The organism is Actinophytocola sp. NPDC049390 (genome assembly GCF_044466355.1).
Lineage (GTDB): Bacteria > Actinomycetota > Actinomycetes > Mycobacteriales > Pseudonocardiaceae > Actinophytocola.
In genome coordinates this window covers 408215-464242 of record NZ_JBITMQ010000002.1, presented here as the reverse complement: position 1 = coordinate 464242, position 56028 = coordinate 408215, and the positions used below count along the sequence as shown (strand labels likewise).

The following is a 56028-nucleotide window of genomic DNA, read 5'->3' as shown; positions in this document are numbered from 1 at the left end:
TTCATGACGTGGTCGATGAACCCGGGGTCCTGGTGGGAGAAGCCGTTGTGGTCCTGTCGCCACACATGCGAGGTGAGCAGGTAGTTCAGGGACGCGACCGGGCGCCGCCACGGCAGCTTCCGGCTGGTCTTGAGCCATTTCGCGTGCTGGTTGAACATCGAGTCGACGATGTGGATGAACGCCTCGTAGCAGGAGAACAGGCCGTGGCGGCCGGTCAGCAGGTAGCCCTCCAGCCAGCCCTGGCACAGGTGTTCGGAGAGCACCTCGACCACGCGGCCGTCGGGGTCCAGGTGCTCGTCGCCGGGCAGTGTCTCGGCCTGCCACTGTTTGCCGGTCGCCTCGTACACGGTGTCGAGGCGGTTGGACGCGGTCTCGTCCGGGCCGAAGATCCGGAAGTCGCGGTACTCGGCGTTCTGGCGGACCACATCCCGCAGAAACCGGCCCAGCACCCGGGTCGGCTCCGAAGTCGAGGCGCCGTGCTCGTCCACCTCGGTGGCGTAGGTGCGGAAGTCGGGCAGGTCGAGGGGACGCAGCAGCAGGCCGCCGTTGGCGTGCGGGTTGGCCCCCATCCTGCGGTCACCATCGGGTACCTGCGCCAGCAGTTCGGCACGGGGCGCTCCCCGGTCGTCGAACAGTTCGTCGGGCCGGTAGGAACGCAGCCAGTCCTCCAGCAGGGCGAGGTGCTCGGGGTTGTCGCGGACCCCGGAAAGTGGCACCTGGTGCGACCGCCACGTACCGGCCACCTTCACGCCGTCCACGTCGGCGGGCCCGGTCCAGCCCTTCGGCGAGCGCAGCACGATCAGCGGCCACCGCGGCCGCGTACGGTCACCCCCGGTCCGGGCACGCGCCTGGATGGCGGCGATCTCGTCGAACGCGGCGTCCAGGGCGGCGGCCATGTCCTCGTGCATCCGGTCCGGGTCTGTGTCGACGGAGCCGGTGACGTGGCGCGGCGCGTAGCCGTAGCCGTGCAGCAGGGCGTCCAGTTCCTCCTCCGGGATGCGGGCCAGCACCGCCGGGTTCGCGATCTTGTAGCCGTTCAGGTGCAGGATCGGCAACACCGCCCCGTCGTGCACCGGATCGAGGAACTTGTTGGCGTGCCAGCTCGTCGCGAGCGGCCCGGTCTCCGCCTCGCCGTCGCCGACCACGCACGCCACGACCAGGCCGGGGTTGTCGAAGGCGGCCCCGAACGCGTGCGCCAGCGAGTAGCCCAGCTCGCCGCCCTCGTGGATGGAGCCGGGCACCTCCGGTGCGACGTGGCTGGGCACGCCGCCGGGGAACGAGAACTGCCGGAACAGCTGACGCATGCCCTGCACGTCCCGTGGCACACCGGGGTCGGCCTCGGTGTAACTGCCCTCCAGCCACGTGTTCGCGAGCATCGCCGGACCACCATGACCAGGACCGATCACGTACATCATGTCCACGTCACGCGCCCGGATCACCCGATTCAGATGCGCGTAGACGAAGTTCAGACCCGGCGTGGTGCCCCAATGACCCAGCAACCGCGGCTTCACGTGCGCACGCCGCAACGGCTCGGTCAGCAACGGGTTGTCCAGCAGATAGATCTGGCCCACCGACAGGTAGTTGGCGGCTCGCCAGTACGCGTCGAGTACCCGCAGTTCGTCCACGTGCGTCTGGGTGCCCGTGCGGGGCCGGTCCTATGCGTGGCGCCGGCGGAGAGTTCAGAAGCGATCTCCGTGGGGTACGCCTCGCTGCATGGGTTCACGCAGGAACATCGTCGTGCTCGGGCTCGACGACTGGAATCGCGAACTGCTGCACCGGGTCCCGGACGCGGACCGGTACGAGTTCCACGGGTTGCTCACGATCGCCGAACTGCAGGTCGGGGACATCCCGATCGTCGACCTGCTGCGCACCGCGGAGAAGAAGCTCGCCGCGTTCGACGGGCCGATCGACGCGATCATCGGGTTCTGGGACTTCCCCGTGAGCACGATCGTGCCGCTGCTGTGCCGCCGGTTCGACGTGCGCGGCCCTAGCCTGGAGGCGGTGCTGCGCTGCGAACACAAGTACTGGAGCCGGCTCGAACAGCGCAAGGCGATCACCGAGCTGCCCCCGTTCGCCCTGGTCGACCTGGACGACGCGCGGCCACCCGGCGAGGTCGGCTACCCGTTCTGGCTCAAACCGGTGAAGTCGTTCTCCTCCGACCTGGCCTTCGAGGTCACCGACGAGCAGGAGTTCACGCGCGCCGTCACCGAGATGAGGGACGGTGTGGCACGGGTGGGGGAACCGTTCGAGTACGTGCTCGCGCAGGCGGAACTGCCGCCCGAGATCGCCGCCGCCGGTGGCCAGTCCGCGTTGGCGGAGCAGGCGATGACCGGGGAACGCGCCGCGGTGGAGGGGTACTGCCACGGTGGTGAGGTCGTGGTGCACGGCGTGCTCGACTCCCTCGTCTACCCCGGGGTGTCGAGCTTCCTTCGCCACCAGTACCCGTCGCGGCTGCCCTCGTCGATGGTGCGGCGCCTCACGGACGTGTCGACGCGGGTGATCGAGCACATCGGACTCACCGACACCACGTTCAGCATCGAGTACTTCTGCGACCCCACGACCGGTGACGTCGGGCTGCTGGAGATCAACCCGCGGCACTCGCAGACGCACGCGGACCTGTTCGAGCAGGTCGACGGCTTCCCCAACCACCACTACCTGATCAAGGCCGCGCTGGGGGAGGACCCAGGAAGACCGAAGGGCGGCGGGCCGTACGACATCTCCGCCCACTGGTACCTGCGCCGGTTCGACGACGGCGTGGTCCGTCGCGTGCCGTCCACTTCGGACATCGCGCGGGTCGAGCGGGAGATCGACGGCGTGCGTGTGCGCGTCAAGGTCGGGGAGGGGCAGCGGCTGTCCGAGATGAACTTCCAGGACAGCTACAGCTACCAGTTGGCGGAGATGGTGGTCGGCGCGCGGGACGTGGCGGAGATGGAGGAGAAGTACAGGCGGTGCGTCGCGGCGCTGCCGTTCGTGTTCGAGGAGGTGTGATGCGGGTCGTCACCTCGCTGCCCCACGCGGTCACCGAGGACGAGCACGTGTGGATACCGGTGGCGGACGGAACCCGGCTGGCGGCACGGATCTGGCGGCCGGTGTCGTCGGACGACGAGCCCGTGCCCGCGATCTGCGAGTACATCCCGTACCGCAAACGGGACCTGACGTCGGTGCGGGACTCGATCGCGCACCCGTACCTGGCCGGGCACGGCTACGCCTGCGTGCGGGTGGACATCCGGGGCAGCGGCGAGTCCGAGGGCGTGCTCACCGACGAGTACCTCGAGCAGGAGCAGCGCGACGCCGAGGACGTGCTCGCCTGGCTCGCCGAGCAGCCGTGGTGCGACGGGACGACCGGCATGATGGGCATCTCGTGGGGCGGGTTCGCCGCGTTGCAGGTGGCGGCCCGCAAACCACCCAGCCTCGGCGCGATCTGCATCGCCTCGTTCACCGACGACCGCTTCGCCGACGACATGCACTACATGCGCGGCTGCCTGCTGTCGGACAACCTCGCCGAGTCGGGCACGATGTTCGCCTACAGCACGTGCCCGCCGGACCCGGCGCTGGTCGGCGAGCGGTGGCGGGACCTGTGGTTCGAACGGCTCGACGCGGCCCGCCCGTGGGTCGCGGAATGGCTGCGCCACCAGCGGCGCGACGACTACTGGCGGCACGCGTCGGTGTGCGAGGACTACACCGCCGTGCAGGTGCCGGTGTTCGCCTCGTGCGGCTGGGCGGACGGCTACTCCAACGCCGTGCTGCGGCTGATGGCCGGCCTCGACGTGCCGAGGAAGGGGCTGATCGGGCCCTGGTCCCACAAGTACCCGCACCTCGGCGTGCCGGGCCCGGCGATCGGCTACCTGCAGGAGGTCGTGCGCTGGTTCGACCGCTGGCTGAAGGGCGTGGCGCCCGACGAGCCCGACGAGCCGGTGCTGCGCACGTGGATGCAGGACAGCGTGCCGCCGTCCACGTCGTACGAGCAGCGGCCGGGGCGCTGGGTCGGTGAGCCCGCGTGGCCGTCGAAGAACATCCGGGAGGACGTGCACCCCCTCGCCCCGAACCGGATCGTGCCGAAGGACTCGGACCCGGTCGACGCCGTGCTGTCGGTCGAGTCGCCGTTGTCGCTCGGGCAGTTCGCGGGCAAGTGGTGTTCCTACAACGCCCCGCCCGACCTGCCCTACGACCAGCGCGAGGAGGACGGCGGCGCGATGGTGTTCGAGACCGACGTGCTGACCGAACCCTGCGAGATCCTCGGCGCCCCGGTGGTGCGGCTGGACGTGTCGGTCGACCGTCCGGTCGCGACGGTCGCGGCGCGGCTGTCGGACGTGGCGGAGGACGGCTCGGCCACCCGGGTGACCTACGGCCTGCTCAACCTGACGCACCACGAGTCACACGAGGAACCGGGGCAGCTGGAGCCGGGGCGCCGCTACGCGGTCGAGATCCCGCTGAACGGTGTCGCGCAGGCGTTCCCGGCGGGCCACCGGATCCGGCTCTCACTCTCCACTTCGTACTGGCCGCTCGCGTGGCCGCCGCCGGAACCGGTGCGCATGACCGTGTACACGCAAGGCAGCTCGCTCGCGCTGCCCGTGCGCCCGGTCGCCGCGCCCGACGAGGTGACCGGCACGGTGTTCGACGAGCCGGAGGGCGCCCCGCCGCTGGCGACGACGCGCCTGACGCCGAGCGAGTACCGGTGGGACGTGCGCCGCAGCATGATCGACTACTCGTCGTCGCTCGACGTCGTCAAGGACACCGGCACCATCCGCTACGAGGACGTCGACATCGAGATCGGCAAGCGGGTGTGCGAGCGGTACAGCTGGACCGCCGACGACTTCGCCTCGCCCCGCGGCGAGACGCGCTGGACGATGACCTTCGCGCGCGGGGACTGGTCGGTCCGCGTCGAGACCTGCCAGGTGCTCACCTGCACGCGGGACGAGTTCGTCCTCCACGCCCGGCTCGACGCCTTCGAGGGCGACCGCCGGGTCCGGTCGCGGAACTGGGACGCCGCGGTGCCGAGGGACCTCGTGTGACCCGGTGACCGTCGCCGAGGTCACGGATGCCGGGTACCCGGCAGGTAGTCCACGGTGTCCTCGGCACGCCGCACCGGGCTGCGCGGCAACGGCGCCGCGGCCGGAGGCGCCCACCCGGCCCGCACGATCAACTGCGGACAGGCGGTGCCGTCGAGCACCTGGTCCCGCACCACCGTCCGGGTGTCCGACAACGCCAGCGGCCGGGACAACAGGCACGTGGCCAAGCCCAGGACCGTGGCCGTCAGCAACGTCGCGCTCGCCGCCTCACCGGCCCGCAACACCGACACCGCGTCCTCACGCGAGGTCGCGATCACCAGCAGCTGCCCGGAGTCCTCCGCGCTCACCTCGTCGACGAGCAGGCCACCGGGGAACGTCCGCTTGGCCGTGTCCAGCCCGCCGTTCCGGACCCGGCTCCGGCCCGTCGACGCCGACAGCTCCAACCGGTGCCGCGAATCCTCGGCCTGGCGCCGAACCGCCGACAACGCACGCGTGAGCACCCACCGCGACGTGCCGTCGGTGACCGGCACCAGCACGGCGCCCGCCCGAGCCGCCCTGCGCACCAGCAGGTCCAGGTACTCCGACGGGATCTCCCTCGGGCGGAACCGACGCCGGTCGGTCCGCCGCCGGCTGATCGCCGCGGCCAGCGCCACGTCGTCCTCGGTCGGGACGTGGGGCCTCGGCTCGATCGCCGCCAGGTGGTCGGTGTCGTGGGCGGTGTCATGGTCGTAGGGCACCCGGTGCACGACCGTGGCCCAGCCCAGGGCCGCGAGCGCGGTCCGCAGGTGGTGCAGCGCCGCGCCGCAGCTGAGCAGGAGGTCCCGGCCGCACGGGTCGGTGACCGGCACGTGGCGGGTCCGGTCGGCCATGAGGTGGATCGAGGACCTGCCGACGAGCCAGCGCCACGGCTGGGTGTCGTGCACCGACGACGGCGCGCGGTTGGCCAGCTCGACGGCGGCCAGCAACGTCTGGTGGTCCGGCCTCGTGGTGATCATGACGGCTCCTCGGCTCGCACACCTCCCGGATCCGACCACCCTGGAAAGTGTGCACCACCACCATGCGGGAGTTCTCCCATGATCACCACTGGTGCGGGCGTGTTCGGTGCTTCACGGCCCGCGCCGCGAACAACAACCCGGCGACGGCGACCGAGCCGACCACGGCGACGATCCGGTTCACGTCCACCGCGGGTTCCCACCGGACCACGCCGTCGGCGATGACGTACGCGCCGACGGGGCGGGCGGTCAGCCCGAGACCGCCGCCCTCGCCCTGCCGGCCCTGCTCGTCGCGGCCGTTGCCCCCGCCCCCGCCCACGGCGACGCGCGCGGCGGGAATGACGGTCGTGCCGTCCTTCTCGATCGGTTCCGCGAAGACCATCCTGGCCTCCACCGAGTTCCTGGCCTGCGCGAACAGCTCTTCGATCGTCACGATGACCTCCTGCTCCGGCAACAGGTCATCATGCCGGGACCGAGCGGAGCCACGCTGGAGGCCAGGCGCGCTATCCCAGGCCGAGCACGGCGATCGCCTGTGCGGCCATCTTCGCCTCGCCGAGCGCGTTCGGGTGCACGACGACCGGGTTGGTGGTCTGCAACACGGGTTCGATCCACCGCACCCCGTACGGCTTGCACGCGTCGTGTCCCTCGGACACCGCGTTCATGTCCACATAGGTCGCACCGGTCGCGGCGGCGGCGCGGCGCACGGCGTCGTTGAGCGTGGCCTGCAGCGAACGCAGGTACGGCACGTCGCCGGTGGCCACCGGCATCCTGTCGAAGCAGCCGCCCGTCGCGGGCAGGATCCACGGGTAGCCGAGGATGCCGACCTGCGCGCCCGGCGCCTTCGCGCGCACCGCGTTCAGCGCGGACACCAGCGCCGGGTAGGTGGTGTCGCGGACCGTGTCCTCGAACCTGGTGCCGTAGGTGTCCTCGCACGGGCTGCCCTTGCCGAGCGTGAGGATCCCGGCCGCGCCGCACGCCAGGATCGCGCTGATGAACACGCCGCTGTCGTTGCCGCCGATCGTCATCGTGATCAGGTCGGTGTCCGGGCCGACCGCGTTCACCTGCGGTGCGACCCCGGGGTACTGCGCGGTCGTGAAGTGCTTGGTCTCGGCGGCACCGCACGTCACGTCGGTCAGCCGCGCGCCGGTGGTGGCGGCGAGCACGTGCGGGTAGTTGCGGGTGGAGCGCAGGCACAGCAGCGGCGCGGACGGGTCGGGAGGCAGAACCCCCGACGCGGCGCTGTAGGAGTCGCCGAGTGCCACGTAGTTCAGCGGCCCGTCGTCGGCCTGCGCGGCGGACGAGGTCGTGACGAGGCTCAGCGCGGCGACCGCCGCTGTGGCGGCCGCGAGTAGACGTCGGGGCATGGCTCCTCTTCCGGCATCGGTGACGGAGACTACTCACGAGTAGGTAAGCCAGCTCATCGTCGGCCATGCGCTGCTGCTCGTCAACGGGCAGTGTCCGCTCGTGTGCGCTGCGGAGCCGCTTCTGCTGAAGTAATACGAATAACAACCTTGACAGCGGCGACGCCACACAGTCAGGATCCACGGCAACGAGTTGCAGTTATGCGCATTACAACGGAGTGGCGATGACGACGAGGCGCGTGACCCAGGCCGACGTGGCCCGCATGGCGGGGGTCAGCCAGGCGACGGTCTCGCTCGTGCTCAACGGGGACAACGCGCGCATCGGCGAGGTGACCCGGCAGCGCGTGCTCGACGCGATCGGGCGGACCGGCTACTCCGCGAACCCGGTCGCGCAGCGGCTCGCGAAGGGCCGCAACCACATCCTCGGCGTGTTCACCTACGAGCCGGTGTTCCCGCGCGGCGGCGCGGACTTCTACCACCCGTTCCTGGTCGGCATCGAGGCCGAGGCCGAGCGGTGGGGCTGCGACCTGCTGCTGTTCACCAGCGCCACGGTCGAGAACGGGCGCCGCCGCCTGTCCGGCAAGGCCCGCGCGCACCTCGGCATCACCGACGGCTGCGTACTGCTCGGCCGCGCCGAGGACAAGAACGAGCTGGTCGCGCTGATCAACGACGGGTTCCCGTTCGTGTTCGTCGGCCGCCGCGAGCTGCCCGGCACCGCGGATCTGCCCTACGTCGGCGCCGACTACGTCCACGCCACCCAGGAGGTGGTGCGGATCTTCCTGGCGCAGGGCCACGAACGCGTGGGGTTCGTCGGTGAGCGCAGCGACCGCGAGTCGGTCGCCGACCGCGTCGCCGGGTACCGCACCGCGATGCGCGACGCCGGGCTGCGGCCGATGTCCTTCGACGCGGACGAGCTGACGCCCGCCGAGATCGTGGACCTCGTGGTGGACAACCACCTGACCGGGCTCGTGCTCGCCGAGGGGCACCGCGCGGAGGGCATCCGCGTCGCGGCCGCCGAACGCGGGCTGGTCGTGCCGGAGGACCTCTCGATCGCGAACCTCGGCCAGCCGGAGATGCCGGTCGACAGCGACCTGACGTGGACCGGCTTCCACATCCCGCGCGAGGAGATGGGGGAGCAGGCGCTCGCGCTGCTGATCGAGCTGATCGACGACCCCGCGCGGCAGACCGACCGCCACCGCCTGCTGCCCTGCGCGGTCACGCGCGGGGAAACCGTTGTCCCACCCAAGAAGTAAAAGGGAGTCCTGTGCGCGAGATCGAGACCGAGATCCTGGTCGCCGGGGGCGGCCTCGGTGGCGTCGCCGCCGCGCTCGCCGCGTTGCGGCGCGGCAGGCGGGTGACGCTGACCGAGGAGTTCGGATGGCTCGGCGGGCAGCTCACCTCGCAGGCCGTGCCGCCGGACGAGCACCCGTGGATCGAGGAGTTCGGCGCCACGCGCACCTACCGCGGACTGCGTGACGGCATCCGCGAGTACTACCGCCGCGCCTACCCGCTGACCGACGTCGCCCGCGAGTGGAAGGCGCTCAACCCCGGGGCGGGCTGGGTGTCGAAGCTGTGCCACGAACCGAGGGTCGCGGTCGCGGTGATCGACGAACTGCTCGCGCCGTGGCTCTCCAACGGCCGCCTGACGGTCCTGCAGCCCGCGAAGGTGGTGGCGGCCGATGTGGACGGTGACGTGGTCCGCGCGGTCACCGTCGAGGACCTCCGCGACGGTGAGCGGACGGTGATCACCGCGGCGTACGTGCTGGACGCGACCGAGACCGGTGAGCTGCTTCCCCTGACCGGCACGGAGTTCGTGACCGGGTTCGAGTCGCGGGGCGAGACCGGCGAGCCGAGCGCACCCGACGTCGCGCAACCGGACAACATGCAGGCGATCAGCTTCTGCTTCGCCATCGAGCACGTCGACGGCGACCACACGATCGACCGGCCCGCGCGCTACGACCACTGGCGTGCTGTGGAACCGTCGTTCTGGGGCTCTCCGCTGCTGAGCTTCTCCGCGCCCAACCCGCGCACGCTGCAACCGAAACCGCGTGTCTTCGACCCCAACCCGGGTGATGACGCGCTCGCCGTGAACGCTGACCAGAGCGTCAACCCCGGCGACGGGAACCTGTGGACGTTCCGCCGGATCGCCGCGCGCGACCTGTTCACTCCCGGGCACTACGCCAGCGACATCACGCTGGTGAACTGGCCGAACATCGACTACTTCGAGGCGCCGGTGATCGGCGTCGACTCCGACACCGCGGCGCGGCGGCTCGAGGACGCCCGGCAGCTGAGCTTCTCGATGCTGTACTGGATGCAGACCGAGGCGCCCCGGCCCGACGGCGGCACCGGTTTCCCCGGCCTGCGGCTGCGGCCGGACGTGATGGGCACCGACCACGGTCTGGCGCAGGCCCCGTACATCCGGGAAGGGCGGCGGATCCGGGCGGTCACCACGATCGTCGAGCAGGACGTGTCGCGTGCGGTCCGCGGTCCCGGCGGCGCCCGGCACTACGCCGACAGCGTCGGCATCGGCATGTACCGCATCGACCTGCACCCGTCGACGGGTGGCGACAACTACCTCGACGTCGGCGCGGAACCGTTCGAGCTACCCCTCGGATCCCTGCTGCCGCAGCGGGTGCGCAACCTGCTCCCGGCGGCGAAGAACATCGGCACCACGCACATCACCAACGGCTGCTACCGGCTGCACCCGGTCGAGTGGAACATCGGCGAGGTGGCGGGCCACCTGGCCGCGAGCTGCCTCGACGACGGCCGCACCCCGCACGAGATCCACGCCAAGTCGGCGCTGCTCGAACAGTTCCAGGGCCTGCTCACGGCCGAGGGCATCGAGCTGCGCTGGCCGGACGGCGTCACCGGTTACTAGAACCACTGGAGTCAACGATGACCAAACCATGGCGACTCGGCGTCGCCCTCGCGGCCACCGCCGCGCTGACACTGACCGCGTGCGGTGGCGAAGAATCGGCCTCCGGCCCCGTGGCCCTCCGCATGACCGTGTGGACCGCCGACGAGGCACAGCTCGCGATGTTCCAGGAGATCGCCGACGCCTACGTCGCGGACCACAAGGACACCGTCACGAAGGTGACCTTCGAGACGATGCCGTTCGAGGAGTACACCACCGGGCTCACCACGCAGATCGCGGGCGGCAACGCGCCCGACCTGGCGTGGATCTTCGAGAGCAACGCGCCCGAGTTCGTCCGCAGCGGCGCGCTGGTGGACCTGCGGCCGACGCTGAAGGACGCGGAGGGCTACGACTTCGACGACCTGCAGCCGGACGCGCTGAAGCTGTGGGAGAACGAGGACGGCCTGTACGGCTACCCCTTCTCCAACAGCCCGTTCGGCGTGTTCGTCAACACCGACCAGCTCAAGGCGGCCGGCCAGCCGAACCCGGCCGACCTGATCGCGAACGGCCAGTGGACGTGGGACAAGGCCGCCGAGATCAGCGCCGCCACCGCGAAGAAGAGCGGCAAGAGCGGGCTCGTGGTGCGGGACTTCGACTTCGCGCAGTGGGAGAACCTCGCCACCGTGTGGACGTCCTTCGGTGCGAAGCCGTGGTCGGACGACGGCACGACGTGCGAGTTCACGTCCCAGCAGATGACCGACGCGCTGACGTGGATCCACGACCAGGTGTTCACCGAGAAGGCCATGCCGGGGCCGGGCACCACCGCGGACTTCTTCGCCGGTGACGCCGCGATGACCGTCACCCAGATCAGCCGCGCGTCCGCGCTGGAGGACACCTTCGCGTGGGACCTGGTGCCGCTGCCGGACGGGCCGGAGGGGCACCGGAACGTGATCGGGCAGGCCGCGATCGGCGTGTTCGCCGACGGCGCCAACCCGCAGGCCGCCGCCGACTTCCTCGCCTACTTCACCAACCCGGAGAACGCGAAGAAGCTGGCCACCTACTTCCCGCCGCCGCGCGAGTCGCTGCTGAACGCGCAGACGCTGAAGGCCGCCAACCCGAAGCTGTCGGAGGACCAGCTGCAGACCGTGGTGGTCGAGGGCATCCCGGGATCCGTGACCAAGCCCGCGCACCAGAACTTCGCGCAGCTGCAGCAGGCCGTGCGGGCCAAGCTCGACGCGCTGTGGACCGCGGACGCGGACGTCGACGCCGTCGCGAAGTCGGTGTGCGAGGCCATGACCCCGCTGCTGAAGGCCTGACCCCGTGGCCAGGACACGGCGACTGCCGGGCAGCAGAGGTGAGGCGCTGACCGGGTACGCCTTCGTGCTCCCGCAAGTGGTCGGCAGCGCCGCGTTCGTGATCGGCCCGCTGATCGCCGTGTTCTGGTACAGCCTGCACGACTGGAACGTGCTGGCGAACAAGTTCACGTTCGTCGGCGGCGAGAACTACGAGCGGATGTTCGACGATCCGGGGTTCTCCGACTCGCTGCGCGTCAGCGCTGTCTTCTCGGTCGGGCTCGTGGTACTCAACATCACCCTCGCGCTGGCGCTCGCGGTGATGCTGAACCAGAAGATGCGTGGCACGGCGACGTTCCGGGCGTTCTTCTTCTCCCCGGTGGTCGTGTCACTGGTGGCGTGGACGATCGTGTGGGGCTTCCTGCTGCAGGCCGACGGCGGCATCAACGGGTTCCTGCAGCAGGTCGGGATCGAGGGCCCGAACTGGCTGCGCGAAGGACCGACGGCGATGGCGTCGGTGATCATCGTGCAGGTGTTCAAGAACGTCGGCCTGAACATGGTGCTGTTCCTCGCGGCGCTGCAGAGCGTGCCCGCCGAGCTGCGGGAGGCGGCGCGCGTGGACGGCGCGTCGGCGTGGCGGACGTTCCGGTCGGTCGTGGTCCCGCTGATCAGCCCGACCATCCTGCTCGTGACGATCCTGACGATCGTCGGCTCGCTGCAGGTGTTCGCGCAGATCGCGGTGCTCACGCAGGGCGGGCCGGGCACGTCGACCACGGTGCTCGTCTACTACCTGTACCAGCAGGCGTTCCAGTTCAAGGAGTTCGGCTACGCCAGCGCGGTGTCCGTCGCGTTGTTCGTGCTCGTGGCGGTGCTGACGCTGGTCCAGTGGCAGACCAGGAAGCGGTGGGTGCACCATGAGGTCTGACGTGGTCGAACGGGTGAGCACGCGACCCCAGGTGGCTGCGCCGCCACGACCGAGGCCGCGTCGCCGGCCCCGGCTCAGGGTCGGCCGGGTCGTGCTGCTCGTCGCGCTGTGCGTGCTCGCGGTGCCGTTCATCTTCCCCACCTGGTGGATGGTCACGTCCAGCTTCAAACCGATGAGCGAGATCCTGCGGGTCCCGCCCACGCTGTGGCCGGAGAACCCGACCACGTCGGCGTACGGGCGGGTGTTCGACCTGCAGCCGTTCGCCGCCCAGTACTGGAACAGCGCCTACATCGCGGTCCTCGTGACCGTCGGCACCGTGCTGGTGTCGGGTATGGCCGGGTACGCGTTCGCCCGGATCCGCTTCCCTGGCGCCAACGTGCTGTTCGTGGTCGTGCTCGGCGGGCTGCTGGTGCCGTCCGAGGTGACGATCGTCCCGCTGTTCCGGCTCGTCAACGAGCTGGGCCTGATCGACACGCACTGGCCGCTGATCGTCATCCCGATCATCGGCGCGCCGAGCGTGCTCGCGACGTTCATCATGCGGCAGTTCTTCCTCGCGCTGCCCGGCGAACTGGAGGACGCGGCCCGGCTCGACGGGCTGAGCCGGGCGGGCATGTACTGGCGGATCGCGTTCCCGCTGGCCCGGCCCGCGATCGCGGCCGTCGCGATCTTCACGTTCCTGCACTCGTGGAACCTGTTCCTCGAACCGCTGGTGTTCCTGTCCAGCAAGGACAACTTCACCCTGCCGCTCGCGCTCACGCAGTACGTCGACGCGTACGGCGGTCCGATGTGGAACGTGCAGCTCGCCGCCACCACGCTGACCGTCGTGCCGGTGCTGGTCGTGTTCCTGTTCGCGCAGCGGCAGTTCGTCCAGGGCCTCGCGCAGACGGGTCTCAAAGGCTGATCTCTTTCGGAACAAAGGAGTTCCCATGGGCTTCTCCCTGTCCCGGCGCGGGTTCGTGGCGCTGGGGGCCGGTGTCGCTGCTCTCCCGCTGTTACCCGGGCTCGCCACCGCGGCCACGGGTTTCCGGGACCCGGTCTCGTTCCGGTCCGTCTACCGCACCCGCCCGCCGGACCCGACAGCGGTCGTGCTCGGCGGGCCCGGGTTCGAGACCCACGGTGACGGCGTCGGCGACGACACGGCCGCGGTCCAGGCCGCGGTCGACGAGGCGTCGCGGCGCGGCATCGCGAACAAGCTCGGTGACATCCTCGGTGGCGCGCGGGGCTTCCCGCACGGTGACGGCGGCGGCGTGGTGCTGGTGCCGGAGGGCCGGTACCGGTTGTCGGCGCCGGTGAACATGTGGGACTCGGTCCGCGTGATCGGGTACGGCGGGCGGCGGCCGGTGTTCGTGCTGGGGGAGAACACCCCCGGCTACGCGACCGGGACCGCGCGGGAGCTTTTCGGGTTCCGCCGCCGCCCGGTCGGCGGGCCGATCGCCTACGCCAACAACGACACGTTCGGCACCGCCATGGTCAACGTGGACCTGGAGATCGGGCCGGGCAACCCGGACGCGATCGGCGTCCGGTTCGGCGGCGCTCAGCTGTGCCTGCTGCAGGACATGGACATCGACGTGGGTGGCGGGCGATCGGGCATCGACCACAACGCGAACCTGATCCACCGCGTGCGGGTGACCGGTGGCGAGGTCGGGCTGGCCGCGTACGCGGCGTCGGCCGGCTGGCAGACCACGGTGCTGGACTGCCGGTTCACCGGTCAGCGCCGCGCGGCGGTCACGATGTTCAACGACGCCAAGCTCGTCGTGGTGCGGGCGGTGGTGTCGGACACGCCGAGGGCGTTCGAGTCGTTCCCGGACCAGTGGCAGCACCTGTACGTGGCGGACACGCACTTCGACCGGGTCAGTGACGTGGCCGTGGTGCTGAACGACAGCACCGCGATCCCGGGCGCGGAGGACGAGCGGATCCGCCGCAGCAACCAGCTCACGCTGCTGAACTGCACCACCACCGGCACCCGCGACCTGCTGCTGTCGGCGCAGAGCGGCGCACGTACCAGCGCCCCGGCGTCGTCCGCCCAGGTCCGCGAGCTGACGCTGGGCCTGCGGGTCGAGCGGGCGCTGACGGCGGGGGAGCGGCGGTCGGAGGGCGTGCACGCCGACGCCGTGCCCGGTGTGCCGGCGTACCGGATCGAGGCGATGCTGCGGTCGGACACGCCCCTGCCGCCGGGTGACTGGGTGAGTGTCGCGGACGTGGCGGCGCGGATGGGCCGCACGATCGGCGCGGGTGGGGACGACCTGGCCGTGTTCCAGGCGGCGGTGGACCGGTACCGCACGGTGTTCGTCCCGATCGGACAGTACCGGTTCACCGGCACGCTGAAACTGCGCCGCGACACCAACCTCATCGGCCTGCACCCTCGGCAGACGTGGTTGCTGGCCACTGACGGGCACCCGAACTTCAGCGACCCGGACCGGCCGCGTGCGCTGGTCGAGACGCCGCGCGGCGGCCGCAACACGGTCAGCGGCATCGGGTTGGACACGGCCCGGCAGACCCCGGGCGCGGTGAACGTCCTGTGGCAGTCGGGGGAGAACTCCTACTTGGCCGACGTGACGACGCAGTTCGTGAAGTGGCACCCGGCGGACGCGCCGAGCGGCGACCCCGGGTACACCTACCGGGGCGCGCACAAGTACGGCGTGTGGGTGCGCGGCGGTGGCGGCACGTTCGCGAACGTGTGGAGCATGAACGGCTGGGCCGACAACGGGTTCCTCGCCGAGTGGACGGACGTCCCGGCGCGGCTGTACGAGCTGTCGATCGAGCACCACGAGACACGCGAGGTGGTGCTGCGCGGCGTGTCGAACTGGCGGTTCCTGGGCCTGCAGACCGAGGACCACATCTACGGCTGGCGGTCGCAGGCCGTCGAGATCGACCGCTGCCGTGACCTGCTGTTGGCGAACTCGGTGCTGTTCCGCGTCGCGACCGTGCTCGGCCCGTACCCGCACGCGGTGAGCGTGAAGGACTCGGCGCGGATCGCGTTGCGCGGCAACCGGGGCTACCGCGACAAGACACCCGAGTACACGCAGTGGGGAGCCGCGCTCACCGACGGCCGCCGGACCGTGCCCGAGGTCGAGTTCACGCTGATCGAGGTGCGCTGACGACGCGGTTCGGCAGGCGCCCGCGCCACACCGGACATCGCGGCGAGCCGCATCGCGAAGGCCGACGCCATGGCCACCGACCCGTACTTCAGCGCACAGCGAGGAGGTGCCCGGTTGCGGGGTCCGCGGCCCCGTCGAGGACGGACAGGTAGGTCGCGCGGACCTGCTCCTCACCGGTCGACGTGGTGATCGTCAACCAGCCGCGGGTCCACGCGGCGAAGTCACGAAGCGCCGCGCCGAACCGCCGGTCGAACTCCGCCGCGCCCCACTCGCGGACGCGGGTCCGCATGTGGTCGGGCGTGAAGAACCACGTCGGCTCCGGCCCGGGCAGCGCCGGTCCACTCCGGACGGAGCCGTGGGTGGCGCCGACGAGCACGCTGCCGGTGAGCCGGTCGCCGAGGCGCTCGTGCACGGCGCGGCGGACGTCCGGGTTCCCGGCCACGTCGACGAACACCGCGTCGGTGGCGGGGAGCTCGGCCACCCGCTCGTACGGCACGGTCGTGCAGACCCCGAGACCGTCGACGAACGCGGCGTTGCGGGCCGAGGTGAGCCCGACGACCTCGACGCCGCGCCGGGCCAGCAGCCGGGCGAGTCCGAGCGACGTCTTGCTGGAGGCGCTGGAGACGATCACGGTGCGCGCCTGATCGGCCAGGTGGGCGTCGAGGAGGAACGACAACGCGAACAGCGGCAGGAACAGCGGCAGCTCGCCCGGGTGTTCGGGGTCGTACAGCGGGTCGGCGGCCAGCCCGCGGTAGTTGTTGTAGGCGGGTGCCAGTGCCTGGCGGTGCGGGGAGGCATCGGTGAAGCCGCGGTCGTGCACCCTGGCCGGGGTGAGCACCACGTGCGAGGCCATCGGCACGTACCCGAACAGCAGCGAGCCCTCGGCGACCTCCGGGTGCGCGCTGGCCTCGACCTCGGCGACACCCCACATCGGCAGGCGTCCCCATCCGGGTTCGGCGGGGAAGACCCGCCAGTAGCCGACCGCGTCGCCGAGCAGGCCGTAGGTGATGTTGTTGGCGGACAGGCCGAAGTGCCGTACCCGCGCCACGATCTCGCCGTCGGCGGGTTCCGGTGCGTACTCGGTGAAACGGGTGGTGCGCAGGTCGTCGGTGCGCACCTCGAGGACGGTCACCGGTCCGCGATCCGCAGCAGCAGCTTGCCCGTGTTCTCCCCGGTGAACAGCTTCAGGAGCACCTCGGGGAAGTCGTCGACCGTGCCCTCGACGACGTGCTCGCGGGCGGTCACCGCGCCGGTGGCGAGGAGGTCGGCGAGCGCGGCCATGCCCTCGCCGTACCGGTCCGCGTAGTCGAACACCAGCATGCCGGTCATCGACGCGCGGTTCACCAGCAGCGACAGGTAGTTCGCCGGACCCGTCGGGCGTTCGGTCGCGTTGTACTGCGAGATCGCGCCGCAGAGCACGACCCGCGCGCCCAGTCGCAGCCGGGTGAGGACCAGGTCGAGGATCTCGCCGCCGACGTTGTCGAAGTACACGTCGACCCCGTCCGGGGTGTGCTCGCGCAGCGCCGCGCGCAGGTCGCCGGACCGGTAGTCGACGCACGCGTCGAACCCGAACTCCTCGGTGACCAGGCGGCACTTCTCCGCGCCGCCCGCGATGCCGACCACCCGGCAGCCCAGGTGCTTCGCGATCTGGCCGACGACACCGCCGACCGCGCCCGCCGCCCCGGAGACCACGACGGTGTCGCCCGCCTCGGGCCTGCCCACGTCGAGGAGCCCGAACCAGGCGGTCAGCCCGGTGAGGCCGAGCACGCCGAGGTAGGTGGGCAGCGGTGCGACCGCCGGGTCGGCCCTGATCACCCCGCGTCCGTCGGACACCGCGTACTCCTGGACGCCGAACGTGCCCGTGACGTGGTCGCCGACCGCGAAGCCGGGGTGGTTCGAGGCGACCACCTTGCCGAGCGCGGCCGCGCGCATGATCTCGCCGATCCGCACGGGCCGGATGTAGGAGCGCGCGTCGTTCATCCAGCCGCGCATGGCCGGGTCGAGCGAGACGTACTCGGTGCGCACCAGGAACTCGCCCGCGCCGGGTTCCGGCACGTCCTCGGTGGTGTGCTGCCAGTCGTCCGGTGTGGGCAGGCCGACCGGACGCGCGCCGAGCCGGACCTGCCGGTTGGGGGTCGCCATGCCGGGACGATAGCCTGAACTTGAACTCGACTTCAACTATGCTGCCGGCATGGACCTCGACCAGAAGCTGCCGCAGACGGAGCGTGGGCGGCAGACGCGGGCCGCGTTGCTCGCGGCGGCCCGCGAGGTGTTCGCGCGCGACGGCTACCTCACGGCCACGACCACCACGATCGCGAAGGCGGCGGGCGTGGCGAACGGGTCGTTCTACACCCACTTCGCCGACAAGTACGAGATCTTCGTCGCGCTGTTCCAGGAGGTGCAGGAGGAGATGCTGCACCCGGGGATCCACGACGCGCGCCTCGACCACTCCGACCCGGTCGCGGTGATCGAGGAGGCGACCCGCGCCTACCTCGAGTACTACCGGGACAACGCGGCCCTCCTACGGGTGTTCGAGCAGGTCACGGGAATCGACGAGCGGTTTCTCGAACTGCGGCTGCTGCGGGCGCGGGCGTTCGAGGAACGCAACGTGCGCGGCATCCGCAGGCTCCAGCGGGACGGGGTGGCCGACCCGGCGCTGGACCCGGAGCTGACCGCGGCGGCGCTGTCGTCGATGGTCTCCCGGCACGCGTACCTGACCTTCGCGCTCGGCCTGCGGCCTGACGTCGACTTCGAGTCGCTGGTGTCGACGCTGACCACGCTGTGGGTCAACGCGCTGCGCGTCCGGCCCGCCGGTGACCAGCGGACCGTGCTCGACCAGGCCGCGGCGCGGCTCCGCGCGGCGCTGGCGGACGTCGAACGGCTCCGCGACGCAACTTGACGTCGAGTTCAAGTTCGACGATGCTGCGGGCACCGCGTCGCGCAAGGAGCCGAACATGGACCTCACCCTCACCGACCGCGCCAGGGACTACCGGGACCGGCTGCTCGCCTTCATGGCCGAGCACGTCCTGCCCGCCGAACCGGTGTACGACGAACAGCTCAGGGTCGTGGGTGACCCGCACGTCCAGCCGCCGGTGATGGAGGAGCTGAAGGCGGAGGCGAAGCGCAGGGGGCTGTGGAACCTCTTCCACCCGGACCCCGAACTCGGCGCCGGACTGTCGAATGTGGAGTACGCGCCGCTGGCGGAGATCCACGGCCGCGGCCTGCTCGCGGCGGAGGCGTGCAACTGTTCCGCACCCGACACCGGCAACATGGAGGTGCTGACGCTGTTCGGCACCGACGAGCAGAAGAAGGAGTGGCTGGACCCGCTGCTGGCGGGGGAGATCCGCTCGGCCTTCGCGATGACCGAGCCCGCGGTCGCCAGCTCGGACGCCACCAACATCGCGCTGTCCATCGAGCGCGACGGCGACGAGTACGTGCTCAACGGCCGCAAGTGGTGGGCCACCGGCGCGGCGAGCCCGAACTGCCGCGTCCTGATCGTGATGGGCAGGACCGACCGGGACGCCGCCCCGCACCGGCAGCAGAGCATGGTGCTGGTGCCGGTCGACACCCCGGGCGTCGAGATCGTGCGCAGCATGCCGGTGTTCGGCATGCAGGAGCACGGCGGGCACTGCGAGATCGCGTTCACCGACGCACGCGTGCCGGTGTCCAACCTGCTGGCCGGTGAGGGCGACGGGTTCGCGATCGGGCAGGCGCGGCTCGGCCCCGGCCGCATCCACCACTGCATGCGCGCCATCGGCATGGCGGAACGGGCGCTGGACCTGATGTGCGAACGCGCCCTGTCGCGGGTGACGTTCGGGCAGCCGATCGCCGCCCGCGCGAACATCCAGGACTGGATCGCCGAGGCCCGCATCGAGATCGAACGGACCCGGCTGCTGACCATGAAGGCCGCGTGGCTCATGGACACCGTCGGCAACCGCGAGGCACGGGTGGAGATCGCCGCCATCAAGATCGCCGCGCCCGCCATGCTGAAGCAGATCGCCGACCGCGCCATCCAGGTCCACGGCGCGGGCGGCATGACCGACGACTTCCCGCTGGCCCACCTGTACGTGCAGGCGCGAGCGCTCGCGATCGCCGACGGTCCCGACGAGGTACACAAGCGCACGCTGGCGCTCACCGAGCTGCGCCGCCACGACCCGTCCTTCGGCAGGACCGCGCGGAACTGAGGCGCCCCGGTCAGAACACGTCCATCTGGGACGAACAGCGCGACGGCAGGGCCCGAGGCGGGTGGTGCCGACCCGCGCGGACGGGTCAGGGCCCGTAGCGGCGCACGGTCTCCGGGTGGACGACGACACGAACCCACTCCCCGGCGAGCATCCCCGCGAGTTCGTCGGCACGGGCCGGGTCGTCGAGGTCCCAGTAGCGGGCGGCGAGGCGCGCGCACAGGTCGTGCGCCCCGTCGGGTGTCACCGTCGTGCGGCCCGCGACCGACAGCCAGCGTTCGCGTTCACCCGCCGGGGCGGCGACGACGATCGAGGCGCGGGGGTCTCGGCGCAGATGCCGCACCTTGAGCGAGTCCGGGGCCGTGAACAGCTGGATCGTGCCCTCGGCGGTGGCCTCGAACCACACCGGCCGGGGCTGTGGCGGGATCGGCCCGGCGGCCACGGTCAGGAACCCGTGCAGGGGTCGGCGGAGGAACTCGACGTCGTCGGCGGTCAGCGTGTTCGTCACGGCCTCGATGGAACACGGCCAAGACGGGCGCTGCCATGGGCGAGAAGCCGGCGCCCATGTCCGTCCGTTCGGCCGCCCCCGGACTCAGCCGCCGATGCCGGCGCGTGCGCCGTGCCTGTTCACGAGGAACGCGACGCCGAGTGAGAGCGCGCCGCCGAGCACGTACGGCGCGACCATCGCGACCTCGAACAGCGCACCGGCCGCGAGCGGTCCCGACGCTCGTGCGGCCGACGCCGCCGACTGGCCCTGCCCCATGCGGGCGCCGAGCCGCTCCGGTGGGCCCGCCGCGGCGAGCAGGCTCGCGGTCGTCGCCGTCACCAGACCGTTCCCGGCGGCCGCGACCAGCACGGCGGCCACGAACGGCACCCCGGCGAGGAACGGCAGCGCGAGCAACCCGGCCGCCATGAGCACCGCACCGCCCGTCGCCAGCCGGGCCTCACCCCACCGCCGCGCGGCCGGTGCCACCACGAACCCCTGCACGACCACCAGGACGAGGCCCGCGCCCGCCAGCAGCACCCCGACCAGCGCGGGCCCGGCGTCGAACCGGGCCGCGGCGAGGAACGCCACGGTCGTCTCCATGCCGACGAACGCGGCCATGGCGGCGAACCCCGCCGCCAGGAGCGGCCACGGCGCGACCCCGTGCGCCCGTGCCGGGCGGTGCGTCCGCACCGGGTTGCCCCGCGGCAGGACGATCGCGGCGGCCACGCCGTTCGCGGCCGCGAGACCGGCGCCGACGAACGCGGTCGCGGTGAACCCGTACGGTGCCGACAGCGCGCCCAGCGCGGGACCCACCGTGAACGCGAGCCCGATCGCGGCGCCGACGAGCCCCATCGCCTTCGTGCGCCCGGCCGGTCCCGCGAGGTCGGCCGCGAACGCCTGTGCCACGCCGATGCTCCCGCCGCACAGCCCGGCCAGCGCACGTGCGACGAGCAGCAGCCACATCGCGCCCGCGACCCCCATCAACACGAGCGACGCCGCGGAACCGGCCAGGCTGAGCAGCAACAACCCGCGCCTGCCGTACCGGTCCGCGAGCCTGCCGAGCACTGGCGCGGCCACCGCCTGGCACACCGAGTACGCGGTGAGCACCACCCCGAGCCAGAACGCGTCGCCGCCCAGTTCGGCCACCCGGAACGGCAGCGACGGCAGGACGATGGTGAAGCCGAGCAGGTCGACGAACACCGTGGCGTACAGGGCTGTGCTCGTGCGGGTGCCAGGAATCGGACCAGCTCCTCTCCGGCCGGCACGTCCGGCGCGGCGCAGATACTACAAGACGTAGTAGTGGCGGTCTCGCCGGTGGTCGCCGCTGCGGTGTCCGGCAAGACCGAGGTACGACCGGCGACCCCCGCTGACGCACTCGGGGAGATTCCTGCTGACGCTCACGGTGCGAGCGGGTACTCCATCGACACGCCGTCGATCACGGTGCCGTCCGGGAACGGGATCCGCGTGCGGGCCACCTCGTGGAAGCCGTACGCGCGGTAGAGGGGCACCCCAGGGAGGGTCGCCATCAGGACCAGCGACGTGAACCCCTCCGTCCGTGCCGCCTGCTCGCACCTCGCGAGGATCGCGCGGCCGAGCCCGCGGCGCGTCCAGTCGCCGTGGACGAACATCGCGCGCACGCGGGCGGGTTCGGTCGCCGGATCGAGCAGCCGGTCGTCCGCCGGTGCGGCGCCGGAGCCGGTGTAGAGCTTGTCGCGCCTGCTCCAGCCGCCGCACGCGACGACGTCGCCGTCCGCGTCGTGGACGAAGTACGTGCCGTCGTCGATGAGGACCGTGTCCGGTTCGGTCAGGTAGCGGGCGGCGGCCGTCGTCTCGCTCCCGGTGTGGAACCGGGGGAACACGTCGAGCACCGAGCGCCGCATCAGTGCGGTGATGGCCGGTACGTCGGCGGACGTCGCCGCGCGCAGGACTGGTTCGGACACGGTCGGCACCCTACTGGGCGGTCCCGGCGAACGCGGCCGCCAGGCGCAGCCAGGGCGCGGCCTCGTCGTGCCTGCTCTGGCGCTCCAGCGTGCGTCCCAGAAGCAGGTGCGCGTAGTGGTCGGCCGGGTCGCGGTCGACGACGACACGCAGCTCCTCCTCCGCGCGCCGCAGCTGCGCCGAGTGGAAGTACGCACGCGCCAGCAGCAGCCTCGGCCCGGTCTGGCCGGGGTGCTCGGCCACCACGTCCGCCAGCAGCTTCGCCGCGTCGATGTAGTTCTTCGCGTCGAACAACAGCAGCGCCCGCTCCCAGCGCTCGGCTGTGGTCTCCTCGTGCGGCTCCTCGAACAGGTGGGTCGCGGTCACCCACCGGTCGGGGGCGACCTCACCGTTGGGCAGGTACTCGTTGACGTTGTCCATCACGGGCGGTTCAACATTCAACTACTTGGGTTCATTCCGGAGCGCCTCGTGGGCGACGAGCACGCCACCGGTGAACGCGATCGGCATGACGACGATCGCCACCAGCGGGATCGCGCACAGCAGCGACGACGGCAGGCCCAGTCCCAGCGCCAGCCCGCGACGCCTGGCGAGCGTCGTGCGTTGCTCCTTCAGTGTCATGCCGCGGCGGTAGTACGCCACCGCGACCAATTCCAGCGCGAAGAACCACGCGGTCACCAGAGCTAGCAGCACCGGCACCACGGTCTGCCCGAGCACGGGGACGAACCCGGCGATCACCAGTGGGATCGTGAACAACAGCGACCGCGCCACCAGTGCGAGGCCGCCGCGCAGTCCGAGGCCGAGTGCCCGCCAGAACGGCAGGTCCTCGCCGGGTGCGAGCCCGAGGTCGTCCTCGACCTTCTCCGCGATCGACTCGTAGAACGGCGCGCCGATGGCGAGGGTCAGTGCGGAGAAGCTGATCAGACCGACCGTGAGCGCGGCGCCGAACAGCAGGACACCGGCCGTGATCCGCACGGCCGTCCGCCAGGTCGACGCCCAGTCGTCCGCGAACGGGGTGACCAGCGCGGCCAGGTCGTCGATCCAGATGACGAGCGCGACCAGTCCGCCGGTCAGCAGGAGCGTGGTCAGCACGGCGGGCAACGCGCCGAGCAGCAGCAGTCGCGGAGACTGGAGCATGATGCCCAGTCCACGCCCGAAGAACCGGACACCGGTGATGAAATCGCGCACGGCGTACTTCTACCAGTGGTGATCACCACGGCGTCCACGGGGCGGGCGCTGATCATCCATTGTGGACTGATCGCTCCGGTTCCCCGGGAATTGTCCTTGATTTGTCATGCGCATTCGGGCTAATTAACGCAATCGACCGTGGTTTCACGGAGTAGCATCGCACCCTACACGCCGTGGTGCCGGATCTTCGGCGCGATCTGCTCGGCACGTATTCGCCAGTACTCGCGACGGTGCCGGAGCACCACAATACCCAGCAGCACGCTGCCGAGAATCCCACCGACAACCGCGAGAACCATGTTCCCACCCGTCCCGCCGAGCGCCGCGGCGCCGATTCCCACGGTCAGCGCCACGACCGTCAACGCGGTGGCGACGGGCAGATCGACCCACGTCCAGCGCCTGGCGAACGCCACCCGGTCGAGCATCGACCGCGCGAGGTCGTTGACCGTCTCGTCCGTGAGGCCCATGGCGAGAATGCGGTGCGCCGCGTCCTCGATGATCCGCAACTGGCGCACGCTGGTGATTTCCACGTGGTCGTCGTGGGTCACGCTCAACGCGGCGAACGCGGCCGCGCGGATATCCAGGGCAATTCGGTGCTGGTCGGCCTCGTCGTACACCGTGTTTTCCTTTCGCGGTGCCGTGGGGACAGGCGGATGCTACCCACGCGAGTGGCGGGAAAGCGAGAATCAACTGGGGGACAGTTGGCGGACAACGAACGACGACGACCCAGCAGCCGCGTGCTCGCGGTCCTGGTCGCGGTCGGCAACCTGGTGGTCTGCGCCGCGGTGCTGGCCGCCGTCACCCGCTCGGCCGCGCCCACGGCCGGGTTCACGCGGGTCGCGGGCCCCGACGGGATGACGGCCCACGTCCCGGCCGGCTGGCCGGTCACGTCGGCGGCCGAACCGGGTGCGCTGCGGGTGGACGATCCGGCGGGCACGTCGACCAGGCTGTGGTTCGGCAGTGCGGCACCCACGCGCGAGGACGTCTACGCGGAGCGCGCCGACTGCGCCCGCCGACTGGCCGAGGCCAGGGACGGCTACGCACAGTTGCGTCTGGAGAGAACGGTCGTGCGGGGCGCCCCGGCCGTCGACTGGGAGTACGAGTACGACGCTGCGGAGGGCCGCAGGCACGTCCGGTCGGTGCACTGGCGCCACGACGGCCGCGAGTACTTCGTCCGCGCGTCCGCGCCGACGCGGCTCTGGCCGGACGCGGGGGAGGCCCTCGACGTGATGCTCGCCCACTCGACGCCGTGAGCGCGGCCGGGACGATCGGTTCCGGTGACCGGTCGGCCGTCGACCGGGCCTCGCCCCCTGTCGGGTGCTTACATCCACAGTGGACGACCCGCGAGCCTGCTCACCTTCGAGGTGTGATCCCGGCGTGGACGATGTTGTGGTCCGACAGGCCGCCGGAGTCGGCCACGGTCGCCGTGCCCGCGGTGACGCCGCGGGTGACCACGTGGTCGATGAACCCGCGGCCGGGGCCGGGGCGGGTCGGCGGGCTGTCGGCCGGGAACCCGGCGACCGTGAACCCGTCGCCGAGGCAGGCCGTGATCGTGCCCCGCGTGGTGTTGAAGTCGCCGAGCAGCACGGTCTCGGGCCCGGCCAGCTCGGCCAGGCGCGCCAGCTGGCCGGTGCGGCGCCGGTCGCCGCTGACGTGGGTGGCGATCACGAGCAGGTCACCGACGGTCGCGGCGAGCGCGCCCTTGCCCCTGTCGTCGGCGAACGACTCCTCGGTGACCGCCGTCGCGGGACCGTCCACCAGCAGCACCAGGTGCTCGCCGCGGTCTCGTAGCGGGTCCCGGCCCGTGCGCGGTGTGGGGACGCGCGGGTACCGGAAGGACAGGAACGTGCGGCCGGGCAGCCCCTCCCGCAGGCTCGCGAGCTGGTCCCCGCTGACCTCCTGCAACGCGATGACCGTCTCGGTGCGCGCCGCGAGCCGGGCCGTGATCGCGGCGATCCGCTCGTCCTCGTCCGGCCACCGCCGCGGTACGTCCTCGTCCCAGTTCTCGGCGTGCACGCGGTGCAGCAGGTTCCAGGTCGCGACCGTGATCACGCGGCGATGCTAATCACCCGGATTCGTTGATCTTCGGGTGGGAACCGGCGCGTCGCCGCGCGCGTCGACGGGTTTCGGGGGCATGGTGTAGGTGCACCACTCCGGTGGGGCGTCCCAGCCGCGTCGGCAGAGGGGAAGGCGGGAATGAGGGAGTACGAGCGCACACGTCATGAGCCGGGGCAGGTCGCGACCTTGGTCGTGGCCGGGTTGTTCGTGCTGGCCGCCGTTCTGGACACCGGGGTCGGCGTGCTGGACAACGTCGTCCACCTGGCGTTCGGCCTGGTGGGCTTCGCGCTGAGCCGGGACCGCCGGGGCGCGCAGGTGTTCCTCATCGGCGGCGGTGTCGTGTACTTCCTGCTGTGGCAGTTCGGTGCGGTCGTCGACCCGACCCTCGTCCCGTTCCACACCGCGAACGTGGGCGTCCACCTGTCGATCGTCGCGAGCATGATCGGCATCGCGGTGCTGTCCGGCGGCGCGCCCGCCGAGGCGCCTGCCAGGACCACACCCGAGGTGGCGCACTTCCGCGACGACGCGGACCCCGGCAGGCGGCCGGTCCGCAGCCGCCCACCGACCCGCGACGACCAGCGCACGCCGCGCATGGCCGCCGCTGGCCGGGTGCCGGCGGGCATGCTCCTGCGGGTCTGACGGGGGGTCAGCGCAGGGCGCCGCCGACGATCGTCGTCACGATGCGTTCGACCGCGCCGTCGTCGGGCGGGGCGTCCTCGCGGCCCGCGTACAGCAGGTGCGTGGTGCCGATCAGGGGGAACGCGAGCATCTCCGGGTCCGCGTCCGCGGCGATGCGGCCCAGGTCGCGTTCCGCCGCCAGGTAGGCGGTGATCATCGCCGAGCCCTCGGTCAGGACCGGGACGCCGGCGGGGATCGTCTCGCGCAGGCGGGCTCGCAGACCGTCGCGGGCGGTGATCAGGCTGACCAGTCGCACCGCCACCGACTCGAACAACGCGGTCAGCGCCGTGGTGAGGTTGACGGTGACGGTGCCCGTGCCCGCGGCCTCGCGCAGTGCGGCGGCCTGCGGGTCCATGCGGTCGATGCGGTCCAGGACCAGCTCGGCGAGGAACGCGTCGAAGTCGGAGAAGTGCCGGTGCAGCACGCCTTTCGCGCAGCCCGCCTCGGTGGTGACCGCGCGGCTCGTCAACGCGCTGGGCCCGTCGCGCAGCAGGACCCGCTCCGCGGCGTCGAACAGCTGCCTGCGTACCTCGCGGAGTGCCACTCCTGTCGGCACCGTGCCTCCCGCCTTGTTCGAGCTTGTTCGAGTGGGCGCGTGCCCACTAGAGTGGGCGCATGCCCACTTCCGCTGCGGGACCCACCCGCGAATCACACCAGGCCCGGGAACTGGCCGAGTCGTTCGGAGCGGACGCCGAGCGTTACGACCGTACCCGGCCCAGCTATCCCGAGGCCATGATCCAGCGCGTCGTCACCGCCGCACCCGGGCGGGACCTGGTCGACGTCGGGTGCGGCACCGGCATCGCCACCCGCCAGTTCCGGGCTGCGGGTTGCGCGGTGCTCGGCGTCGAGGTCGACGAACGCATGGCCGGGCCTGCGCGGCGCGGCGGGATCGACGTCGAGGTGTCGCCCTTCGAGTCGTGGGACACCGCGGGCCGCACCTTCGACATCGTCGCCGCCGGTCAGACCTGGCACTGGGTGGACCCGGTGGCGGGCGCGGCCAAGGCGGCCGAGGCGCTGCGCCCGGGCGGGGTGCTCGCGTTGTTCTGGAACGTCGCCGTCCCGCCCGCCGACCTGAGCGCGGCCTTCGCCGACGTCTACCGCCGCGTCGTGCCCGGCTTCCCCGTCTTCGACGCGGCCAGGCAGGGCGGCGGCCACTCGGTGTTCGTGGACAAGGCCACGGCCGGGCTCCGCGCGGTCGGCGCCTTCGCGGAACCCGAGGAGTCCCGGTTCGACTGGGAACGGCCCTACACCAAGGAAGAGTGGCTCGACGTCGTCCCGACCTCCGGCGGCCACAGCCGCTTCCCGGCCGAGACGCTCTCCGAACTGCTGTCCGGCATCGGCGCCGTGCTCGACGCCCACGGCGGGAGTTTCACCATGACCTACACGACGCTGCTGCTCACCGCGGTCCGCGCGGCGGACCCGGCCTGACCGGCGGCCGTCAGTCCGAAGTGGACCCGGCCGCCGAGGACTCGGCCTCCGCCGGGGTGGGGGCGCTGCCACCGAGGTGCGCGGGCAACCAGAACGCGCCCGGCGCGGGCTTCTCCGGGTAGTCGCGCTGTGCCTCGTCGAGCAGTGCCGACATCCGCGTGCGCAGGTCGGCGGTGAGGACCTCGGAGTCGTCGTCCGGGGTCGGCTGGAACGGCGCGCCCGCGCGGATCAGGATCGGGACGTGACGCTGCGTGAGGTTCTTGGGCCGGCCCTTCGTCCAGAGGCGCTGGCTGCCCCACACCGTCATCGGGATCACCGGGACGCCCGCCTCGGCGGCCATGCGGACCGCGCCGGACTTGATCGCCTTCACGGTGAACGAGCGGCTGATCGTGGCCTCCGGGAAGACGCCGACCACCTCGCCCGCCCTGAGCTTGGTCACCGCCTCGCGGTAGGACGCCTGGCCCGCCGAACGGTCCACCGAGATGTGGCGCATGCCACGCATCAGCGGGCCCGCGATCCGGTTCCGGAAGATCTGTTCCTTGGCCATGAAGCGGGTCTTGCGGCGCGACGGCAGCCCCGCCAGGCCGCAGAAGATGAAGTCCAGGTAGCTGACGTGCGTGCAGGCGAGCACCGCGCCGCCGGACGCCGGGATGTGTTCCGCGCCACGCACGTCCAGTTTCAGGTCGAGAACCCGGAACATGGTCTTGCAGGCGGCGATCACCGGCGGGTAGACGAACTCCACAGTGCCTCTTTTCGTCGGCTGGACGTTGTGCGAGCAACGATCGAGGCGCCCACTCGGTTCCGGTTTCGGCTGGGTACGGTGCTTGAGGTCACGGCGGAAGGGAGCAAGGGTGAGCCTCGCGATCATCAACGCGGCGGTGTTCGACGGCGAGTCGGCCGAGCTGGTCGACGGGCCGGTGCACGTCGAGGACGGCCGGATCGTCGCGGTCGGCGACCGGGGCGGCGCCGACAAGATCGCCGACGAGGTCGTGGACGCGCGTGGCCGCACCGTCCTACCCGGACTGATCGACGCCCACTGCCACGCCTACGGGGTCTCGCTCGACATGCTCGCCATCGAGTCCAGCCCGCTCAGCTACCTCGCGCTGACCGGCGCGCGCAGGCTCAAGGCGGCGCTGGACCGCGGGTTCACCACCGTGCGTGACGTCGCGGGCGGCGACCCCGGCCTCGCGCGCGCCATCGCCGAGGGCACCGTGGCCGCCCCGCGCTACTTCTACACCGGCGCCGCGCTCAGCCAGACCGGCGGGCACGGCGACCCCCGTGGCGTCGACACCGACGTCTGCGGGTGCCACGCCTTCACCTCCGAGGTCGTCGACGGCGTCGACGCCGTACGGGCCGCGGCGCGCGACCGGTTCCGGCGCGGCGCGCACGCGATCAAGATGATGACCTCCGGCGGCGTGATGTCGCTCGCCGACCCGATCCGCGTCCCGCAGTACTCGGCCGAGGAGATCCGCGCCGTCACCGACGAGGCGGCCCGGCGCGGCAGCTACGTCGCGGCGCACGCCTACTCGCCGGAGTCCATCCGCCACTCGGTCGAGAACGGCGTCCGCTCCATCGAGCACGGCAACCTCATGGACGCCGAGACGGCGGCGCTCATGGCCGAGCGCGGCGCGTACCTCGTGCCGACACTCGCCACCTACGACGCGATGTCCCGGCGGGGCCCCGAGTTCGGCCTGGCCGCGGTCGGTCTGGAGAAGAACCGCGAGGTGCTGGAGGCGGGCGCGAAGGCCATCGAGCTGGCCCGCGCGGCCGGGGTCCGCGTCGGGTTCGGCACCGACCTGATGGGCGGGCTGGAGGACGAACAGCTCAACGGGCTGCGGCTGCAGGTCGAGGTCGACGGCGTGCTCGACGCGCTGCGTTCGGCCACGTCGGTCAACGCGGACCTCCTGAACCGGCCCGACCTCGGCCGCGTGCGGGTCGGCGCCGCCGCCGACCTGCTGATCGTCGACGGCGACCCGTTCAGCGACCCGTCCGTGCTGTGGGGGCCGGGCCGCACCGTCATCCAGGCCGGCGTCCGGGTGGCGTCGTGACCACGCGCTACGTGGCGATCGGGGACAGCTTCACCGAGGGCGTCGGCGACAACCTGCCCGGCGGCGCGATCAGGGGGTGGGCCGACCTGGTCGCCTCCGGGCTGGCGAGCGCGACCGGGGAGACGGTCCAGTACGCGAACCTCGCGATCCGCGGCAGGCTGCTCGAACCGATCGCGACCACCCAGCTCGAGGCGGCGCTCGCGCTCTCACCCGCGCCGACGCTGCTCACGTTCAACGGCGGCGGCAACGACATGATGCGCCCCGGCATCGACCTGGCCCGGCTCGTGCGGCTCACCGAGCACGTCGTCCGCCGCTGCGCGGACGCGGGCGTGCGGCTGGTCCTGCTGAGCGGCGCCGACCCGTCGGCCCGGCTGCCGTTCGGCCGCATGATCCACCGCCGGGGCACGGAGCTGACCGTGGCGGTCGCCGACCTCGCCGACCGCCACGGCCTCGACTTCGTGGACATGTTCAACGACCAGGAGATCCGCAAGGCGGGCTACTGGTCCGCGGACCGCCTGCACCTCAACGGGGACGGGCACCGCCGCGTCGCGTCGCGCGTGCTCGCCACGCTGGGCCACCCCGTCACCGCGCACGTCGTGGCACCGGCACCCGCGGGCCGCAAGAGCGTGCTGGAGGAGGCCCGCTTCTACCGCGAGCACGTGGTCCCGTGGTTCAACCGCAGGTTGCGCGGCCGCTCGTCGGGCGACGAGCGCACCGGCAAGCACGAGACGTGGGTGCCCGTCGACGCGATGGTCTGACCCAGCGGGCGCGCCCGCTCACTCCGCCGCGAAGCCCAGGTACATCACGGCCGGGTCGCGGGGGTTGAACAGGATCGACGTGATGCCGTGGTGGTCGTTGTGCGCCACCGACAGCGTGCCGCGGCGGGCGTCGACGCGGAACAGGTCCGTGCCGTAGTTCGCGAACGACGTGCCGAACACGAAGTACAGGACGTCGGCGTCCGTCGGGTGCGGCGCCAGCAACGCGCCGTTGACCAGCGTGACCTGACCCGGCACGTGGTCGACCGCGACACCGAACGTGCGGCCGCCGTCCGTGGACCGGTAGACGTGCCTGCCCTCCGACGGGTGGTGCGCGTCGTGCTCAGCGATGTTGATGCCCTGCGCCCACACGACCATGGGGTTCGCGGGTGACACGGCGACGGAGAACGCGTTCACGGACTCGCCGGGGTTGCCCATCGTCGCCCGCGTCCACTGCCACCCGCCGAGCCACGTCGTGTAGACGCCCTCGCCCATGGTGCCGATCGTGATGTGGTCCAGGTCCGCCGGGTCGATCGACGCGCTGTACACCCAGAGGTCGGCGCCGTCGCGGACGGGAAGGCCGGTCGTGTCGAACGAGGCGCCCGCGTCGTGGGAGTCGCGGACCGTGCCGTCGCCCAGCACGACCCGCACGTGCGACGGGACGTCCCGGTTCACCGCCAGCGCGGCGACACCGAGGCCCCAGCCGGTGGCGACCGGCGGCAGCGCCGTCACCCGCGTGCCCCGCACCCGGTACAGGGCCAGGCCGTTCTGGTCCCAGACGTACGCGGAACCGTCGCCCGCCGCCGTCAGCCGGGGGACGTCGAGCCCGGTCACGCCGCCCAGCGCCGTCCACGTGCAGCCCGCGTCCCCGGATGTCCGCAGCGCGCCGCGGTTGTCGACCGCGAGAAGCGCGTTCGACCCGACCGGCACCACATCGTAGGTGTACTGCACGGCCTGCTGCGGCACGGACGTCGGCGTGATCGCGCGGCCCTCGTTCCTCGTGAAGCTGACCGAGCCGTCACCGTCCACCACCCCGCACCGGGGCGACTGCCAGCCACCCGCGTACGGCTCCGCGGCCACCGCCGCCGGCGCGGCGAGTACCAGCGCCAGCCCGACCACGACCACTCCGAAACGTCTCACCGGAACCTCCTGCTCGATCACCGATCTTCCCGGCAGTTGATATCCCGGCGACGACCGCGAGTACCAGGTGAATGTGGTGGCAGAGGGCTGCCATGACATATAAACGCCACGTGCTGCAACCTCTTGGCGTGCCGCCGGACGCGGAGAGCGTCTACCGCGTGCTGCTGCGCAACCCCCGCAGGACCGTGACGGAGCTGGCCGGTCTCGCGGGGCGGGGCGCCCGTTCCGTACGCGGCGCGATCGCCACCCTGGAGTCGCTCGGCCTCGTCAGCAGGCTCCCCGGGCGGCCCGCCCGCTTCGTCGCCACCCCACCGGACACCGCGGTCGACGTGCTCGTCGCGCGGCGGGAGACCGAGATCGCCGAGATCCGCCGTGCCGCGGCGGCGCTCGCCTCCGGGCTGCCCACCGAACACCGGCCGGAGGACCAGCTGCGCATCGTCCTCGGCAAGGAGGCGGTCGCGGCCCAGTTCCTCCAGCTGCAGCAGGCGGCCTCCGCCGAGCTGCGCGTCCTGGACCGGCCGCCGTACGCCCAGGACCCGCAACAGCCGAACCCGGCCGAGCACACGTTGCTGTCCCGGGGCGTACGGATCCGCGGCATCTACGCACCGGAGGCGCTCGAGGTGCCCGGCGCGCTCGCGTTGCTGCACGAGGCCGTCGCGAGCGGTGAGGAGGCGCGGATCTACGCGGACGTGCCGCTCAAACTCGCGATCGCCGACCACACCACCGCGATCCTGCCGTTCACCGGCAAGACCAGCGGCATGATCGACAGCGCGCTCGTCGTCTACGCACCGACCCTGCTCGACGCGCTGGTGAAGCTGTTCGACCTGCTGTGGCAGGCGGCCGAGCCCGTGGTGCCGGACGTCGGCGACAGCGCGGACGCCCGGTTGTTGTCATTGCTGGCGGCCGGGTTGAAGGACGAGGCCATCGCACGGCAGCTCGGGGTGAGCCTGCGCACGGTGCACCGCCGCACCAGCGAGCTGGCCACGTCGCTGGGCGCGAGAACCCGTTTCCAGGCGGGTGTTCTCGCGCAGCGCCGAGGTCTCGTTCCCGGCCGGGGTGGCGGCTGATCGTGCGTGGCCCGCCGGTCCCGGTGGCGTCACTCGGCCATGCTCGGCACGCGTTCCGGTGCCAGCGTCGGCGGCGTGTGGTCGAGCACGCGCGGCATGGCCCGGTCCAGCCACCGGGGGAGCCACCAGTTCCAGCGCCCGAGCAGCGTAGCCATCGACAGTCGGTCCGAAGAGGACGGCGAAGAGCACCCGATGGCACACAGCCGTCGATCGGGGCCGGCCCGTCGAGCCGATCAGTGACGTGCCCCAGCCCCACGTCCGCACGCGGCCTGTGCACCAGGTCGGACCCGGCCATCGGGCAGCGGCCACGGCGTGACCTGCATGGGCTACGTTGGCCCGCATGGGGAGGGACGAACCGGACTGGAGCAGGTGGCGGCGCCCCGGTCCCACATCCGCGCAACAACGGATCGACGTGGGCATCGCGGCCCTGGTGCTGGTCGGCGCGCTCGGCATGACCGTGCTCATCAACAGCATGGGCGCCTTCGCGTTCGGCGCCGCGCCCGGGCTGCCCGAGCAGCTCATCTGGAGCGCGGCGCTGCCCTTGCCGCTCGCCGTGCGGCGCCGGTACCCGTTCGCCGTGCTGGTCGTGGTCGGCGTGCTGTTCATCGGCGCGCAGGCGCGGCAGATCGGCGACAACCTGATCCCGTCGATCGTGCTGTTCCTCGCGATCTACACCGAAGGCGCGTGGGAGCGGAACCGGGTGGTCGCGCGCTGGTCGCGGATCGGCGTGATCGTCGTGATGTTCGGCTGGCTCGCGATGTCCATCGTCATCTCCCTGCCGTGGCCGGACATCTCGGAGTTCGAGGACGCCGCCGGGCCGCTCGACCCGAGGCTCGCGTCGTTCCTGTACGGCGTCGTGTTCAACGTGATGTTCTTCCTCGCCGCGTACTGGTTCGGCAACACCGCGTGGCTGTCCGCGCACCGGCGGGCCGAGCTGGCGTGGCGCGCCGAGCAGTTGCGGGAGTCGCAGGAGAAGAACACGCGTGGCGCGATCGTGGCCGAACGGGTGCGGATCGCCCGGGACCTGCACGACGTGGTCGCCCACCACGTCTCGGTGATGGGGGTGCAGGCGGGCGCGGCCCGCCGGGCGCTGGACAAGGACGCGGCCCTCGCCAGGAACGCGTTGCAGACCGTCGAGGAGACCGCCCGCACGGCCATCTCGGACCTGCGCGGGCTGCTCGGCGTGCTGCGTGCGGAGGACAGCGACCAACGCGAGGACACTCCGGGGCTCGACCGGCTGCCGGAGCTGGTCTCGTCGGCCCGGTCGGCGGGGCTCGAGGTGCGGCACGGCGTGTACGGCGAACCGCGGCCGGTGCCGGACGGGGTCGCGGTGTCGGCCTACCGGGTGGTGCAGGAGGCGTTGACCAACGTGGTGAAGCACGCCGGCGCGCGCAGCGCCGAGGTGCGGGTCCGCTACCTCGACACGGCACTCGAGGTCGAGATCACCGACGACGGCCGCGGCGCCGCCGGCCGGAGCGACGGCGGCGGGTTCGGCCTGGCCGGTATGCGGGAGCGGGTCGCGGTCCACGGCGGTGAGCTGGAGGCCGGGCCACGCAGGGACGTCGGCTACCGGGTTCGGGCGAGCCTGCCCGTCGGCGCGAGGGAGGCGTGATGTTGCGGGTGCTGCTCGCCGACGACCAGGACCTCGTCCGCGCGGGCTTCCGGGTCATCCTCGGGATGGAGGACGACGTCGAGGTCGCGGGCGAGGCCGGGGACGGGCTCGCCGCCGTCGACCTCGCCACCCGGCTGCGGCCGGACGTGGTGCTGATGGACGTGCAGATGCCGGGGATCGACGGCCTGGAGGCCACCCGCCGGATCCTGGCCGCGGTGGACACGAAGGTCGTCATCCTCACGACCTTCGACCGCGAGGACTACCTGTTCGAGGCGTTGCGGTCGGGCGCGAGCGGGTTCCTGCTGAAGAACGCGTCGCCGGAGGACCTCGTGGACGCGGTCCGGGTGGTCGCCCGCGGGGACGCGTTGCTGTCGCCCGAGGTCACCCGGCGGGTCATCGCCCGGTTCTCCGCGGGCGCGCCCGCGGCGCCTGCGCACCGACCGCCGGAGCTGACCGACCGGGAGTTCGAGGTGCTGGTGCAGCTCGCGCGCGGGGCCAGCAACGCGGAGATCGCCGCCGAGCTGTACCTCGGCGAGGCGACCGTGAAGACGCACGTGTCGCGGGTGCTGACGAAGCTCGGGTTGCGGGACCGGACGCACGCCGTGGTGTTCGCGTACGAGCGGGGAATCGTCGCGCCGGGCGGCGCGGAGCCACTCGGGTAGATCGCGCGGGGGACCTCCCCGTCGGTCTCGCGCCGGACGCGCACGCGGGCGGTCGTTCCCTACCGTTCCCGTCATGTTGAAGGTGACGACCATCAGCCGGAGCTTCGGCGACCACCGCGTGCTCGACGGCGTGTCGTTCGACGTCCGGCCCGGCCGCATGACCGGGTTCCTGGGGGCGAACGGGTCCGGGAAGACCACGACGATGCGGATCATCCTCGGGGTGCTCGCCCCACAGGGCGGATCGGTGACGTGGCGTGGCGAGCCGGTGACGCAGTCGGTGCGCCAGCGGTTCGGGTACATGCCCGAGGAACGCGGGCTGTACCCGAAGATGAAGGTGGCCGAGCAGATCGAGTGGTTCGGCCGGCTGCACGGCCTGACCACCGAGCAGGCCGCCGCGAACACGGCCCGCCTGCTCGACCAACTGGAGCTGGCCGACCGGGCGGGCGACAAGCTCGAGGCGCTCTCGCTCGGCAACCAGCAGCGCGTGCAGGTGGCCGCCGCCCTGGTGCACGAGCCGGAGGCACTGATCCTCGACGAGCCGTTCTCGGGCCTGGACCCGATCGCCGTCGACACCGTGCTGGCCGTGCTGCGTGAGCGCGCCGCGGCCGGGGTGCCGGTGCTGTTCTCCTCCCACCAGCTCGCCGTCGTGGAACGCCTCTGCGACGACCTGGTGATCCTCTCCGGCGGCACGATCGCCGCCGCGGGCGCGCGCGAGGAGCTGCGGGCCCGGCACGGGGGTTCGCGTTTCGAGCTGGTCGTCGACGCCGACGCGGGCTGGCTGCGGGACCACCCCGGCGTCCGGATCGTCGACCTGGACGGGCCGCGTGCCGTGTTCGACCTCGCGGAAACCAACGCGGGCACCAACGGCGGCCGGGTCGACCAGCAGGTGCTCGCCGACGCGCTGCGCCGCGGCGAGGTCCGCAGCTTCACACCGGTCGTGCCGTCGCTCGACGAGATCTTCAAGGAGGTCATCTGAATGGCTGCCACCTCGTTCTCGTCGGCGACCCGGCTGGTCGCCGAACGGGAGATCAAGGCCTTCCTGACCACGAAGGGGTTCTGGATCGGTCTCGTCGTCACCGTGGCCGGGATCTTCGCGTTCGCCATCCTGCCCTCGGTGTTCGGCGGCAGCCCCGACAAGGTCGCAGCGGTCGGGCCGGACGTGGTGCGGGCGCTCGCCGACACGGACCTGGAGGTCCGGGAGGTCGGTGACGTCGCCGCCGCCGAGGAGCTGGTGCGCACCGAGGAGGTCGACGCGGCGGTCGTGCCGGACACCACCGGCGACGCAGCCGGTGGCGTGCGCGTGATCGGGCTGGACGACGCGCCGGAGGACGTCGTCGAGCAGCTGGCCACCGCGCCGCCGGTCGACCTGCTCGACCCCGCCGCTGTCGGACAGGGCGAGCGGCAGGTCGTTATCATGGTGTTCTCGCTGCTGTTCCTCCTGTTCGGGGTCGGCGGCGCCGCGATCGCGCAGAGCACGGTCACCGAGAAGCAGACCCGGATCGTGGAGATCCTGGTCGCGACGATCCCGGTCCGCGCACTGCTCGCCGGCAAGATCATCGGGCACGCGCTGCTGACGCTCGGGCAGGTCGTGGTGATCGCCGTGGCCGCGCCGATCGCGTTGAGCATCGGCGGTCAGAGCGAGCTGCTGGCGGTCATGGCCCCCGCGCTGGGGTGGTTCGTGCCGTTCCTGTGCCTGGGTTTCGTGCTGCTGGCCGCGATGTGGGCGGTCACCGGGTCGCTGGTGAGCAGGCAGGAGGACCTCGGGTCCACCATGGGCGTCGTCATGATGCTCGTCATGGGGCCGTACTTCGCGGTGATGTTCTTCTCCGACAACGCGACCGTGATGACCGTGCTGTCCTATGTGCCCTTCTCCGCCGCGATCGCGATGCCGGTCCGGCTGTTCGCGGACGAGGCGATGGTGTGGGAACCGATCGCGTCGCTCGGCCTGCTGGCGGGCTCGGTGGTCCTGATCGTCCTGCTGGCCAGCAGGCTCTACTCGGGTTCGCTGCTCCACACCGGCGGCAAGGTGCGGCTCACGAAGGCCTGGGCGCACGCCGACTGACCGTGCGCGTGACATGATCCGGGCATGACGACGCGTGCGCTGGTCCTCGGCGGTGGCGGGCTCGCCGGTATCGCGTGGGAGGCGGGGCTGCTCGCCGGGCTCGCGGCGGCCGGGGTCGACGTGGCGGGCGCGGACCTCCTGCTCGGCACGTCGGCGGGCTCCGTCGTGGCCACCCAGCTCGCCACCGGGATCGACCTGCCCGACATCATGGCCAGGCAGGTCGACCCCGCCCGCCAGAACCGGGAACTGGCCCCGTCCGGCCGCTCCCACCTGGCGCTGTGGGAGGAGCTGACGAGCGCGACCGAGGAGCCCGCCGACCCGGCCGAGGAGCGGCGGGCGCGGGGCAGGTTCGCGCTCGCCGCCGACACCGTGCCCGAGGCCGAGCGGCGGGCCGTGATCGCCGCCCGGCTCCCGGTGCACGACTGGCCAGCGCGCCCGCTCCTGGTGGTCGCGGTCGAGGCGCTCACGGGGGAGACGGCGGTGTTCGACCGCGGGTCCGATGTGGACCTGGTGGACGCCGTCGCCGCCAGCTGCGCCGTGCCGGGGGTGTGGCCGCCGGTGACGATCGGCGGCACCCGGTACGTCGACGGCGGCGTCCGGTCGCTCAACAACGTCGACCTGGCAGCCGGGTACGACCGGGTGCTCGTCGTCGCACCGGTCGCCGACCCCCAGACCACGACGCAGGTGGCCGAGCTGACCGGACGTGGCGCGCACGTCGAGGTGGTCACACCGGACGAGCGGACCGCGGCGATCTTCGCGGGCGACCCGCTCGACCCGGCGGTCCGCACCCCGGCCGCGCACGCCGGGTACGCCCAGGCCGGGGCGACGGTGGCGGCGGCGCGCCGCTGGTGGGGCTGAACCTCCCGGCGGGGGTCGCCAGGGCACTCGGCGGACACGCCTGGTCGGTGCTCCTTGGTCTGCCCTGAAGGGCATTCCCCTCGTGGCCTGCGCGTCGTACGTTCGAGTGCGACCGTCCGGCCACGTGGGAGTGCGCCATGATCGAGAGCCTGCTGTTCCCGCTCGCCGGGCAGTTGCTCGGCCACCTCGGCAAGCGCGCGATCGACCACTTCTGGCGGGAACGCAGCACCGACACGACGGTCCTCACCGGCCAGGGTCTCGTCAGCCACACCCAGTGGCACGACGACCACCCGGTCGTCGGCCCGGGTCTGTTCCACGGTGACGTGCGGCGAAGCGTGCGGGTCTTCGGCGACTTCTACATCTCCGAGGAGCTGTCGGGGGTGCAGACCGGCTGGGAGGTGCCCCTCGTCCTGGTCGCCGGCCTCGACAGCGAGGACGTGCTGCTCTTCGACGCCGCGATCGACGCCGGTTACGAGATCGACGTGCCGCCCGGGGACTACTTCGTCTGTGTGCTCGTCGTCGACCAGCGTGAGCCGGACCTGCTCCGCGCGGGGATACAGGCGTACGGGTTCCCGAGCCGGGAGGACCTGTCCGGAGTTCAGACCGTCACGTTCGACGACCTGGACGGCGTGTGGTCCGTCGTGGAGGACCGGCCGCTCGACATCGGGTGGCCGGGACCCTACTACCTGGACTTCCTCATGCTCGGGACCGCCGTGACGCCGGGGCTTCCCCGGACGGTCGACCAGCTGATCGGGATCGGGCCCAGCGAGATCGACTGTCCCCGGTGCGCGGGGTCCGGGTTCGTCCGGTGGGGCGACATCGCGCGGTTGGCGAGCGCCGGGTTCGACGTCAGCGGATGGGCGCCCGGGCCGTGCCTGCTGTGTGATGGGCACGGCATGGTGGCCGCGGACTTCGCGCTGTACCGGGACATCGGCAACAGTCCTCGTGAGCGGAGGTACCTGTAGCGCCTCCGCACTAGGATGGCACCCGATCGAGAGGGGTGCCTGTGACCGTCCGGAGGGATCTGGTTCTCGTCGGCTGTGCCGTGTTCGACGGTGTTCGGGACGATGTCCGGTCGGACGCCGGGATCTGGGTCGGCGCCGACGGGACGATCCGCGCGGTCGGCGGCGCCGACGACGTGCTCGCCGAGGCGCCGGGGGACGCACGCGTCGTCGACCTCGACGGGGACCACGTCATGGCGGGCCTCGTGAACATGCACGTCCATTTCGGACTCGCCCTGCCCGGCACGCTCGCCGACACCGTCCACCGCGCCAACCCCGCCGAGCTGGTCCTGCTGATGGCCGACTCCGCGCGCCGCACCCTCCACGCGGGCGTCACCACCGTGCGTCTCGTCGGGGAGCGGGGCTACACCGACTTCGCGTTGCGCAAGGCGGTCGACGCCGGTGCCGTCGACGGACCGCGGATCTTCACCGCCGGGCACGCTCTGTGTTGCACCGGTGGGCACGGGTGGGACGCGGACGGCCTGGAGGCTGACGGCGCGGACGGCTTCCGCCGCGCCACGCGACAGCAGCTGCGGGCAGGCGCGGACCTGATCAAGGTGTGCGTGTCCGGCGGCATCGCGGGCGAGCACGAGCACCTCGACACCCCACAGCTCGACGACGACGAGATGGCCGCCGTCCTCCGTGTCGCGCACGACTGGGGCCGCAAGGTCACCGCCCATGCCGGGCCCGCCGACGTCGTCGCGCGGGCGGTCGAGCTGGGGCTCGACTGCGTGGAGCACGGCTACCAGCTCACCGAGGACGTCGTGAAACTGATGGCGGCGCGGCGGGTCTGGTACGTGCCGACCATCGTGGTCAGCCGCTGCGAGGAGTTCTTCGTCGCCAACGGCGTCCCCACGTGGATGATCGACCGGGCGCTGAGTGCCGGACCGGCCCACTGGGACAGCCTCCGGCACGCGCTCGCCCACGGCGTGGACATCGCGATGGGCAGTGACATGCCGCCGCACGCTCCGTTCGACGACACCACGGCCACCGTGCGGGAGCTGGAGTTCATGGTCGACGCTGGGATGCCGGTGCTGGACGCGTTGCGGTCGGCGACCGTCCGGCCCGCGCGGTGGCTCGGTGTGGACGGTCGCACCGGGACGGTCGAGCCGGGCAGACGGGCCGACCTGATCGCCGTGCGCGACGACCCGACCAGGGACATCGCCGCGTTGCGGACGCTGCGGTTCGTGATGAAGGACGGTGTGGTGTACCGGGACGATCTCGGCAGGACGGTGGGCCGGTGAGCGGGGAGATGGAGCTGTACGACCTGCGGGTCGTGGTCGATCGCATCGAGGGTCGGTCGGTGTGCGGGCTGCGGCCGGGCGACTTCTTCGAGGTGCGCGAGTCGAGCCGGGTGACGATCCCCGAGGGACGGCACTTCTGCCTGTACGCCATGGCCGCGGTGCTGCCCCTGCTGCCCGCCAAGCAGCGCGCGCTCGCCGCCGGTGACTGGATGGCGGCCGACAGCGAGGTCGCCTGTCCCGACCCGGAGGAGCGGATGGTCATGCGCATCGAGCGCACCGGCGTGTCTCGGATGTCCACACAGGACCTGACGTGACGCGTGCGGTCACGCTGGCGTTCCAGACCGACAAGACCGAGGCCGACTACGCGGCGCTCGCCGTCGCGGCCGAGTCGTTCGGCTTCGACGGGGTGTCGGTGTTCAACGACCTCGGCTACCAGCCGTCGCTTTTCCCGCTGATCGTGATGGCCACGCACACCAGCAGGGTCCGGCTCGGCGCCGCGTGCCTCAACCCGTACCTGACCCACCCCGTCGAGATCGCCGGGCAGGTCGCGGCGCTCGACGCGGTGTCTCGCGGCCGGGCCTACCTCGGGCTCGCGCGGGGTTCGTGGCTCGACGGGGTCGGCGTCGCCGCGGACCGTCCACTGCGGACACTGCGGGAGGCGGTGGACGTCGTCGCGGCGGTGCTGCGTGGCGAGGCGTACGAGGGTGAGGTGTTCCGCGTCCCGCCCGGGCTCGCGCGGTACCCGGTCCACCGCGAACGGGTGGACGTGCTCCTCGGCACGTGGGGTCCGCGTGGCGCGCGGGTGGCCGCCGGGTGCGCGGACGAGGTGAAGCTCGGCGGCTGCGCCAACCCCGACATGGTGGCGTTGATGCGGTCCTGGCTCGGTGACGCGGACGTCGGTGTGGTGGCCGGTGCCGTGACCGTCGTGGACGAGGACCGTACCGTCGCCAGGGCACGGGCCCGCGCGGAGGTCGCCATGTACGTGGACGTGGTCGTCGCGCTGGACCGGACAGTGACCGTCGACCCGGAACTTGCGGCGCGCCTCGGTGCGCTCGTCGCCGCCGGCGCACACGACGAGGCGGGCAGGCTCATCCCCGACGACCTGCTCGACCGGTTCTGTTTCGCGGGCACCCCGGACGACGTGGCAGACCACGCGCACGCGCTCTTCGAGGCGGGCGCGAGCCGGGTCGAGTTCGGCACCCCGCACGGCACCACCGACCGGCACGGCGTCGACCTGCTCGGCCGCGCCGTACTGCCCAGGCTGCGGGACGCGGGATGACCGACCCGGTGGCAGCGGCCGACCACTACCTCGCCGGACTGGCACGGCTCGACCCGAAGGCGGCCCAGGCGCTCGGCGAGACCCCCGAGGTCGTCATCCCCGACCTGTCCCCGGAGGCCTTCGCGGCACGACACGAACTCGCCACCGCCGCGTCCACAGTGGATACCTCGGACCCGCTCGGCGCCGCGCTCGCCGAACGGTCGGCGAGCGACGCCGACCTGTACGAGGCCGGGTTCACCACCCGGCTCCTCGCACCGCTCGCCACCCCCGTGCACCAGGTCCGCGAGGTGTTCGACGACCTGCCGACCGGCACCGAACACGACTGGGCGGCCGTGGCCGTCAACCTGGAGCACGTGCCGGGCGCGCTGTCGGACTACGCGACGACGCTGCGCACCTCGGCCCAGCGTGGGCATGTCGTGCCACTGCGCCAGATCCGCGCGGTCGCCGCCCAGTGCGCGTCCTGGGTGGACCCGACCCGCGACGACTTCTACCCGGCACTCGCCCGCCGGTACCCCGGCGAAGGCCCACTCGCGACCCGCCTGGCGGGCGCCGCCGCGGCCGCGGCACGGGCGACCGCCGAGTTCGCCGCGTTCCTGACCGGCGAACTCGCCGCGCACGCCACGGCTGACGACGCCGCGGGCCGTGAGCTGTACGAGCTGACCGCACGGGCGTTCCTCGGCGCGACCGTTGACCTGGACGAACTGTACGACCACGGCTGGTCCCTGCTCCGTGACCTGGACACGGCCCTCGCGGCGGAGGCGGCCACGATCACCGCCGACGGCGTGCCCGCCGCACTGTCCACACTGGACGAGGACCGGCGGTACCGGTTGTCCGGCGCCGACGCCCTGGTCGGCTGGCTGCGTGACCGCGTCGCGGAGACCACCGACGCCCTCGACGGCACCCACTTCGACATCCCGGCGCGCACCAGGACCGTCGAGTGCCACATCGTGCGAGCCGACGCCGGTGTCATGTACTACAACCCGCCCGACCCCGGCCTCACCCGGCCCGGCCGGGTGTGGTGGACCGTTCCCTCGGACGCCGACCGGATCGCGACGTGGCGGGAGGTCAGCACGCTCCACCACGAGTCGCTGCCGGGCCACCACCTGCAGCACGCGATCACCATGACGCTGCCGTCGCACCCGTGGCAGCGCTCGCTGTGCCACGTGCACGGGTACGCCGAGGGCTGGGCCCACTACGCGGAACAGCTCGCCGACGAGCTGGGGCTGATCCGGGACGCGGGGGAGCGGATCGGCATGCTGCTGGACCGGCGGTGGCGCGCGGCCCGCGTCGTCATCGACCTCGGCCTGCACCTGCGGCCGCCGATCCTGAGGCACAACGGCGTCACCGAGGCGAGCGAGTGGACCCCGGCGGTCGCCCGCCAGGTCCTCGTCGACGTGGCGGGGCTCGACCCGGCCACGGCGCGCTTCGAGGTGGACCGCTACCTCGGCTGGCCAGGACAGGCCCTGTCGTTCGCCGTCGGCGCCCGTCTCTGGCGGGAGACCCGCGCGGCGGCCGAACGAGCCGAGGGCACCGGCTTCGACCGCAAGGCCTTCCACGCCAAGGCGCTGGCGCTCGGTCCGATGGGACTTGGCCCGCTGCGCCGGTTCCTCACGGGCTGACCGGCAGCCGGAGCGTCCACGACATCGGATGGCCGGACAGCACCGTCCGCGACAGCGGCGGCACGTCGATGCGCCAGAACGACGCGGGTGTGCCGAGCACCGCGTGCACCACGGCGGCCTTCACGATCGCCGGGGTCACCACCGCGGCGATCCGGTGGTGCTCGCGGGGAAGCGCGTCCAGCCACGCGCCGACCCGGCCGAGGAAGTCCCGAGTGGACTCGCCGCCGTGGGGTGCGGCGGCGGGATCGGTCAGCCACGCGTGCACGGCCAGTGGATCGTCCGCGGTCACCTCGTCGAGCGTGCGGCCCCGCCAGATACCGTGGTCACAGTCCCGCAGCCCGTCGTCGGGCACCGCGTCCACACCCAGTGCGACCGCGGTTTGCAGGCACCGCACGGCCGGGGTGCGGAAGGTCACGTCGGCGCGCAGCGGCTCGAGCACGACCTCCGGGTGCTCCAGCGGTTCGTCGGCGGGGAACGCGGCACGGCGCGTCGCCGAGGTGGCGCCGTGGCAGACGAGCACGAGACGCATGGTCATCTTTCTCCTGTTGACAACCGACGACCGGGCTGAATACGTTGCGAGGGACCTGATGGTACGAGGAAGCCGGTGAGAACCCGGCACGGTCGCGCCGCTGTATGTGTCCTCGGGGACACGAGTCAGACCCTCTGCCGTCGAAACGCTCCACGAACCGGGCCGCACGAGCCCGAGGAGGCGACATGTCGCAGGCCGCGCACGCGCCCGTGCCCCTTCAGATTCCCGTCATCCCGGTCCGGCAGATCCTGCCGTGGGCGGTGTTCGCGGGGCTGCTGTTCGTCATCGTCCTGTACTTCGTCAGCACGGAACAGGGCGCCCTGTCCGTGTTCGACGGCACCTACCTGCACGAGCTCGTGCACGACGGTCGCCACCTGCTCGGTTTCCCGTGCCACTGATGCGCACCCTGCTGGTCTGGGGTCTCCTCGCCGGGCTGGTCGGCGGTGTGGTCGCGTTCGGGTTCGCCGCCGTGGTCGGGGAACCGCCGGTCGAGGTCGCCATCTCGATCGAGGAGGCCGGTGCGCACAGCCACGACCACGGCTCTGACCACAGCACGGCCGAGGTCAGCCGCGAGGTGCAGAGCACGCTCGGGTTGGCGATCGCCACGTGCGCGTTCGGCGCCGCGCTCGGCGGGTTGTTCTCGCTCGCGTTCGCCTTCGCCCACGGGCGGATCGGCACGCCGACGCCGCGTGCCACCGCGTTCGCGTTGACCGCCATCGGTTTCGTGGCCGTCGCGTTCGTGCCGTTCCTCGTCTACCCGCCGAACCCGCCCGCGGTCGGGCACGCGGAGACCATCGGCGACCGGACGGCCGCCTACTTCGCGATGGTGGCGCTGTCGCTGGTGCTGGCGGTGGTCGCGGTGCGGGCCGGTGCTCGGCCGGGGTGGCTCGCCCGTGTCGGCGCCGGGATCGGGTACGCCGTCGCCGTTGCCGTCGTCGCCGCGTTGCTGCCGCGGTTCCACGAGGTGCCTGCCGACTTCCCCGCGCAGACGCTGTGGGACTTCCGCGTCGCCTCGCTCGGCACTCAGGCGGTGTTGTGGCTGGTGCTCGGTGTCGCGTTCGCGGTGCTGCTCGACCGAGTGGCGCAGCGCGCGACGAAACGGGCGACGGAGGCCGGGCTCGCCGCCGGGTGAGTGTGCACATAGGACGCGTGGTGGCGCGGACCCGCGAACCCGTCCGTGCCGCCACGCCACCGCCACGCCGGTTCGGCGCCGTGCGCCGGGGTGACGGTGGTGCGGTGGAACTCGTGGCCCGTCAGGCGGGTGCCCGCCGGGTGCAGCACCGAGTCGTGTGGTGCGACCACGTCCCGGTAGCCCAGCGTGAGCGTGCTCGTCATCGCCGCGTCCGCGGGCAGCACGCCGCACATCGGGTGGCCGTCGAGCGACCGCGTGAGGTACAGCATGCCCGCGCACTCGGCGTGTACCGGCAGGTCCGCGGCCGCCACGGCCGCCCGCAGCGCCGTGTTGGCGGACAGTTCGGCCGCGTACTGCTCGGGAAACCCGCCGGGCAGCACCAGCCCGGCGGTGCCGGGTGGCAACGCGGTGTCGCGCAGCGGGTCGACGACGGCGACCTCCGCACCTGCCATGCGCAGCAGCTCGGTGTGTTCCGCGTAGCCGAACGTGAACGCGGGACCGCCCGCCACCGCGACCACCGGCGTTCCCGGCACCGGTTCGATGTCCGGTGCCCACGGCGGGAACCCGGTGCCCGACCGTGCCAGGTGGACGATCGCCGGGAGGTCGACGCCGCCCGCCACCAGGTCGGCCATCGCGTCGACCGCCCGCACCGCGGCCGGGCCGTGCTCCGCCGCGGTGACGAGGCCGAGGTGACGGGACGGCACGTCCACCGCCGCGTTCCTGCGCAGCACACCGAGAACGGCGAGCCCGACGTCCTCGCACGCGTCCCGCAGCACGGCCTCGTGCCGGTCCGAGCCGACCTGGTTCAGGATCACCCCGGCGAGCCGTACGCCGGGCCGCCACGTGCGGAACCCGTGCAGCAGCGCGGCGAGGCTCGAACTGTGGCCCCGGGTGTCGACGACCAGCACGACCGGCGCGCCGAGCAGTTCGGCGACGTGAGCGGTGGAACCGAACCCGTCCGTGCCGACCTTCCCGTCGAACAGTCCCATGACACCCTCGACGACCGCGATGTCCGCGCCCGAGGACCCGTGCGCGAACAGCGGTCCCACGAGGAACTCGCCGACCAGCACCGGGTCGAGGTTGCGGCCGGGCCGTGCGGCGGCGAGCGTGTGGTAGCCGGGGTCGATGTAGTCGGGACCGACCTTGAACGGCGCCACCCGGTGGCCCGCCCTGCGCAGCGCGGCCATCAGACCCGTTGCCACGACGGTCTTCCCGCTGCCCGACGACGGTGCGGCGATCACCAGCGCCGGTGTCACCACTCGATTCCCTTCTGGCCCTTCGCGCCGGTGTCCATGGGGTGCTTGACCTTCGTCATCTCGGTGACGAGGTCGGCGGCCGCGACCAGTTCGGGTGCCGCGTCCCGGCCGGTGATCACCACGTGCTGGCGCCCGGGCCGGTTCGCCAGCGTCTCGACGACCTCGCCGACGTCGACCCAGCCCCACTTCATGGGATAGGTGAACTCGTCGAGCACGTACAGGGTGTGACGTTCCTCGTGCAGGCGGCGGGTGATCTCCCGCCAGCCCTCGCGCGCGGCCTCCGCGTGGTCGACCTCGGTGCCCTGCTTGCGTGACCAGGACCAGCCCGCACCCATCTTGTGCCACTCGACGGGCCCGCCCTGCCCGGTCCGTTCGTGCACCTCGCCGAGCGCGAGCAACGCGGTCTCCTCGCCGACCTTCCACTTGGCGGACTTGACGAACTGGAACACGCCGATCGGCCAGCCCTGGTTCCACGCGCGCAGCGCGAGCCCGAACGCGGCCGTGGACTTGCCCTTCATCGGTCCGGTGTGGACGATCAGCAGCGGCCGGTTGCGGCGCTGACGGGTGGTGAGCCCGTCGTCGGGGACCGCCTCGGGTTTCCCCTGCGGCATCAGGCGACGCTCCTGGCGGCACGCACCACGCCGGTGACGTGGTCGGCGGACAGCTCGTCGAGCCGCACGTGGGCGCCGTTCAGCGCGTGCGCGAGCCTGGCGGGGATGCCGAGCCGGACCGGGCCGCGTTCGCAGTCGACGACCACGCTCGCGACCCCGTCCCCGGCCAGCAGCCCGGCGGCCTGCATGGCGTCGGCCACCGGGTCCGCGCGCAGCGGCACGGTGGCGCGGCCGTCGGTGACGACCACGAGCAGCGGTCGCCGTCTCGGGTCGCGCAACCGTTCCGTGGCCAGGGTTCGGTGCGCGCGGAGCAACCCGTCGGCGAGCGGGGTGCGGCCACCGGTGGACAGGCGCCGCAACCGGGCGACGGCCGCCTCCACCGACGACGTGGGCGGCAGCACGAGGTCGGCGGAGCCGCCGCGGAACGTGACGAGACCGACCTTGTCGCGGCGCTGGTAGGCGTCGAGCAGCAGCGAGACCACCGCCCCGGTGACGGCCGACATCCGCTTGCGCGCCGCCATCGACCCGGACGCGTCCACCGCGAACAGGACGAGGTTGCTCTCCTTGCCTTCCCGCACGGCACGGCGGACGTCACCGCGCCACAGCACGATGCCGGGTCCGCTCCGGCCGCGGGCGAGCTGGTGTGGCGCGGCGGCGGCGAGCGTGCCGACGAGGTGCAGGCCGTGGCCGCGTCCCCGTGTGGCGCGCAGTGTGCGGCCGAAACCCGAGCGGGCGCGGGAACGGCGGCCCGGGGCGCCTTCGCCGACGCCGTCGACGGAGAAGAGCCGCGCCTGGAACGCGGGATCCGGTGTCGCGGCGGGCTGGGTGGTGTTCCCGTTGCCGCTGTTCGGCGTCCCCGACGGGTCCGCTGTGGAATCGGCGGGGTCGCCGCCGGAACCCGGGCCACCACCAGGGTCGTCGTCCGGTGGCGGGTCGGGATCGGCGTCCCGCAACGCTTGCTGGAGCTGCTCTTCGTCGATGCCCGGCTCGTCGAACGGGTCGCGCCGCCTGCGGTGCGGCAGCGCCAGGCGCGCGGCCGCCTCGACGTCCTGTGCGGCGACCTCGCCCGCGCCGCGCCACGCCGCGTGCGCCACCGAGGCCCGTGCCACGACGAGGTCCGCGCGCATGCCGTCCACGTCGAACGACGCGCACAAGGCGGCGATCCTGCGTACCTCGGCATCCGGCAGCCGCACCGACGGCAGCGCGGCGCGTGCCGTGGTGATCCGCCGCACCAGCGCCGCGTCCTCCGCCGCCCACCGCGCCGCGAACCCGGACGGGTCCGCCTCGAACGCGAGCCGCCGCCGGATCACCTCCGTGCGCACGGCCACGTCCCGCGCCGCCGCCACCTCCACGGTGAGGCCGAACCGGTCCAGCAGCTGCGGCCGCAGCTCACCCTCCTCGGGATTCATCGTGCCCACCAACAGGAACGACGCGGCGTGCGACACCGAGACGCCGTCCCGCTCGACGTGCGCGCGGCCCATGGCGGCGGCGTCGAGCAGCAGGTCCACCAGGTGGTCGTGCAGCAGGTTCACCTCGTCGACGTACAGGACACCGCGGTGCGCCGCGCTGAGCAGACCCGGCTGGTAGGCCCGTACTCCGGCGGTCAGCGCACGTTCCAGGTCGAGTGACCCGACGAGCCGGTCCTCGGTGGCACCCACCGGCAGCTCGACGAGCCGGGCGGGCGTGGTCGTGGCGGCGCCGTCGTGCGGCGCGTCGGGGCAGGCGGGATCGGGTGCGGCCGGGTCGCAGCTGAACCGGCAGCCCTCGACCACGACGACGGCGGGCAGCAACGCGGCGAGTCCACGCACGACGGTCGACTTCGCGGTGCCCTTCTCACCCCGCACGAGCACGCCGCCGATGGCGGGGTGGACGGCGTTGAGCAGGAGAGCGAGACGCAGGTCGTCGTGGCCGACGACGGCTGAGAACGGGTAGCCCGAGGTCATGCGCGATCCTTCCCCGGGTCCGCGCCCGAGTCGGTTCCGCAGCGGGGGACGAGTGTCTGGCTCACCGAATCTCTTCGGCTCACAGTGGCGGGACCGCACCAGATTCGCGCTGGTTTCCTCGCGCACCTCGCTGTTCGTTCCCTCGCATCGTGTCAGACACCGCGCCGAAAGTCGATTACGGTGCCCGGTCGTGGAACCCATCACCGTGGTCGGGATCGGCGCCGACGGCTGGACCGGACTCACCGCGCCGGCCAGGAACGCCGTGGCAGGCGCCGAAGTCGTGATCGGCAGCACGCGCCAGCTCGCGCTGCTGCCGGACGGCGGTGCGACGCGTGTCACGTGGCCGTCGCCGCTCCTGCCAGCCGTCGAACCGCTGCTCACCGAGCACGCCGGGCGACAGGTGTGCGTGCTGGCGAGCGGCGACCCGATGTTCTTCGGCATCGGCGGCACGCTGGTGCGGCTGCTCGGCGCGAGCCGGGTGCGCGTCCACCCGCACGTGTCGTCGGCGTCGCTCGCGTGCGCGCGGCTGGGCTGGCCCGCCGAGGACGTCGATGTCGTGAACCTCGTCGGGCGGCCGGTGTCGTCGCTGATCCCGTTGCCGCACCGGCGGATGCTCGTGCTGTCCGCCGGTGCCGACACCCCCGCCGAGGTGGCCGCGCTGCTGACCGACCGCGGTTTCGGCCCGACCGCGATGACGGTGCTCGACGACCTCGGCGGCCCGGACGAACGACGGCACGACGGCACCGCGGCGACCTGGTCGGGGGCTGCGGGTTCGTTGAACGTGGTCGCACTCGACTGCCGCGCCGCCCCCGGCGTCACCCCGCTCGGTCGCACCCCCGGCCTGCCCGACGACGCCTACGACCACGACGGCCAGCTCACCAAGCGGGAGGTCCGCGCGATCACGCTCGCCGCGCTGGCTCCGCTGCCGGGACAGCTGCTGTGGGACGTCGGCGCGGGTGCGGGCAGCATCGCGATCGAGTGGCTGCGGACGCACCCGTCCTGCGCCGCGGTCGCCGTCGAGTCCCGGCCGGAACGCGCCGCCGGGATCCACCGCAACGCGGGGCTGCTGGGGGTCCCGGGACTGCGGGTGGTCGAGGGCCGGGCACCGGCCGCGCTCGCGGACCTGCCCCGGCCGGACGCGGTGTTCGTCGGCGGCGGGCTGACCGGCGACGGCGTCGTCGAGGCCTGCTGGGCGGCGCTGCGCACGGGCGGACGTCTCGTGGCGAACGCGGTGACGCTCGAGTCCGAGGCGGTGCTGACCCGGTGGCACGCCGCGCTCGGTGGCACGCTGACGAGGATCGAGGTGAGCCGCGCCGCACCGGTGGGCGGGTTCACCGCGTGGAAGCCGATGATGCCGGTGACACAGTGGGTCGTGACGAGAGAGGAGACCTCATGACCGTGCACTTCGTCGGGGCGGGGCCGGGCGCGGCGGACCTGATCACGGTGCGGGCGCAGCGGCTGATCGCGTCGACGCCGGTGTGCCTGTACGCGGGCAGCCTGGTGCCCGCCGAGGTGCTGGCCGGTTGTCCGGACGGCGCACGGCTCGTGGACACCGCCGACCTGACGCTGGACCAGATCATCGCGGAGCTGGTCGCGGAACACCGGCGCGGCAACGACGTGGTGCGGCTGCACTCCGGCGACCCGTCCGTGTTCAGCGCGGTCGCCGAGCAGGCGCGGCGGCTGGACGCCGAGGGGGTGCCGTACGAGATCGTGCCGGGCGTGCCCGCGTTCGCGGCCGCCGCGGCGACGCTCGGCCGTGAGCTGACCGTGCCGGGTGTCGGCCAGACCGTCGTGCTGACCAGGATCTCCGCGCGTGCCACCGCCATGCCACCGGGGGAGGACCTGGCGACGCTGGGCCGGTCGCGGTCGACGATGGTGCTGCACCTGGCCGTGCAGCGGATCGACCAGGTCGTCGATGAGCTGCTGCCGAACTACGGGCCGGACTGCCCGGTCGCCGTGGTGGCGTACGCGTCGCGGCCGGACGAGGTGGTGCTGCGCGGCACCCTCGCGACGATCGCGGCGCTGGTCCACGAGGCGGGCGTGCGCCGCACCGCGGTGATCATCGTGGGCGAGGTGCTCACGGCGGAGGGCTTCCCGGACTCGCACCTGTACTCGACGACGCGCGTCCGGCCAGGCGTCCGGAGCGGTCGATGACCAGGACGTCCACGTCGACCGGCGCTCCCGCGAGGACTTTCGCCGCTTCGTGGCGCGCGGCCTCGGCGACCCGGTCGGCGAGCGGCACCCCGGCCCGCTGGGCGAGCTGCAGTGCCTCCATCGCGGTGTTGGCGGTGGCGAGGTGAGGCAGGCCCGCACGGGCGGCGAGGCGGTCGAGGTCGACCCGCGACCGTCCGGAGTGGAGGTCGAGGTGCCCGTCGGCGAGCTTGGACAGCTTCGCGAAACCACCGGCGATGGTGAGCCGGTCGACGGGGTGGCGGCGCAGGTACTTGAGGGCGGCGCCCGCGAAGTCACCCATGTCGAGCAGGGCGTCCTCGGGCAGGCCGTACAGCTGCGCGACGGCCTTCTCCGACGTGCTGCCGGTGCAGGCGGCCACGTGCCGGTGCCCGGCGGCGCGGGCGACGTCGACCCCGCGGCGGATGCTGTCGATCCAGGCGGAGCAGGAGTAGGGGATCACCACGCCCGTGGTGCCCAGAATGGACAGTCCGCCCAGGATGCCGAGGCGCGGGTTCCACGTGTGTTTGGCCAGCTCCTCCCCGTCGTCCACGGAGATCTCGACGGCGATGTCGGTGCCACCGGCCTCGGCGATCGCCGCGCGGATCAGCTCGCGCGGCACGGGGTTGATGGCCGGTTCGCCGACGGGGAGCGGAAGGCCGGGCTTGGTGACGGTGCCGACGCCGGGACCCGCGTGGAACGTCACGCCGCTGCCCGGCGGCCCGTGGCGGACGGTAGCCCGGATGGTGGCGCCGTGCGTGACGTCGGGATCGTCGCCCGCGTCCTTGACGACGGCGGCCATGGCGGCGTCGGCGGTACGCGCGGTCTGGGTCAGCGTGAAGGACGGCGTGTGCCCCTTGGGGAGGCGGATCCGCACGGGGTCGGGGAACTCGCCGGTGAGCAGCGCGGTACACGCGGCCTTGGCGGCCGCGGTCGCGCAGGCGCCGGTGGTCCAGCCGCGGCGCAGGGGCGTGCTCACGTGCCCAGCCTGCCATCAGGTTGGTACGCCGGTCGCCCCACCCGGCGCGTGACCCCGGGGGCGTGCGGAGCCTCTCCCCGGCGGTGGCCGATTGAACGGTCCATTCAATCGGCCTGGGGGTCCCCCGGTTTTCACGCTACCAGCGGGCACCGACACGGGTTGCGCCATCGGGGCGGAGGTGGCCGGTGAACCGGTGCGTCGCGATCCTCGGGGGCACCCGGGAAGCCCGCGAACTGGCCGCCGAACTCGCCGGGCGGCGGGGCACGCGCGTCATCTCCACCCTCGCCGGGCGGGTACAGCGACCCCGCCTCCCGGCCGGCGAGGTACGCGTCGGCGGGTTCGGTGGGCCGCAGGGGCTCGCCGACTGGCTCGTCGCCGAGAAGGTCACCGCCCTCGTCGACGCCACGCACCCCTTCGCCGAGCGCATCAGCGCCGCCGCCGCCAAGGCCGCCCGGTACGCCGGTGTCCCACACGTCCTCCTGCGGCGGCCGGGGTGGCGGCCGGGCCCCGGCGACGACTGGCACTGGGCCGACTCCCTCACCGAGGCCGCCGCGATGATCCCCGGGCTCGGCCGGCGCGTCTTCCTCACCACCGGACGGCAGGGCCTCGCCGCGTTCGCCCGGTCCGACCGGTGGTTCCTCATCCGCTGCGTCGACCCGCCCGGCCTGCCGCTACCGGCCCGCAAGGAGCTGGTCCTCGCCCGCGGTCCGTACACAGTGGACGGCGAGCGCACACTGATGACCACGCACGACGTCGACCTCCTCGTCACCAAGGACTCCGGTGGCGACCACACCGCGGCCAAGCTCACCGTGGCCCGCGAACTGGGCGTCCCGGTCATCGTCGTGCGCAGGCCCGCGCTGCCGGACGTGCCCGTCGTGGCGACCGTCGACGAGGTCCTCAGCTGGCTGGGTAGTGCCGAGGGGTGAACACCCGTCGCGTCCCGTCGGGCAGCTCGGTCAGCCGGGTCCGCGACGAGCCCACGATCAGCAGGCACCGCATGTCCACGGTGGCGGGATCCAACTCCGCCAGCGGCACGATCTCGATCGTCTCCGCCGGGCCGCCGACGTCCCGTCCGATGATCACCGGGGTGTCGCCGCGACGGTGGCCGAGCAGCAGCTCCTTCGCCGCCACCAGCTGTTCGCGGCGGCTGCGGGACGCGGGGTTGTAGATCGCGACCACGAAGTCCGCCGCCGCGGCCGCCGCCAGCCGGGACGCGATCACGTCCCACGGCTTGAGCCGGTCCGACAGCGACAACGTGCAGAAGTCGTGCCCCAGCGGCGCACCCGCGCGGCTCGCCACCGCCTGCGCGGCCGTCAACCCCGGCACCACCCGCACCGGCACGTCCGCCCACCGCGGGTCGTCCGCCACCTCCAGCACCGCGCTGGCCATCGCGAACACGCCGGGGTCACCGGAGGACACCACGACCACCCGCGACCCGTCCCGCGCCAGCGCCAGCGCGAGCGCCGCCCGCTCGGCCTCCACCGTGTTGCCCGACGCGTGCCTGCGCTGCCTCGGGTTCGGCGGCACGCGGTCCAGGTACGGGCCGTAGCCGACCAGGTCGTCCGCCCACGCCAGCGCCTCCTGCGCCTCCGGGGTCAGCCACGGCCGGCCGGCCGGACCGAGCCCGACCACCGCCACCTCACCGGGACCGGCGGCACGTGCGGGCGCCGGTGCCGGGTCGATCGCCAGCCCGCTCGGCAGCAACGCCAGCGCGAAGTACGGCACGGTGTCGGGGTCCACTTCGGACAGCGGCGCGACCCGCTGCGCCTCCCAGGTGGCCCGTTCCACGTACACGGCGTCGTCGAGCCTGCCCGCGTCCGTGAGCGCCTTGCGCACCTTCTCGAAGTTGCGGCCCAACTTCAGCACGGCCACCGGGTTCGTGCCCGCGAGCCGCTCCGTCAACACCTCGGGCGGCAGCGTGCCGGGCAGGACCGTCAGCACCTCCTCGCCCTCGACCAGCGGCCGCCGGGTGACCGCCGCGGCACCGCTCACCGATGTCACGCCCGGCACCACCTCGGTCGGGTAGCGCCCGGCGAGCCGGGTGTGCATGTGCATGTAGGAGCCGTAGAACAGCGGGTCGCCCTCGCACAGCAGCACCACGTCCCGGCCCGCGTCCAGGTGCGCGGCGAGCTTGGCGGCGCTCTCGGTGTAGAAGTCCGCGATCGCGCCGCGGTACCCGCCCGGGTGGTCGGTCGTCTCCACGGTCAGCGGGTAGACCAGCTGCTCCTCGATCTGGTCGCCCCGCAGGTGCGCGGCCGCGACGCCCCGCGCGATGCTCCGGCCGTGCCGTGCGCTGTGGTAGGCGATCACGTCCGCCGCCGCGATCAACCGCGCCGCCTTGATGGTGATCAGCTCCGGGTCGCCGGGACCGAGACCGACGCCGTACAGGGTGCCCGTGCTCATCGGCGTCACTCCCGCTCACTCGCGATCGCGTTGACGGCGGCCACGGCCATCGCGCTGCCGCCGCGCCTGCCGTGCACCACCAGGTACGGCACGCCGTACTCCGCCAGCGCCACTTTGGACTCCGCCGCGCCGACGAACCCGACCGGCAGCCCCAGCACGGCGGCGGGCCGGGGTGCGCCCGCGTCGAGGAGTTCGAGGAGCCGGAACAACGCGGTCGGCGCGTTGCCGACGGCCACGACCGCCCCGTCGAGCCGGTCACCCCACAGGTCGAGCGCGGCGGCGCTGCGCGTGGTGCCGAGCGCGGCGGCCAGATCGGGGACACGCGGGTCTGACAGCGTGCACACGACCTCGTTGGCCGCGGGCAGTCTGCGGCGCGTGATGCCGGAGGCGACCATGTGCGCGTCACACAGGACCGGCGCGCCCGCCAGCAGCGCGGCACGGGCCGAGGCGACCACGCCGGGGGAGTACGCGACCTCGGCGGTCAGGTCGACCATGCCGCACGAGTGGATCATGCGGACGACCACCCGCTCGACGTCCGGTGGGAACGCGGCGAGGTCCGCCTCCGCGCGGATGGTCGCGAAGGAGCGCCGGTAGATCTCGGCGCCGTCGCGGAGATAGTCGATCATCGGTCACCTCGTGTCATCACGTACCCGTCCCCGTTCGCCACCACGTCCAGCACCTCGCCACGCGGCCGCCCGCACCGGCGTCCGCAGCCCGACCAGTGCACCGGCACGTCGACCCCGGGCACCGGGCCCGCGTCCGCACGCACGTCGGACAACGCCTTCGCACAGCCCGGACGCCCCACGCAGGCGGTGACCCTCGGCGTGTCCGGGTCGAGCAGCAGCCCGGCAGACCGTAGCCGCTGCGCCACGTCCGCGGTATCGGCCAGGTCGGCGACCACGACCGCGCGCCACGGCGTCACCACCAGCGGCGCGCCCGTGTCCGCGAGCGCGGCCGCCTGGGCGCGGTCCAGCCAGCCGAGCGGCGCGCCCGCGACGAGTGCGCTCTCGGTGACCTGCCCGAGTGGCCCGGTCTGAATCGGTTGGGAGGGAAGGGGTTCGGCGACCGACGCGCCGAGCCGGGTCGCGACACGCCGACGCGCGCGGTCGTCCAGTTCGGCGAGTCGCCACTCGTCGGCGCGTTCGGTCAGGAACGCCTCCGCGCACGCGAGCATGAGAAGGATCACGTCGGTCAGCGGCGCGCGCAGGCCGCTGTCGGTGCCACCCAACAGGATCGCGGCGGCGCCGGGGGCGGTCGCGAGCGCGGCCACGTCCGCGCCGAGCCACGCCACGTCGCCTCGGCCGTCGTCGAGCGCGAACAGGAACCGGCCGGGCAGTGCCGCCAGCCGGGCGTTCTCCCGGAGCGCGGCGTCCAGTTCGGACACCAGCGGCCGCACGTCGACGAACCCGTCGCGGTCGCGGCCGGTCAGCGGCGACGCGAGGACGTTGCGCACCTTGTCGTGCGTGGCGGAGGGCAGGAGGCCGACCTCGGACAGCCGGGCGGCGAGTTCTGTCTCGGCGCCGTCGGCGAGCCCGCGCACCTGGAGGTTCGCCCGCGAGGTCAGCTCGACGCCGCCGTCGCCGAGTTCGGCCGCGCCGTCGGCGACCGCGCGAAACGCGGCGGCGGACAGTTGCCCGCCCGGTACACGAATCCGTGCCACACCGCCATCCGCCGCGCGGTGCACGGCGAGCACGCCGGGACAGGCGTCCGTCTGACGGTTCCGTGTGGGCACGGACCGAATATAGAGTCCGACGATGTGATCCTGTTGCTCTCCACCTCCGACACCGACCTCCTCTCCGCACGCGCGAGCGGTGCGGACTACCGGCTCGGCAACCCGGCGCGGCTCACCGCGGCCGAGGTGCCGGCGCTCGTCAACGGCGTCGACCTGGTGGTGGTGCGGTTACTGGGTGGCCGCCGCGCGTGGGAGGAGGGCCTGGACGCGTTGCTCGCCGGACCGCGCCCGGTCGTCGTGCTGGGTGGTGAGCAGGCGCCGGACGCGGAGCTGATGGAGCTGTCGACCGTGCCCGGCGGGGTGGTCGCCGAGGCGCACGCGTACCTCGCGCACGGGGGCCGCGACAACCTCCGTGAGCTGGCCCACTTCCTGTCCGACACGGTTCTGTTGACCGGGCACGGGTTCGCGCCACCCGCACCGACCCCGTTGTGGGGACGGCTGGAG

At 72.5% G+C, this 56028-nt stretch carries 57 protein-coding genes and 2 riboswitches (2 of these 59 only partly in view); of the genes, 32 read left to right on the top strand and 25 right to left on the bottom strand.

Going from position 1 to position 56028, the window contains the following annotated elements; translation table 11 throughout:
* Positions 1-1625, bottom strand: partial view of a phosphoketolase gene (locus tag ACIBVP_RS08345; protein ID WP_396105347.1) — the 5' portion only. 727 nt of this gene lie to the left of the window's left edge; only the first 1625 of its 2352 coding nucleotides appear in the window; it begins with the start codon at positions 1623-1625; the stop codon falls past the left edge of the window.
* An 88-nt stretch (positions 1626-1713) separates the two neighbouring features.
* On the opposite strand from ACIBVP_RS08345, the gene ACIBVP_RS08340 reads away from it, so the two are divergent.
* Both ACIBVP_RS08340 and ACIBVP_RS08335 read left to right on the top strand, forming a co-directional pair.
* Positions 1714-2988 (top strand): acetyl-CoA carboxylase biotin carboxylase subunit family protein, encoded by a 1275-nt coding sequence (locus tag ACIBVP_RS08340; RefSeq protein ID WP_396105346.1) that lies wholly within the window; start codon positions 1714-1716, stop codon positions 2986-2988.
* Positions 2988-5012 (top strand): CocE/NonD family hydrolase, encoded by a 2025-nt coding sequence (locus ACIBVP_RS08335; RefSeq protein WP_396105345.1) that lies wholly within the window; start codon positions 2988-2990, stop codon positions 5010-5012. Before ACIBVP_RS08340 ends, ACIBVP_RS08335 begins: the two co-directional genes overlap by 1 nt.
* 20 nt (positions 5013-5032) lie before the next feature.
* Here ACIBVP_RS08335 and ACIBVP_RS08330 read toward each other — a convergent pair whose 3' ends face one another.
* The 3 genes from ACIBVP_RS08330 to ACIBVP_RS08320 all read right to left on the bottom strand — a co-directional run bounded on the left by ACIBVP_RS08330 (position 5033) and on the right by ACIBVP_RS08320 (position 7365).
* The gene (locus ACIBVP_RS08330) at positions 5033-6004 is read right to left on the bottom strand and encodes an Acg family FMN-binding oxidoreductase (protein ID WP_396105344.1); all 972 of its coding nucleotides are present in this window, start codon (positions 6002-6004) and stop codon (positions 5033-5035) included.
* An 82-nt stretch (positions 6005-6086) separates the two neighbouring features.
* A complete protein-coding gene (locus ACIBVP_RS08325; protein WP_396105343.1) occupies positions 6087-6434 on the bottom strand; it encodes a spore germination protein GerW family protein in 348 nt (115 codons plus the stop codon).
* 70 nt (positions 6435-6504) lie between these two features.
* The gene (locus tag ACIBVP_RS08320) at positions 6505-7365 is read right to left on the bottom strand and encodes an SGNH/GDSL hydrolase family protein (RefSeq protein ID WP_396105342.1); all 861 of its coding nucleotides are present in this window, start codon (positions 7363-7365) and stop codon (positions 6505-6507) included.
* A gap of 221 nt (positions 7366-7586) precedes the next feature.
* Here ACIBVP_RS08320 and ACIBVP_RS08315 point away from each other — a divergent pair, with 221 nt between their 5' ends.
* The 6 genes from ACIBVP_RS08315 to ACIBVP_RS08290 are packed head-to-tail and all read left to right on the top strand — an operon-like array spanning position 7587 to position 15531.
* Positions 7587-8615, top strand: coding sequence for a LacI family DNA-binding transcriptional regulator (locus ACIBVP_RS08315; protein ID WP_396105341.1), 1029 nt, complete (start codon positions 7587-7589; stop codon positions 8613-8615).
* An 11-nt stretch (positions 8616-8626) separates the two neighbouring features.
* Positions 8627-10240 carry an FAD-dependent oxidoreductase gene (locus tag ACIBVP_RS08310; RefSeq protein WP_396105340.1) on the top strand — a complete coding sequence of 538 codons (1614 nt, stop codon included), beginning with the start codon at positions 8627-8629 and terminating at the stop codon, positions 10238-10240.
* Positions 10241-10257: 17 nt separating this feature from the next.
* Positions 10258-11532 carry an ABC transporter substrate-binding protein gene (locus ACIBVP_RS08305; protein ID WP_396105339.1) on the top strand — a complete coding sequence of 425 codons (1275 nt, stop codon included), beginning with the start codon at positions 10258-10260 and terminating at the stop codon, positions 11530-11532.
* A gap of 4 nt (positions 11533-11536) precedes the next feature.
* A complete protein-coding gene (locus tag ACIBVP_RS08300; protein ID WP_396105338.1) occupies positions 11537-12433 on the top strand; it encodes a carbohydrate ABC transporter permease in 897 nt (298 codons plus the stop codon).
* On the top strand, positions 12423-13334 hold the full coding sequence (locus tag ACIBVP_RS08295; protein ID WP_396105337.1) for a carbohydrate ABC transporter permease: 912 nt from the start codon (positions 12423-12425) through the stop codon (positions 13332-13334). Before ACIBVP_RS08300 ends, ACIBVP_RS08295 begins: the two co-directional genes overlap by 11 nt.
* A 25-nt stretch (positions 13335-13359) precedes the next feature.
* Positions 13360-15531 (top strand): glycosyl hydrolase family 28-related protein, encoded by a 2172-nt coding sequence (locus ACIBVP_RS08290; protein ID WP_396105336.1) that lies wholly within the window; start codon positions 13360-13362, stop codon positions 15529-15531.
* Between the two features lie 88 nt (positions 15532-15619).
* Here ACIBVP_RS08290 and ACIBVP_RS08285 read toward each other — a convergent pair whose 3' ends face one another.
* Together ACIBVP_RS08285 and ACIBVP_RS08280 are read right to left on the bottom strand one after the other, a co-directional pair.
* A complete protein-coding gene (locus ACIBVP_RS08285) occupies positions 15620-16663 on the bottom strand; it encodes a DUF2855 family protein (protein WP_396105335.1) in 1044 nt (347 codons plus the stop codon).
* Positions 16660-17673: an NADP-dependent oxidoreductase gene (locus ACIBVP_RS08280; protein WP_396105334.1), complete on the bottom strand. Its 1014-nt coding sequence runs from the start codon at positions 17671-17673 to the stop codon at positions 16660-16662. Before ACIBVP_RS08280 ends, ACIBVP_RS08285 begins: the two co-directional genes overlap by 4 nt.
* 49 nt (positions 17674-17722) lie before the next feature.
* On the opposite strand from ACIBVP_RS08280, the gene ACIBVP_RS08275 reads away from it, so the two are divergent.
* Complete coding sequence (locus ACIBVP_RS08275; protein ID WP_396105333.1) at positions 17723-18430, top strand: TetR/AcrR family transcriptional regulator; 708 nt, start codon at positions 17723-17725, stop codon at positions 18428-18430.
* Between the two features lie 55 nt (positions 18431-18485).
* Positions 18486-19715 (top strand): acyl-CoA dehydrogenase family protein, encoded by a 1230-nt coding sequence (locus ACIBVP_RS08270; RefSeq protein ID WP_396105332.1) that lies wholly within the window; start codon positions 18486-18488, stop codon positions 19713-19715.
* 85 nt (positions 19716-19800) lie between these two features.
* On the opposite strand, the gene ACIBVP_RS08265 is transcribed toward ACIBVP_RS08270, so the two are convergent.
* From ACIBVP_RS08265 to ACIBVP_RS08240, 6 genes are all read right to left on the bottom strand, one after another.
* The gene (locus tag ACIBVP_RS08265) at positions 19801-20220 is read right to left on the bottom strand and encodes a pyridoxamine 5'-phosphate oxidase family protein (RefSeq protein ID WP_396105331.1); all 420 of its coding nucleotides are present in this window, start codon (positions 20218-20220) and stop codon (positions 19801-19803) included.
* A gap of 84 nt (positions 20221-20304) precedes the next feature.
* A complete protein-coding gene (locus tag ACIBVP_RS08260) occupies positions 20305-21399 on the bottom strand; it encodes an MFS transporter (protein WP_396105330.1) in 1095 nt (364 codons plus the stop codon).
* Positions 21400-21596: 197 nt separating this feature from the next.
* Complete coding sequence (locus tag ACIBVP_RS08255; protein WP_396105329.1) at positions 21597-22139, bottom strand: GNAT family N-acetyltransferase; 543 nt, start codon at positions 22137-22139, stop codon at positions 21597-21599.
* A gap of 10 nt (positions 22140-22149) precedes the next feature.
* On the bottom strand, positions 22150-22557 hold the full coding sequence (locus ACIBVP_RS08250; RefSeq protein ID WP_396105851.1) for a tetratricopeptide repeat protein: 408 nt from the start codon (positions 22555-22557) through the stop codon (positions 22150-22152).
* A 21-nt stretch (positions 22558-22578) separates the two neighbouring features.
* Positions 22579-23322, bottom strand: a complete 744-nt coding sequence (locus ACIBVP_RS08245) for an EI24 domain-containing protein (RefSeq protein WP_396105328.1) — start codon at positions 23320-23322, stop codon at positions 22579-22581.
* A gap of 164 nt (positions 23323-23486) precedes the next feature.
* The gene (locus ACIBVP_RS08240; protein ID WP_396105327.1) at positions 23487-23936 is read right to left on the bottom strand and encodes a hypothetical protein; all 450 of its coding nucleotides are present in this window, start codon (positions 23934-23936) and stop codon (positions 23487-23489) included.
* A 120-nt stretch (positions 23937-24056) separates the two neighbouring features.
* On the opposite strand from ACIBVP_RS08240, the gene ACIBVP_RS08235 reads away from it, so the two are divergent.
* Positions 24057-24572, top strand: coding sequence for a hypothetical protein (locus ACIBVP_RS08235; protein ID WP_396105326.1), 516 nt, complete (start codon positions 24057-24059; stop codon positions 24570-24572).
* Positions 24573-24672: 100 nt separating this feature from the next.
* Here ACIBVP_RS08235 and ACIBVP_RS08230 read toward each other — a convergent pair whose 3' ends face one another.
* A complete protein-coding gene (locus ACIBVP_RS08230) occupies positions 24673-25371 on the bottom strand; it encodes an endonuclease/exonuclease/phosphatase family protein (RefSeq protein ID WP_396105325.1) in 699 nt (232 codons plus the stop codon).
* Positions 25372-25515: 144 nt separating this feature from the next.
* Between ACIBVP_RS08230 and ACIBVP_RS08225 the strand changes: the two genes are divergently transcribed.
* Entirely contained in the window at positions 25516-26016 is a 501-nt protein-coding gene (locus ACIBVP_RS08225; protein WP_396105324.1) for a DUF4383 domain-containing protein, read from the top strand.
* Between the two features lie 7 nt (positions 26017-26023).
* Here the strand turns inward: ACIBVP_RS08225 and ACIBVP_RS08220 are convergent, their stop codons facing one another.
* Positions 26024-26611, bottom strand: coding sequence for a TetR/AcrR family transcriptional regulator (locus ACIBVP_RS08220; RefSeq protein ID WP_396105323.1), 588 nt, complete (start codon positions 26609-26611; stop codon positions 26024-26026).
* A 59-nt stretch (positions 26612-26670) separates the two neighbouring features.
* Here ACIBVP_RS08220 and ACIBVP_RS08215 point away from each other — a divergent pair, with 59 nt between their 5' ends.
* A complete protein-coding gene (locus ACIBVP_RS08215) occupies positions 26671-27483 on the top strand; it encodes a class I SAM-dependent methyltransferase (RefSeq protein ID WP_396105322.1) in 813 nt (270 codons plus the stop codon).
* Positions 27484-27493: 10 nt separating this feature from the next.
* Here ACIBVP_RS08215 and ACIBVP_RS08210 read toward each other — a convergent pair whose 3' ends face one another.
* On the bottom strand, positions 27494-28183 hold the full coding sequence (locus tag ACIBVP_RS08210) for a lysophospholipid acyltransferase family protein (protein ID WP_396105850.1): 690 nt from the start codon (positions 28181-28183) through the stop codon (positions 27494-27496).
* 151 nt (positions 28184-28334) lie between these two features.
* On the opposite strand from ACIBVP_RS08210, the gene ACIBVP_RS08205 reads away from it, so the two are divergent.
* Both ACIBVP_RS08205 and ACIBVP_RS08200 read left to right on the top strand, forming a co-directional pair.
* A complete protein-coding gene (locus tag ACIBVP_RS08205) occupies positions 28335-29531 on the top strand; it encodes an amidohydrolase family protein (protein ID WP_396105321.1) in 1197 nt (398 codons plus the stop codon).
* Entirely contained in the window at positions 29528-30289 is a 762-nt protein-coding gene (locus tag ACIBVP_RS08200) for an SGNH/GDSL hydrolase family protein (RefSeq protein ID WP_396105320.1), read from the top strand. Before ACIBVP_RS08205 ends, ACIBVP_RS08200 begins: the two co-directional genes overlap by 4 nt.
* An 18-nt stretch (positions 30290-30307) precedes the next feature.
* Here ACIBVP_RS08200 and ACIBVP_RS08195 read toward each other — a convergent pair whose 3' ends face one another.
* A complete protein-coding gene (locus tag ACIBVP_RS08195) occupies positions 30308-31426 on the bottom strand; it encodes a hypothetical protein (RefSeq protein WP_396105319.1) in 1119 nt (372 codons plus the stop codon).
* A 110-nt stretch (positions 31427-31536) separates the two neighbouring features.
* On the opposite strand from ACIBVP_RS08195, the gene ACIBVP_RS08190 reads away from it, so the two are divergent.
* The gene (locus ACIBVP_RS08190) at positions 31537-32493 is read left to right on the top strand and encodes a helix-turn-helix domain-containing protein (RefSeq protein WP_396105318.1); all 957 of its coding nucleotides are present in this window, start codon (positions 31537-31539) and stop codon (positions 32491-32493) included.
* Positions 32494-32522: 29 nt separating this feature from the next.
* Here the strand turns inward: ACIBVP_RS08190 and ACIBVP_RS08185 are convergent, their stop codons facing one another.
* Positions 32523-32648: a hypothetical protein gene (locus tag ACIBVP_RS08185; protein WP_396105317.1), complete on the bottom strand. Its 126-nt coding sequence runs from the start codon at positions 32646-32648 to the stop codon at positions 32523-32525.
* A gap of 185 nt (positions 32649-32833) precedes the next feature.
* Between ACIBVP_RS08185 and ACIBVP_RS08180 the strand changes: the two genes are divergently transcribed.
* From ACIBVP_RS08180 to ACIBVP_RS08135, 10 genes are all read left to right on the top strand, one after another.
* Positions 32834-34105, top strand: a complete 1272-nt coding sequence (locus tag ACIBVP_RS08180) for a sensor histidine kinase (protein ID WP_396105316.1) — start codon at positions 32834-32836, stop codon at positions 34103-34105.
* Positions 34105-34767, top strand: a complete 663-nt coding sequence (locus ACIBVP_RS08175) for a response regulator (protein ID WP_396105314.1) — start codon at positions 34105-34107, stop codon at positions 34765-34767. The genes ACIBVP_RS08180 and ACIBVP_RS08175 overlap by 1 nt, the downstream gene beginning before the upstream one ends.
* A 73-nt stretch (positions 34768-34840) precedes the next feature.
* A complete protein-coding gene (locus ACIBVP_RS08170; RefSeq protein WP_396105313.1) occupies positions 34841-35743 on the top strand; it encodes an ABC transporter ATP-binding protein in 903 nt (300 codons plus the stop codon).
* Positions 35744-36829, top strand: a complete 1086-nt coding sequence (locus tag ACIBVP_RS08165; protein ID WP_396105312.1) for an ABC transporter permease — start codon at positions 35744-35746, stop codon at positions 36827-36829.
* A 24-nt stretch (positions 36830-36853) separates the two neighbouring features.
* A complete protein-coding gene (locus tag ACIBVP_RS08160) occupies positions 36854-37687 on the top strand; it encodes a patatin-like phospholipase family protein (RefSeq protein WP_396105311.1) in 834 nt (277 codons plus the stop codon).
* A gap of 137 nt (positions 37688-37824) precedes the next feature.
* Entirely contained in the window at positions 37825-38652 is an 828-nt protein-coding gene (locus tag ACIBVP_RS08155) for a hypothetical protein (protein WP_396105310.1), read from the top strand.
* A gap of 41 nt (positions 38653-38693) precedes the next feature.
* Positions 38694-39932, top strand: a complete 1239-nt coding sequence (locus ACIBVP_RS08150; RefSeq protein WP_396105309.1) for an amidohydrolase family protein — start codon at positions 38694-38696, stop codon at positions 39930-39932.
* On the top strand, positions 39929-40246 hold the full coding sequence (locus ACIBVP_RS08145; RefSeq protein WP_396105308.1) for a TIGR04076 family protein: 318 nt from the start codon (positions 39929-39931) through the stop codon (positions 40244-40246). The genes ACIBVP_RS08150 and ACIBVP_RS08145 overlap by 4 nt, the downstream gene beginning before the upstream one ends.
* Positions 40243-41211: an LLM class flavin-dependent oxidoreductase gene (locus tag ACIBVP_RS08140; RefSeq protein ID WP_396105307.1), complete on the top strand. Its 969-nt coding sequence runs from the start codon at positions 40243-40245 to the stop codon at positions 41209-41211. Before ACIBVP_RS08145 ends, ACIBVP_RS08140 begins: the two co-directional genes overlap by 4 nt.
* On the top strand, positions 41208-42830 hold the full coding sequence (locus ACIBVP_RS08135; RefSeq protein ID WP_396105306.1) for a DUF885 domain-containing protein: 1623 nt from the start codon (positions 41208-41210) through the stop codon (positions 42828-42830). Before ACIBVP_RS08140 ends, ACIBVP_RS08135 begins: the two co-directional genes overlap by 4 nt.
* Here ACIBVP_RS08135 and ACIBVP_RS08130 read toward each other — a convergent pair.
* Positions 42820-43365: a histidine phosphatase family protein gene (locus ACIBVP_RS08130; protein WP_396105305.1), complete on the bottom strand. Its 546-nt coding sequence runs from the start codon at positions 43363-43365 to the stop codon at positions 42820-42822. The two genes, ACIBVP_RS08135 and ACIBVP_RS08130, sit on opposite strands and share 11 nt — an antisense overlap.
* A 12-nt stretch (positions 43366-43377) precedes the next feature.
* Positions 43378-43513: riboswitch (cobalamin riboswitch) on the top strand.
* Positions 43514-43544: 31 nt separating this feature from the next.
* On the opposite strand from ACIBVP_RS08130, the gene ACIBVP_RS08125 reads away from it, so the two are divergent.
* Together ACIBVP_RS08125 and ACIBVP_RS08120 are read left to right on the top strand one after the other, a co-directional pair.
* The gene (locus tag ACIBVP_RS08125) at positions 43545-43757 is read left to right on the top strand and encodes a CbtB-domain containing protein (RefSeq protein ID WP_396105304.1); all 213 of its coding nucleotides are present in this window, start codon (positions 43545-43547) and stop codon (positions 43755-43757) included.
* Positions 43757-44491 (top strand): CbtA family protein, encoded by a 735-nt coding sequence (locus ACIBVP_RS08120; protein WP_396105303.1) that lies wholly within the window; start codon positions 43757-43759, stop codon positions 44489-44491. Before ACIBVP_RS08125 ends, ACIBVP_RS08120 begins: the two co-directional genes overlap by 1 nt.
* Here the strand turns inward: ACIBVP_RS08120 and ACIBVP_RS08115 are convergent.
* Genes ACIBVP_RS08115 through ACIBVP_RS08105 form a run of 3 tightly spaced genes read right to left on the bottom strand, consistent with a single transcriptional unit; the run spans position 44383 to position 48301 of the window.
* Positions 44383-45747 (bottom strand): cobyrinate a,c-diamide synthase, encoded by a 1365-nt coding sequence (locus ACIBVP_RS08115; protein WP_396105302.1) that lies wholly within the window; start codon positions 45745-45747, stop codon positions 44383-44385. The two genes, ACIBVP_RS08120 and ACIBVP_RS08115, sit on opposite strands and share 109 nt — an antisense overlap.
* On the bottom strand, positions 45744-46358 hold the full coding sequence (gene cobO / locus ACIBVP_RS08110; protein WP_396105301.1) for a cob(I)yrinic acid a,c-diamide adenosyltransferase: 615 nt from the start codon (positions 46356-46358) through the stop codon (positions 45744-45746). The genes ACIBVP_RS08115 and cobO overlap by 4 nt, the downstream gene beginning before the upstream one ends.
* Positions 46358-48301 (bottom strand): putative cobaltochelatase, encoded by a 1944-nt coding sequence (locus ACIBVP_RS08105; protein WP_396105300.1) that lies wholly within the window; start codon positions 48299-48301, stop codon positions 46358-46360. The genes cobO and ACIBVP_RS08105 overlap by 1 nt, the downstream gene beginning before the upstream one ends.
* 28 nt (positions 48302-48329) lie before the next feature.
* Positions 48330-48460: riboswitch (cobalamin riboswitch) on the bottom strand.
* Between the two features lie 31 nt (positions 48461-48491).
* Between ACIBVP_RS08105 and cbiE the strand changes: the two genes are divergently transcribed.
* Together cbiE and cobM are read left to right on the top strand one after the other, a co-directional pair.
* A complete protein-coding gene (gene cbiE / locus ACIBVP_RS08100; RefSeq protein ID WP_396105298.1) occupies positions 48492-49697 on the top strand; it encodes a precorrin-6y C5,15-methyltransferase (decarboxylating) subunit CbiE in 1206 nt (401 codons plus the stop codon).
* Positions 49694-50455, top strand: coding sequence for a precorrin-4 C(11)-methyltransferase (cobM, locus tag ACIBVP_RS08095; RefSeq protein ID WP_396105297.1), 762 nt, complete (start codon positions 49694-49696; stop codon positions 50453-50455). The genes cbiE and cobM overlap by 4 nt, the downstream gene beginning before the upstream one ends.
* On the opposite strand, the gene ACIBVP_RS08090 is transcribed toward cobM, so the two are convergent.
* Positions 50379-51449 carry a cobalt-precorrin-5B (C(1))-methyltransferase gene (locus ACIBVP_RS08090; RefSeq protein WP_396105296.1) on the bottom strand — a complete coding sequence of 357 codons (1071 nt, stop codon included), beginning with the start codon at positions 51447-51449 and terminating at the stop codon, positions 50379-50381. The genes cobM and ACIBVP_RS08090 overlap by 77 nt on opposite strands.
* Positions 51450-51634: 185 nt before the next feature.
* On the opposite strand from ACIBVP_RS08090, the gene ACIBVP_RS08085 reads away from it, so the two are divergent.
* Positions 51635-52375 carry a cobalt-precorrin-6A reductase gene (locus tag ACIBVP_RS08085; RefSeq protein ID WP_396105295.1) on the top strand — a complete coding sequence of 247 codons (741 nt, stop codon included), beginning with the start codon at positions 51635-51637 and terminating at the stop codon, positions 52373-52375.
* Here ACIBVP_RS08085 and ACIBVP_RS08080 read toward each other — a convergent pair.
* From ACIBVP_RS08080 to ACIBVP_RS08070, 3 genes are read right to left on the bottom strand one after another with little or no spacing between them, the layout of a single operon-like run.
* Positions 52347-53852, bottom strand: a complete 1506-nt coding sequence (locus ACIBVP_RS08080) for a precorrin-2 C(20)-methyltransferase (protein ID WP_396105294.1) — start codon at positions 53850-53852, stop codon at positions 52347-52349. The genes ACIBVP_RS08085 and ACIBVP_RS08080 overlap by 29 nt on opposite strands.
* A gap of 5 nt (positions 53853-53857) precedes the next feature.
* Positions 53858-54478, bottom strand: a complete 621-nt coding sequence (locus ACIBVP_RS08075; protein ID WP_396105293.1) for a precorrin-8X methylmutase — start codon at positions 54476-54478, stop codon at positions 53858-53860.
* Positions 54475-55584 carry a precorrin-3B synthase gene (locus ACIBVP_RS08070; protein ID WP_396105292.1) on the bottom strand — a complete coding sequence of 370 codons (1110 nt, stop codon included), beginning with the start codon at positions 55582-55584 and terminating at the stop codon, positions 54475-54477. The genes ACIBVP_RS08075 and ACIBVP_RS08070 overlap by 4 nt, the downstream gene beginning before the upstream one ends.
* A gap of 24 nt (positions 55585-55608) precedes the next feature.
* On the opposite strand from ACIBVP_RS08070, the gene cobN reads away from it, so the two are divergent.
* On the top strand, positions 55609-56028 hold the 5' end (the start) of the coding sequence (gene cobN, locus ACIBVP_RS08065) for a cobaltochelatase subunit CobN (RefSeq protein WP_396105291.1). Its footprint extends 3153 nt past the window's final position; 420 of the gene's 3573 nt are visible here — the first part of the coding sequence; the start codon lies at positions 55609-55611; the stop codon falls past the right edge of the window.

Coding starts and splice junctions, on each gene's coding strand:
- ACIBVP_RS08340 (WP_396105346.1), top strand. CDS start 1,714: ATGGGTTCACGCAGGAACATCGTCGTGCTCGGGCTCGACGACTGGAAT.
- ACIBVP_RS08335 (WP_396105345.1), top strand. CDS start 2,988: ATGCGGGTCGTCACCTCGCTGCCCCACGCGGTCACCGAGGACGAGCAC.
- ACIBVP_RS08330 (WP_396105344.1), bottom strand. CDS start 6,004: ATGATCACCACGAGGCCGGACCACCAGACGTTGCTGGCCGCCGTCGAG.
- ACIBVP_RS08320 (WP_396105342.1), bottom strand. CDS start 7,365: ATGCCCCGACGTCTACTCGCGGCCGCCACAGCGGCGGTCGCCGCGCTG.
- ACIBVP_RS08315 (WP_396105341.1), top strand. CDS start 7,587: ATGACGACGAGGCGCGTGACCCAGGCCGACGTGGCCCGCATGGCGGGG.
- ACIBVP_RS08305 (WP_396105339.1), top strand. CDS start 10,258: ATGACCAAACCATGGCGACTCGGCGTCGCCCTCGCGGCCACCGCCGCG.
- ACIBVP_RS08295 (WP_396105337.1), top strand. CDS start 12,423: ATGAGGTCTGACGTGGTCGAACGGGTGAGCACGCGACCCCAGGTGGCT.
- ACIBVP_RS08290 (WP_396105336.1), top strand. CDS start 13,360: ATGGGCTTCTCCCTGTCCCGGCGCGGGTTCGTGGCGCTGGGGGCCGGT.
- ACIBVP_RS08280 (WP_396105334.1), bottom strand. CDS start 17,673: ATGGCGACCCCCAACCGGCAGGTCCGGCTCGGCGCGCGTCCGGTCGGC.
- ACIBVP_RS08275 (WP_396105333.1), top strand. CDS start 17,723: ATGGACCTCGACCAGAAGCTGCCGCAGACGGAGCGTGGGCGGCAGACG.
- ACIBVP_RS08270 (WP_396105332.1), top strand. CDS start 18,486: ATGGACCTCACCCTCACCGACCGCGCCAGGGACTACCGGGACCGGCTG.
- ACIBVP_RS08250 (WP_396105851.1), bottom strand. CDS start 22,557: ATGGACAACGTCAACGAGTACCTGCCCAACGGTGAGGTCGCCCCCGAC.
- ACIBVP_RS08225 (WP_396105324.1), top strand. CDS start 25,516: ATGAGGGAGTACGAGCGCACACGTCATGAGCCGGGGCAGGTCGCGACC.
- ACIBVP_RS08215 (WP_396105322.1), top strand. CDS start 26,671: ATGCCCACTTCCGCTGCGGGACCCACCCGCGAATCACACCAGGCCCGG.
- ACIBVP_RS08210 (WP_396105850.1), bottom strand. CDS start 28,183: ATGTTCCGGGTTCTCGACCTGAAACTGGACGTGCGTGGCGCGGAACAC.
- ACIBVP_RS08185 (WP_396105317.1), bottom strand. CDS start 32,648: ATGGCTACGCTGCTCGGGCGCTGGAACTGGTGGCTCCCCCGGTGGCTG.
- ACIBVP_RS08180 (WP_396105316.1), top strand. CDS start 32,834: ATGGGGAGGGACGAACCGGACTGGAGCAGGTGGCGGCGCCCCGGTCCC.
- ACIBVP_RS08175 (WP_396105314.1), top strand. CDS start 34,105: ATGTTGCGGGTGCTGCTCGCCGACGACCAGGACCTCGTCCGCGCGGGC.
- ACIBVP_RS08170 (WP_396105313.1), top strand. CDS start 34,841: ATGTTGAAGGTGACGACCATCAGCCGGAGCTTCGGCGACCACCGCGTG.
- ACIBVP_RS08165 (WP_396105312.1), top strand. CDS start 35,744: ATGGCTGCCACCTCGTTCTCGTCGGCGACCCGGCTGGTCGCCGAACGG.
- ACIBVP_RS08160 (WP_396105311.1), top strand. CDS start 36,854: ATGACGACGCGTGCGCTGGTCCTCGGCGGTGGCGGGCTCGCCGGTATC.
- ACIBVP_RS08155 (WP_396105310.1), top strand. CDS start 37,825: ATGATCGAGAGCCTGCTGTTCCCGCTCGCCGGGCAGTTGCTCGGCCAC.
- ACIBVP_RS08135 (WP_396105306.1), top strand. CDS start 41,208: ATGACCGACCCGGTGGCAGCGGCCGACCACTACCTCGCCGGACTGGCA.
- ACIBVP_RS08130 (WP_396105305.1), bottom strand. CDS start 43,365: ATGACCATGCGTCTCGTGCTCGTCTGCCACGGCGCCACCTCGGCGACG.
- ACIBVP_RS08125 (WP_396105304.1), top strand. CDS start 43,545: ATGTCGCAGGCCGCGCACGCGCCCGTGCCCCTTCAGATTCCCGTCATC.
- ACIBVP_RS08120 (WP_396105303.1), top strand. CDS start 43,757: ATGCGCACCCTGCTGGTCTGGGGTCTCCTCGCCGGGCTGGTCGGCGGT.
- cobO (WP_396105301.1), bottom strand. CDS start 46,358: ATGCCGCAGGGGAAACCCGAGGCGGTCCCCGACGACGGGCTCACCACC.
- ACIBVP_RS08105 (WP_396105300.1), bottom strand. CDS start 48,301: ATGACCTCGGGCTACCCGTTCTCAGCCGTCGTCGGCCACGACGACCTG.
- cobM (WP_396105297.1), top strand. CDS start 49,694: ATGACCGTGCACTTCGTCGGGGCGGGGCCGGGCGCGGCGGACCTGATC.
- ACIBVP_RS08080 (WP_396105294.1), bottom strand. CDS start 53,852: ATGAGCACGGGCACCCTGTACGGCGTCGGTCTCGGTCCCGGCGACCCG.
- ACIBVP_RS08075 (WP_396105293.1), bottom strand. CDS start 54,478: ATGATCGACTATCTCCGCGACGGCGCCGAGATCTACCGGCGCTCCTTC.